We start from the raw sequence: 57,671 nt of genomic DNA on the forward strand, positions 1-57,671 counted from the left end.
CATAATATTCTCCAGGGTTGGGTCTTGAATAACGGCCAGTACACCTGATTCCAGGCACCCTTGTCGGCCGCATTCGCGATTCAGTAAAAAGACGTTTTTTACAACATTACTCGATATGAACACGAGCAACCCGAGATTCTAGCCGGATTTGCTCCCGATTTCAAGTTGATACTCGTATCGCGCGATCACATATAATGGACGGACATCCCATCGCATTATTAAGAAGACTATGTCCATCTCCCTCAAGACCCCGGAAGAGATCGAAGGCATGCGCATCGCCGGCCGCCTCGGCGCCGAAGTGCTCGACTACATCACCCCCTTCGTCAAGCCGGGCGTCACCACCGGCGAACTGGATCGCCTTTGCCATGAATACATGGTGCAAGTGCAAGGCACCGTGCCGGCCCCGCTGAACTACGCGCCGCCGGGCTACCCGCCCTTCCCGAAGGCGGTCTGCACCTCGGTCAACGACGTCATCTGCCACGGCATCCCCGGCGACAAGGTGCTGAAGGCCGGCGACTCGGTCAACATCGACGTCACCGTCATCACCAAGGACGGTTTCCATGGGGACAATTCCCGAATGTTCCTGCTGGGCGAACCGACGATCCAGGCGCGCCGCCTGGCCGAAGTCACCTATGAATGCATGTGGCTGGGCATCAGCAAGGTCAAGCCGGGCGCCCGCCTGGGCGACATCGGCCACGTGATCCAGCAGCACGCCGAAAAGAACGGCTACAGCGTGGTGCGCGAATTCTGCGGCCACGGCATCGGCAAGGTCTTCCACGAAGAACCGCAGGTGCTGCACTACGGCCGTCCCGGCACCGGCGAGGAACTCAAGCCGGGCATGATCTTCACGATCGAGCCGATGATCAACGCCGGCCGCCGCGAAATCCGCGAGATGCCGGACGGCTGGACCATCAAGACCAAGGACCGCAGCCTGTCGGCCCAGTGGGAGCACATGATCCTGGTGACGGAAGCCGGCTACGAAGTGCTGACCACCTCGGCCGGCACCCCGCCGCCGCCGGCGATCGTGCTCGACAAGGATACCGTCGCGGCCTGATTCGATACTTATGTCCGGCACCGCCACCACCGAACAGCCGCAGCTGCAAACCCAGCTGCGGCAGCGCCTGAAGGATGAGCGCAATCTCATCATTGCGGACTTCCGCAAGAACGGCAAACCCGAGAAGCTGCTGCGCGGCCTGCGCCACAGCGTCGACGGGGTGCTGGCCGACGCCTGGAAGCTTGCCGGGCTGCCTACGGCATCGGCGCTGGTCGGGGTCGGCGGCTACGGCCGCGGCGAGCTTTTTCCCCATTCCGACGTCGACCTGCTGATCCTGCTCGGCGCCCCGGCCGACGCCCTGACCCAGGCCAGGCTGGAGAAGTTCGTGCAGCTGCTGTGGGACCTGGGCCTGGAAATCGGCCACAGCATCCGCACCGTCGACGAGTGCATGAGCGAGTCGGCGGCCGACATCACGGTGCAGACCAGCCTGCTCGAAGCGCGGCGCATCGCCGGCAGCGAGACCGTGTTCGCCGAGCTGCAGCGGCGCTACCGGGAGGCGATGGACCCGCAAGCCTTCTACCACGCCAAGACCGCCGAGATGCGGCTGCGCCACGCCAAGTACGAATTCACGCCCTACAGCCTGGAGCCGAACGTCAAGGAAAGCCCGGGCGCCCTGCGCGACCTGCAGGTGATCCGCTGGGTGGCCCAGGCGGCGGGGCTCGGCAATTCCTGGACCCAGCTGGCGATCCGCGGCCTGATCACGCGCGAGGAAGCGCGCCAGCTGATGGAGAAGGAATACGCCTTCAAGGACATCCGCATCCGCCTGCACCTGCAGACCCGGCGCCGCGAAGACCGGCTGGTGTTCGACGTCCAGACCGCGATCGCCGAGACCTTCGGCCTGAGCTCGACCGGCCAGGGCCTGGAGGCGCGCCGCGCCAGTGAATACCTGATGCAGCGCTACTACTGGGCGGCCAAGACGGTCACCCAGATGAACACCATCCTGCTGCAGAACATCGAGGCCCAGCTGTTTCCGCAGCCTTCGATCCCGGTGCCGATCAACCCGCGCTTCAACGAGGTCAACGGTTTCATCGACATCGCCCGCGACGATACCTTCCAAGCCCTGCCTTCCGCCGTGCTGGAGATCTTCGTGCTGATGACGGAGCGCCCGGACATCAAGGGCATGACGGCGCGCACCATGCGCGCGCTGTGGCATGCGCGCACGCTGATCGACGAATCCTTCCGCGCCGACCCGGCCCACCGCGTGCTGTTCCTGCGCATCCTGCAGGCGCCCAGCGGCATCGTGCATGCGCTGCGCCGCATGAACGACATGGGCGTCCTCGGCCGCTACCTGCCGAACTTCCGCCGCATCATCGGCCAGATGCAGCACGATCTGTTTCACGTCTACACCGTCGACCAGCACATCATGATGGTGGTGCGGAACATGCGCCGCTTCACGATGACGGAGCACGCCCACGAATACCCCTTCTGCAGCCAGCTGATCGCCAACTTCCCGCGCCGCTGGCTGCTGTACCTGGCCGCCCTCTTCCACGACATCGCGAAAGGCCGCGGCGGCGACCATTCGGAGCTGGGCAAGCACGACGTGCTGGAATTCTGCCGCGACCACGGCGTCGCCCCGGACGACACCGAACTGGTGGTGTTCCTGGTCGAGCAGCACCTGACCATGTCGCAGGTGGCGCAGAAGCAGGATCTGTCGGACCCGGACGTGATCGCGGGTTTCGCAGGCCTGGTCAACGACGAGCGCCACCTGACCGCGCTCTATTTGCTGACGGTGGCCGACATCCGCGGCACCAGCCCCAAGGTGTGGAACGCCTGGAAGGCCAAGCTGCTGGAAGACCTGTACAAGATGACCCTGCGCGTGCTGGGCGGCGAGCCGCCTTCGGCCGACCGCGAGCTGCGCGCGCGCCAGCAGGAAGCGCTGGCCACCCTGCGCCTGTTCGGCCTCGGCCCGCAGGCCCACGAGGCGCTCTGGAAGCAGCTGGACATGGCCTACTTCCTGCGTCACGACGCCTCCGACATCGCCTGGCAGACCCGCTCCCTGCACGACAAGCTGGGGCGCGACAAGCCGGTGGTGAAGTCGCGCCTGGCGCCGATCGGCGAAGGCCTGCAGGTGACCGTGTACGTGAAGGACCAGCCGGACCTGTTCGCGCGCATCTGCAGCTACTTCGACCGCAAGAATTTCTCCATCCTCGACGCCAAGATCCACACCACGCGCGACGGCTACGCGCTCGACACCTTCCTGATCACGGACGAGCACTTCGCCAACAACTACCGCGACATCATCAGCCTGATCGAGCACGAGCTGTGCGAAGTACTGACCCACCAGGACCCGCTCAGCCCACCCCTGCGCACCCGCCTGTCGCGCATGTCGCGCAACTTCCCGATCACCCCGACCGTCGAACTGCGCCCGGACGAGCGCGGCCAGTTCTGGCTGCTGTCGATCGCCGCCAACGACCGCAACGGCCTGCTGTACGCGATTGCGAGCGTGCTGGCGCGGTATCGGATCAACCTGCATACGGCCAAGATCATGACTCTGGGCGAGCGGGTCGAGGACGTATTCCTGATCGATGGGGCGGCCTTGAATAACCAGCGGGTGCAGGTGCAGCTTGAAACTGAATTGCTGGATGCCCTGAAAATTTAACCAAGGTCATTCCCGCGCAGGCGGGAATGACGGATCAACATTTACCACTTATGACCGAACCCGTACGCCTCTCCAAACGCATGTCCGAACTGGGCCTCTCCTCCCGCCGCGAAGCCGACGACTGGATCGCCAAAGGCTGGGTCCGCGTGGACGGCAAGGTCGTCAACGAACTGGGCAGCAAGGTGCTGCCGCACCAGAAGATCACGGTCGAGCGCCAGGCCGCGGCCGAGCAGTCCAAGCGCGTGACGGTGCTGATCAACAAGCCGGTCGGCTTCGTCAGCGGCCAGGCCGAGGATGGCTACAAGCCGGCCGTGGTGCTGGTCAAGCCGGAAAACCGCTGGGCCGACGATCCCTCGCCCGAGCAATTCCACCCCACCCAGCTGCGTTCGCTGGTGCCGGCCGGGCGCCTGGATATCGATTCGGTCGGCCTGCTGGTGCTGACCCAGGACGGCCGCATCGCGCGCCAGCTGATCGGGGAAGACACGGCCATCGAGAAGGAATACCTGGTGCGCGTGCAGTACACCGGGCCGGGCAAGCTGCCGGATGCCGATTTGAAGAAGCTGAATCACGGCCTCTGGATGGACGGCGAGCCGCTGCTGCCGGCCAAGGTGCGCTGGCAAAACGATGACCAGCTCAGCTTTACCTTGAAGGAAGGCCGCAAGCGCCAGATCCGGCGCATGTGCGACATGGTGGGTTTGAAGGTGATCGGTTTGAAGCGGGTGCGAATTGGTCGGGTCAAGTTAGGTGAGTTGCCGCCGGGTCAGTGGCGCTATCTCGGCGCCGACGAGCGGTTTTGATATACACGCGGGCACAGGGTGCCCGCCCTACGGTGACATGCCGGTACGTGTAGGGTGGGCACCCCGTGCCCACGCGTCAATGCTGCCGCGCCTGGGTCCACGGATCCAGCACCCGCAATTCATCCAGCACCGCCTGCGGCCCATCGATACTGCCGCCGCTCTCCTGGTCCCACTCGAGCTTGAGCTTGGAGCGGCCCTTGCGCAGGTCGACGCGGGCGTAGTCGACCCAGGCGTCGTCGCCGCCGTATTCATAGGTCGTGATCCAGCCGGATGCCATCAGCGCATCCGCGGTCTGGCGCAGGGCGAACGGCGGCAAGCCTTCGATCGTGCCAGGCTCCAGGCGGGGGTCGCCCAGCACCGAGAAATACCTCACCAATTCTGAAATCCACGTCATCGCTGCCTCCCAACAGGGGTTTGACGTGATTTCAGTCTATCAGCGGGTTTTCGCCTTTGATGTTAGCCAACTCACACTGCATAAGAAATGCAAGGCGATTGAAAACGCCTGGAAACTGTTGCGAAAAGTCTCGATTTTGCGCTAAGTCAGGATTCCATGCAGCTCCTCGAGGCTGACCGGCTTGGTCAAATGGTGGGTGAAACCGCGGTTGCGGGTCTGGCGGCGGTCCGCATCCTGGCCCCAGCCGGTCAGGGCGATGATGCGCATGCCGGCAAAGCGCTCGTCCTGGCGCAGGCGGCGCGCGACCTCGTAGCCGTCCATGACCGGCATGCCGATGTCGAGCAGGACGCTGGACGGCATGAAGCTCTCCGCCATCGCCAGCGCGCTGCGGCCGTCGTAGACCACGCGCACCTCGGCGCCGTCGGCTTCCAATAACAGGCCGAGGGTGTCGGCGGCGTCGCGGTTGTCGTCCACCACCAGGATGCGCTGCCCGGCGAAGGGCGCATGGGGCTGGGCCTGCGCCGCGCCCGGACGTTCGGGGCGTTCGTCGTCCTGGGCCGCCAGCGGCAGCCGCACCAGGAATTCGCTGCCCATGCCGCCGCCGGCGCTGTGCGCCTCCACGCTCCCGTGGTGCATCTCGACCAGGCTGCGCACCATGGTCAGGCCGATTCCCAGTCCGCCCTGCCCGCGCCCGACCGCGCGGTGGGCCTGGGCGAACATGTCGAACACCCGGCCCAGCGCTTCCGGCGGAATGCCGATCCCGGTGTCGCGCACCGAGACCACCGCATGGCCGTCCTCGCGCCAGACGTCGACCCAGATGCGTCCGCCCGGATCGGTGTACTTGGCGGCGTTGTTGAGCAGGTTGGCGAAGACCTGGGTCAGGCGCACGCGGTCGGCCAGCAGCACCAGCGGCTCCTCCGGCAAGGCGACGGCCAGCTGGTGCCCCGCGCGCTCGATCGGCAGCTGGCTGGTCTCGACCGCGCTGTGGATGATCTCGGCCACCGGCACCCGCTCCAGGCGCAGGTCGATCTTGCCGCGGGTGATGCGCGACACCTCCATCAGGTCGTCCACCAGGCGCACGATCTGGCGCACCTGGCGCCCCACCATTTCGACCACGCGGTCGGACTGGCGGCGCCCGTCGGGCCGGCGCATCAGCTGCACCGCGTTGCTGATCGGCGCCAGCGGATTCCTCAGCTCGTGGGCCAGGGTGGCGAGGAATTCGTCCTTGCGGCGGTCGGCATCCTTCAGCGCGTCCTCGGCCTGCACGGCGCCGGTGATGTCGAGCGAGATGCCGACGGCGCCGCGGTGCTGGCCGTCGCCGGAATACCAGGGCGCCGCATGCGATTCGAACCAGTGCCAGCTGCCGTCGCGCGCCGGCACCCGGATCCGCTGGTTGTAGGCGCCGCGCTGGCGGATCCCGCTCGATACCTGCTCCAGGTAGCTGTGCATGGCGTCCGGCTGCACGCTGGCGCGCCAGCCCTCGCTTTCCGCCGCCGGGCCGCAGTCGCCCGCGCCGCGCTGGTTCAGGTACATCAGGACCCCGTCCGGATCGAACTGGTAGACCAGCGCCGGCGAAGCGTCGGCCAGCGCGCGGAAGCGCGCCTCGCTTTCGCGCAGGGCGTCCTCGGCGCGCTTGCGCACGGTAATGTCGTGGAACAGGATCGCCACCCGCGGGGTGTCGCCGCCGACCGGGTAGACGAAGAAATCGAACCAGCTGTTCAGCGCCTCGGAAAAGCACTGCGAGCGGGTGCTGGCGCCGGTGCGCGCGACCTGGGCGCAGGCGTCCAGCCAGCAGGGCTCGTGCTCGGGGCGCACTTTCAGCTGGCCCGGGCCGACGTACTGGATGCTGGTCATGCGCACCGCCGCCGGATTCGCCTCCGCGTACGCCAGGCCGGCCGCGCGCCCTTCGCCGTCATACTGCACGGTGGCCAGCAGGAAGCCCTCGTCCATGGCTTCGAACAGCATGCGGTAGCGGCGCTCGCTCTCGGCCAGAGCGGCCTGGGTGCGGCGCCGCTCGTCGATGTCGATGTTCATGCCGAACCACTTGCGCAGGCTGCCGTCCGGGTCGAACAGCGGCGCCGCGCGCACATTGGTCCAGCGCCAGCCGCCGGTCGCCACGTGCACGCGGAATTCCATGTTGATCCCGCGCCGCATCGCCATCGCCGCGCGCCACTCGCGCTGCACGTATTCGCGGTCGTCCGGGTGCACGGCGTCGAGCCAGCCGCGGCCCATGGCCGCCGCTTCGCGCTGCCCGGTGTAGGCGCACCAGCTGGGCGACGGCAGGAGGAAATTGGCGTCGGCATCGGTTTCCCACACCGCCTGGCCGAAACCCTCGACCAGCGCGCGGAAGCGCTCCTCGCTCTCGGCCAGGCGCGCCTCGGCTTCCTTCAATTCGCTGACGTCGAGGATGAAACAGACGCAGCGCGCGCCGGCGCCTTCGCCCGAAATCCGGGCTGGCGCATACAGCCCCCACCACAGGCTGCCGTCCTTGCGCAGCATCTGCTTGGTGTAGGGACGCGTCAGCCCGGTCTCGCGCAGTTCGTGGCCCGCGCGCAGGGTCACGTCCCAGAAGGCCGGCAGCGTGATGGTTTTCCAGTTGTCGAACTGGCGCAGCTCGTCCTCGCTGTAGCCGGTCATGCGCTGGTAGGCCTGGTTGACGTCGCGCACGGTGCCGTCGAGGTCGAAATAGATCACCCCCACGGTGCTGATGCTGAGGGTCGCGTCGATCAGGGCCTTGTGCTCGCGCAGCGCGCGCTCGGCGGCGCGGCTTTCCTCGACTTCGCGCTGCAGCGTTTCGCGGCTTTCGAGCACCGGTCGCATGCGCTGCTCCAGCTCGCGCTCCAGCCGCTCCGGATCGCCGCCGCCGCGCAGGGCGCCGCTGGCCTGGTGCGCGGCGGCCGCGAAGCCGGCCAGGTCGCGCAGCAGCTCGAGGTCGTGGGCATCGAAGTTCTCGCCGTCGCCGTCCAGCATCGCCATCAGCGCGCCGGCCGGATGGCCGCGCACGCGCCACGGCACGCCGAGCGCCTCGCCGACTTTGGCGCCGGCCGCGCGCACCGATTCGAATTCGCGCTCCGGACGCTCGAACAGGACCGCGCAATCCTCCTGGACGCAGGCGCCGCAAGGACAGGACGCGATCGGGAAGCGCCTGCCGGCCTGGCCGTCCATGGCGCCGGCCACCGCGCTCCAGCAGATCTCCTCGCCGTCCCGGCCCGGTTCGCGCACCGCGATCACCACCGCGCTGGCGCCGCACAGCCTGCGCGCGGCGTCCGCCACCCGCTGCATCAGCTGGGACGGATCGTCGGCGAGATCTTGGGCCAGCCCGGCCAGCGTGGCGCGTTCGGCGCCGGCGTCGCGTCCCTGCACGTGCACGCCGCGGCCATGCAGCAGGGCGGCGATGACGGCATCGTCACGGTATCCAACGGCAGAACCTGGGGCGGAGTCGGCCATATGTGGTATGTGGAAATCTGTGAGTTTTAGTACTCCAGACGCCAGATTACTTTACAAGTCGATAATCTCCAAAGCCTATTCAATCGTACATGAGCCCGCTTGCACCACCCGTCGAGAATGGTCCGACGCCCAACGCAAGCATGAATTTTGTCCAGGACAAATGGAAGCGCTGCCAAAGAGAATAAAGCGGTGCCGAAGGCGGCCCCGGCAGATGGCGCGTTCTTTGTTGCAAATTCACAATGAGGGCTGGCCTCAGCGCACCAGGTCCATCTCGCCGACTGCGCGTTCAAGATCTTCCAGGCACACCGGCTTCTTCAGGTGGCGGTCGAAACCGGCCGCCAGCGCGCGCCGCACGTCCTCGGGCTGGCCGTAGCCGGTCACCGCCACCAGCCGGATCCCGCCCTGTCCGGCCAGTGCGCGCGCCACCTCGTGGCCGGAGATGTCGGGCAGGTCGATGTCGACGAAGGCCACCTGCGGCAGCGCATCCGCGGCCAGCGCGATCGCGGACCGGCCGTCGGCGGCGCTGCCGACCGCGCAGCCGCGCGCGGCCAGCAGCGCGCACAGCATCTCGCGCAAGTCCTCGTTGTCCTCGACCACCAGCACCCGCAGGCCGTCCAGCGCCGTGGCTTCGGGCGCAGGCAGCTCGGCCGTGGCCGCCGTTTCCTGCGCCAGCGGCAGGCGCACCGTGAAGCTGCTGCCCTGCCCGGCGCCGGCGCTAAACACGGCCACCGAGCCGTGCTGCTGCTCCACCAGCGACTTGACCACCGCCAGGCCGATGCCGAGGCCGCCCTTGGCGCGGCTGCTCACCTTGCCCTGCACGAACACGTCCCAGACGCGCGGCAGCAGTTCGGCGTCGATGCCCTTGCCGTCGTCGCGCACGACCAGCTCCGCCATGCCGCCCTGGCGCCGGGTGCTGACATGGATATGGCCGCCGGTCTGGGTGTACTTGGCGGCGTTTTCGACCAGGTTGCCGATCACCTGCTGCAGGCGGGTCGGATCGCCGTTCACCCACAAGGGCTCGAGGTCCAGCGTCAACGCGTGTCCGGCGGTCGTGCCCTGGGTCTGCAGGGTCAGGGCCGCTTCGCGCACGGCCGCGGCCAGGTCCAGCGGCGCCAGCGCCAGCACCACTTTGCCGCTCAGGACGCGGTTGGCGTCCAGCAGTTCGTCGACCAGGTGCGCGAGGTGGCGGCTCTGGCGCGCGATGATCTGGTGCGCGCGCCCGGCCGCCTGGCCGCCCGCTCCCATCTGGATCAGGGCGATGGCCGAACTGATCGCGCCCAGCGGGTTGCGCAGCTCGTGGCCCAGCATGGCCAGGAATTCGTCCTTCGCGCGGTTCTGCGCCTCGGCCACGCTGCGCGCCGTCTGCACCTCGGCCAGGTGCTTGCGGCGCCCGGTCTCGGCCTTCTGCAGGCGGCGCGAAACCGCGTGCAGGACCTGCTGCAGGCTGTTCAATTCGGTGATGCGCAGGTCGGCCGGCGGCGGCAGCCAGCCTTCGGCCATGCCTTCGGTGGCGGCGCCCAGGTACTCCGTGGCCGCCAGCAGGCGCCGCGCGAACAGGATCGCCCCCGCCAGCGCCAGCACCACCGCGCACAGCAGGGTCGCCGCTGTCAAGGAAACCGCGCTCGCCGCCGTGGCCTCCAGTTCACTCACCGGCACGCCGACCACGGCGGTCCAGCCGGACAGCGAAGAGCGGGCCAGCGCCGCCGCCATCGGTGGCGCGCCGTCGCGCCCTGGCAGTTCGGTCCGCGCGGCGCCGCTGCGCAGCACCTGCAGCAGTCCGGGGCTTGCGCGCGCGCCGACCGATGCGCTCGAAACCTCGTTACGCGCCAGCGCGGCGCCGTCGCGGTCGAACACCGACACTTGCCAGGAAGCCGGCACGTCGCGCGGCAGCAGCCGGTTCAGGTGCTGGATGTCGAACCACTGGTCGAGCAGCACCCGGCGGCCGTCGTCGAGGGTCAAGGGCAGCTCCGCCGAAATCACGTAACGGCGGCTGGCGCTGCCGACGATCAGGTTCGACACGGTGGGCCGCTGGCGTTCGAACACGCCGCGCACGCGCTGCAGGGCCGCGGCCGGCGGCGGCGGGATCGGCTCGCCGTAGGGCAGCACGGTATTGAACAGCTGCTGGCCATCCTCGCGCAGCACCGCCGTCTGGCGGCCGGTGCCGGCGTTGGCGCTGCGGGCCTGGCGATAGAAGTATTCGAAATCGCCCTGGCGCAGGCGCGCCGAGGTGGCCAGGGCCTGGCCGGAGGCGATCGCCGCCGTCAGTTCCTGGTCCATCGCCAGCACCGAGGCGCGCGCCAGTTCCTGCATCCCGCGCAGCACCGCGTGGCGCTCGGCGTCCAGCAGCAGCTTGATGGCGACGCCGGCGCCGATGATCATCGGCAGGAAGACCGCCGCGGCAAGCAAACTCAGGTGGGTGCGCACTCTCATGGTGTCGTTTCGATCCTCGATTGGCCAGGATAGACTCGGGCAACGTTCCATTTTATATTCGGCAAGTTTTTTCATGCCGCACGGCCGAGCAAAATCGCTTGCGGCCCGCCACGGCAGTCTTTACGCCCCTCTTTTCCGGCATTGCGCGAAGGGCCGCGCTCGCGTAGCATCCGGGGATTGCCTGCTCACAAGGCGGCATCCGAGAATCCGGGAGACCCATGAAAACCGAAACCCTACCACTACCCTACACACAAACCCGTTCCTTCCTCACCGTCGCTCTGATCGAGCTGTGGGAGCGCTTCGGCTACTACGGCATGCAGGCGCTGATCGTCTATTACATGGTCGAGCGCCTCGGCTTCGAAGACAGCCGCGCCAACCTGGTCTGGAGCGCGGCCGCGGCCCTGATCTACGTCGCACCCGCCATCGGCGGCTGGATCGGCGACAAGGTGCTGGGCACCAAGCGCTCGATGTACCTCGGCGCCATGGTCCTGACCGTCGGCTATGCGCTGATGGCGGTGCCGACCGAGAGCACCCGCTTCCTGTTCTGCGCCCTTGGCGTGGTAGTGGTCGGCAACGGCCTGTTCAAGCCCAACACCGCCAACCTGGTGCGCAAGATCTACGAAGGCGACGATTCCAAGATCGACTCCGCCTTCACCCTGTATTACATGGCGGTGAACGTCGGCTCGACCGTGTCGATGCTGGCCACGCCGTGGATCAAGGACTACGTCAACGCCGCCTACGGCAGCAACCTGGGCTGGCATGCCGCCTTCGCGGTCTGCAGCGTCGGCCTGGTGCTGGGCCTGTTCAACGTGCTGTTCATGCGCGCCACCATCGCCCACGTCGGCAGCCTGCCGGACGAGCGTCCGCTGCAGGTCGGCAAGCTGCTGGCCGTGCTGGCCGGCGCCGTGGTCGTCGTGTTCGGCTCGGCCGAGATCCTGGAGAACCAGGCCCTGGCGCGCGCCTTCGTCTACCTGGCCGGCCTGGTGGTGCTGGGCATCTTCGTGCACCTGATCCGGAAGAGCGAGCCGAGCGAGCGCGCCGGCCTGATCGCGGCCCTGGTGCTGACCCTGCAGACCGTGTTCTTCTTCATCTTCTACCAGCAGATGTCGACCTCGCTGTCGCTGTTCGCCCTGCGTAACGTCGACCTCGACTTCAGCGTCTTCGGCGCCCACCTGTGGACCTGGTCGCCGGCCCAGTTCCAGGCCCTGAACGCGATCTGGATCATGGTGCTGAGCCCGGTCCTGGCCTGGGTCTACTCGGCCGCGGGCCGCACCGGCAAGGACCTGTCGATCGCCGGCAAGTTCGCGCTCGGCTTCGCCGCGGTGGCGGCCGGCTTCTTCGCCTACGGCGTGGCCGGCGTGTTTGCCGTCAACGGCATGACCTCTTCGTGGGTGATGATCGCCGGCTACGGCCTGTATTCGCTGGGCGAGCTGCTGGTGTCGGGCCTGGGCCTGGCGATGGTGGCGCGCTACGTGCCGGCGCGCATGAGCGGCTTCATGATGGGCGCCTACTTCGTCGCCACCGGCATCTCGCAATACCTGGGCGGCGTGGTCGCCAACCTGGCCAGCGTGCCGAAGGACCTGACGGATCCGGTGCTGACCCTGCCGATCTACACCAGCCTGTTCAACAAGCTGGGCATGGGCGCGATCGCCTGCACCGTTATCGCCCTGCTGGCGCTGCCGCTGATGCGCAAGCTGACGGCCAGCCACCAGTCGCACCAGTAATACAGTCTCCCCCTCCGGGCGTGCGTCCTGCGCGCCCGTTTCCCCCTCCTTGCCGGGCGCCCGCAGCCCATCCATTCCGCATACTGCTGATCCCGGTCAGGCAGCGATGCCGCGCTGCCGCATAAGCTGAGCGCTGTCTTGTTCCTTCAACCAGCCATCAAGGAGGCCGGCATGCGCCTGTCGTATCTATCGCGCTTATTCTTCGCTGCAACGCTCGCCATCCCCGGCGCGGCCGCGCTGGCGGATCCCCTGTATAACGTCACCGTGATCGGCGGCCTCGGCAGTACCGCCACCGACATCAACCGCTACGGCGATGTGGTCGGCAGCATCACCAGCGGCGGCGTCACCCACGCCTTCGCCTACACCGGCGGACTCTACGCCAACCTCGGCACGCTCGGCGGCCTCAACAGCTTTGCCAACGCCATCAATGACGACGGTCTGGTGGTCGGTGGCGCCAGCACGGCCTCCGGCGACAGCCATGCCTTCGTGTTCTCCGGCGGCAGCCTGCACGACCTCGGCACGCTGGGCGGCAGCGGCAGCGTGGCCTGGGACATCAACAACCATGGCGTGATCGTCGGCAGCGCCAGCGCGGGAACCGAACCCGACCCCTACTACCAGCAGGCCTTCCGCTACGAGGGCGGCAGCATGACCGGGCTCGGCACCCTGCCCGGCGGCGCCGGCAGCGACGCCTATGCGATCAACAACAAGGGCCTGATCGGCGGCGCCTCCTACCAGGGCGAGATCACCTTGCCCGAGTATCCCTACTACGCGGTGCAGTTTCGCGGCGGCATGGTCGATCCGATCGGCGCGCCTGTGGCCGGCAACAGCGCCATCCACGCTCTCAACGACCTCGGCCAGGCGGTCGGCGGCATCCCGGCCTCGTCCTTTCCCCACGGTTCGCACGCCTTCCTGTACGAGGGCGGCGTGATCACGGACCTCGGCGCGCTCGACCCCATGGTCGACGACAGCGGCGCCCGGGACATCAACGAGCTCGGCCAGATCGTCGGATACGCCGCCGTGACCCTCACGCCCGACACCTACGGCTACCACGGCTTCCTGTACGATGCGGGCGCCGGCGGCATGGTCGACCTGAACACCCTGATCGACCCGGCCTCCGGCTGGGAAATCACGGACGCCTCCGGCATCAACGGCGCCCAGCAGATCGCCGCCACCGCCTGCCGCGGCGGCATGTACGGCGACTGCTACGCGGTCCGCCTCGACCTGGTGTCGGCCGTGCCCGAGCCGGGAAGCTGGGCGATGCTGGTGCTCGGACTGGGGGCGCTCAGCCTGCGGCGGGTGCGGCGGCCGGGCGCTCGTTGACGCGTACCGCCGCCGTCCCCGCGCAGGCGGGGCCCGGGTTTGTCCGCGTCACCGAAACGCACGCAGGACTTGGCGGGATCATGCTGGGGGCATTAGTCCCGCCTTCACGGCGACGACGTATTCTGGCGTTGCATTCTCGGGACAAGTTGTGGCGGACAATATGTTGCAAACAGGAAATGTGGTACAGTGCGGAGCAACCTGCGGGCCCAGACGCTGCGCGGCTTCAACCAACGGCCCACGCTCCCGGCCGCAACCGTCCCGAACCATGCATACCTTCGCAAAAGCCGGTCTCGCCCTGTTGGCGTGCGTCCTCACCGCCGGCGCCGCCGGCGCCGAGCCGCACAGCTTCAATTTTTCGCCGGTCAACCAGTACAACCTGAAAGTCTCGGCCAGTTTCTGGAACCCGATCATCCGCTATGTCTCGGAAAAGAGCGGCGTGCGCCTGAACCTGAAGCTGGGCCGCACCTCGGCCGACACCACCAGCTATGTGCTGGCGCGCGAAGTCGATTTCGCCTTCACCAACCACCTGTTCAGCCCGGATCGCGAAAAGATGGGCTGGACCGTGTTCGGCCGCCGCGATGCACCGCCGGTGCGGTCCCAGATCGTGGTGCCGGCCGACTCGCCGGTGAAGAGCCTGGCCGAGCTGGCCGGCGGCACTGTCGTGTTTCCGGGCCCGGAAGCCCTGATCGCCTACAAGGTGTCCTACGCCGAGCTGATGCGCCGCAACGTCAACGTCAATCCCGTGTTTGCCGGGAACATGGACGCCGCCTTCACCCAGCTGTTCGCCGGCCGGGCCCGCGCCAGCGGCGCGAATTCCCAGCTGGTCGAGAACTACCGCGGGCGCGAAAGCAAAGCCTTCCGGGTGCTGTGGAGTTCCGCGCCCTTCAACGACCTGGCGCTGATGGCCTCGCCGCGCGTGCCCGCCGCCGACGTGCGCGCGGTGGCGCAAGCCTTCCTGGGCATGCGCAAGGACCCGGAAGGCCGCCGCATCCTCGATGCCGCCGCCGAACTGGTGCGCTCGCCGCAGCCGCTCGGCTTCGTGGCCGCCACCGACGCCGACTACGCCAGCTACCGGGCGTTCTACGCCAACGCGCCCATCACCCTGCGCTGACTTTCCGGAACCGCCCCATGCCGCTGCCGCGAAATTTGACGCGCCGCTTGCCGACCTCCCTGCTGCCGCGTTCCCTGACCGGGCGGGTGTTCGCCGTCTTCAGCCTCACCATGCTGCTCTTCCTCGGCGCCGGCATGGCCCTGTTCTACCGCTACCACCTGCTGCAACACGTCGAAGAAACCCAGGACGCCGCCCTCACCCTGGTCGAGGTCGCGGCCCAGAACATCGAGGACAGCGTGGTGATCGGCGACTACGACACCGTCAAGCGCACCCTCGGCAAGATGCTGTTCCAGTCGCCGTTCAAGAGTGCGGCCTTCATCGACGTCGGTGGCGGCGCCCTGCGCGTCCAGGCGCCGAAGTTCGAACGCAGGCCGGCCCCGGCCTGGCTGAGCCGGCTGATCGCGTCCAAGCTCTACGAGGTCAACCGCGTGGCCAGCGTGGGCGGCCGCGACTACGGCGTGATCCGGGTCGAATTCGACGCCGACAAGATTGCCGCCCAGCTGTGGGCGCTGGTGCTCGAGACCGCCAGCTTCGCGCTGGTCGCCTTTGCGCTCGGCATGGTCCTGATGCACATCCTGCTGAAGCGCTGGCTGGCCAGGCTCGGCGCCCTGAACTCGTTCGAGAAGGACGTCGCCGCCGGCCGCGTCACCGCCGAGGCCGACCTGCATGCCGACGCCCCGACCGAGATCCAGGAAGCGATCCGCGCCGTCAACCGCAGCGCCGCCAGCCTGCGCGTGCAGTTCGGCCAGCGCATCGATTCGCTCACCAACTCGCTCATGCAGCACAAGCACGCGGTCGACCAGGCCGCCATCGTGAGCGAGGTCGACACGCTCGGGCGCATCCTCGGCGTCAACGAACTGTTCGAGCGCGCCAGCGGCTACAGCCGCGCGGAAGCGCTCGGCCGCGAGCTGCTTGAGTTCGGCCGCCCGGCCGGCAACAGCGCCCCCTGGAGCCCGTCGCCGGAGGTCTGGAACGGCGAGGTCGTGATCAAGGCCAGGACCGGCAGCCTGCAGTGGTACCGCACCATCGTCCCCATCTTCGACGCCGGCGGCAGCATCGAGCGCTACCTGTGCATCGACATCGACATTACCGAGCGCAAGGAATTCGAGCGCGCGATCGTCGAAAACGCCAAGCGGCAGACCCTGATTGCCGACCTGGGCCGCAAGGCGCTGGCCGCCAACGACCTGGACGAGCTGTTCGAGGAAGCGGTGCAGGCCGCCGCGCACGGCCTCGGCACGCCCTGCGCGGCGCTGTTCGAGACTGCGCAGTCCGATACCGGCTTCGGCCGCCAGCTGACGGTGCGCGCCGGCGCCGGCCGCCTGAGCCAGGCCGCCGGCCTGCAGCTGGGCTGTCCCGGCGATCCGCTGGGCGGCGCGCCGGCGGCCGGCCTGCGTCCCTGGTTCGGCCCGCTGGCCGCGATGCACGGCCTGCGCGGCGGGCTGGACGCCGGCGTCGGCCGCTACGGCGTGCTGGGCGCCTACACCGACACCGGGCGCCGCTTCGACGGCGACGATGCCGTGTTCCTGCACGGGATCGCCAACATCCTCGGCACCGCGATCGAACGCCAGGAAGCGCGCCAGCGCCTGACCTGGCTGGCCGACTACGACTCGCTGACCAAGCTGCCGAACCGCCGCCAGCTGGGCAGCTGCCTGGAAGAAGCGATCGCCGCGGCGGGCCGCCATGGGCACCGCGCGGCCGTCATGTTCATCGACCTGGACCGCTTCAAGAACGTCAACGACATGCTGGGCCATGGCGTCGGCGACCAGCTGCTGGTACAGGCCGCGGCCCGCCTGGAAGCCTGCGCCCGCGGCGACAACGTGGTGGCGCGCCTCGGCGGCGACGAATTCGCGGTGGTGCTGCCCTGGCTGGCCGGCGCCGCCAGGGAGGCGCCGGACGCCGCCCTGCTGGCCGACCGCATCATCGAAGCGCTGGCCCAGCCCTTCCACCTGCAGGGCCAGCAGCTGTTCGTCTCGGCCAGCATCGGCATCGCCAGCTATCCGGACGACGGCGCCAGCGCCGAGCAGCTGCTCAAGAGCGCCGACACCGCCATGTACGGCGCCAAGAACAATGGCCGCAACACGTTCCAGTTCTATTCGGCGGCGCTGCACGAGAACGCGGCCCAGCGCATCCAGCTCGAATCGCAACTGCGCCTGGCGCTGGAACGCGGCGAGTTCCTGCTGCACTACCAGCCCAAGCTGGACCTGGCGGGCGGCAGCATCAGCGGCTTCGAGGCCCTGCTGCGCTGGCAGCATCCGCAGCGCGGCCTGGTGCCGCCGCTCGAATTCATCTCCATCCTGGAGGACACGGGCCTGATCCTGCCGGTCGGCGAATGGGTGATCGGCGAGGTTTGCCGCCAGCTGCGCGCCTGGGCAGCGGCCGGCCTGCCACTGCCGCCGGTGGCGATCAACCTGTCGGCGCGCCAGCTGCAGCAGGCCGACCTGGCCGCCGTCATCGAGCGCATCGTGCTTGGCGCCGGCGTCGCGCCGGACCTGCTCGAATTCGAGCTGACGGAATCGATGCTGATGGCGAACCCGGAAGCCGCGGTGGCCATCCTGTGCCGCATCAAGGCGCTCGGCATGCGCCTGTCGGTGGACGATTTCGGCACCGGCTATTCGAGCCTGGCCTACCTGAAACGCTTCCCGCTGGACGCGCTGAAGATCGACCGCACCTTCGTGCGCGACCTGCCGGACGACGCGGACGACGCCGCCATCACCAAGGCCGTGATCCGCCTGGCGCACAGCCTGAGCCTGAAGGTCGTGGCCGAGGGGGTGGAGAACATCGCCCAGCTGCGCGAGCTGGAACAGTACGATTGCGACGAGATCCAGGGTTATTACATCAGCAAGCCGCTGCCGGCCGCGGACTGCGTGGCGTTCCTCACCCGCGAGCAGCCGGTAGCCGCCTGAGATAGAATCAGGGGATGCCAGAACATCAGAATCTCCACCAGGTGGCGTCCCGCGTCGCCGCCATCGAACCCTTCCGCGTCATGGAAATGGTCAAGCAGGCCGCCGCCATGCGCAGCGCCGGCATCGACGTGATCAGCATGAGCGTCGGCGAGCCGGACTTCACCGCGCCCGAGATGGTCGCCCAGGCCGCCATCGACGCGATCCGCGGCGGCGCCACCCAGTACACCGAATCGCTCGGCCTGCCGGCCCTGCGCGAGGCGATCTCGGGGCATTATTCGCGCTTCTACGGCCTGGACATCGATCCGCGCCGCATCGTGGTCACCGCCGGCGCCTCGGCCGGCCTGCTGCTGGCCTGCGCCGCCCTGGTTGCCGAGGGCGACGAAGTGCTGATGCCGGACCCCTGCTACCCCTGCAACCGCCATTTCGTCAGCGCCTTCGGCGGCAAGCCGGTGCTGCTCTATTCGAGCGCCGCGGAACGCTACCAGCTCACGGCCGCCCACCTGGCCGAGCACTGGAACGAGAGGAGCCGCGGGGTGCTGGTGGCCTCGCCCTCGAACCCGACCGGCACCTCGATGACGGTACCGCAGGCGCGCGAACTGCTGGGCGCCGTGCGCGCCCGCGGCGGCTTCGCCATCGTCGACGAAATCTACCAGGGCCTGTCCTACGACGGCAAACCGGTCAGCGCGCTGGCGCTGGACGACAATGTCATCACCGTCAACAGCTTCTCGAAATACTTCAGCATGACCGGCTGGCGCCTGGGCTGGCTGGTGGTGCCGGAGAAGCTGGTGCCGGTGTTCGAAAAGCTGGCGCAGAACCTGTTCATCTGCGCGCCGACCATCGCCCAGCATGCGGCCCTGGCCTGCTTCCGCGACGACGCGCTGGATATCTTCGAGTCGCGCCGCCTGGAATTCCGGCGCCGCCGCGATTTCCTGGTGCCGGCCCTGCGCGAGCTGGGCTTTGCCGTGCCGGTGATGCCGGACGGCGCCTTCTACGTGTACGCGGACATCGCCGGCCTGCCGCACCGCCATGCGGGCGACAGCACGGCCTTCGGCAAGGCGGTGCTGGAAGAAGCGCATGTGGCGATCGTCCCGGGCGATGACTTCGGCTTCGCGGCGCCGCGGCGCCACGTGCGCTTTTCCTACGCCACCAAATACGAACGCATCGAGGAAGCCGTGCAGCGCCTGGCGCGCTTGCTGGGCAAATAACAGTAGGGTGGGCACCCCGTGCCCACGGTTGCATGCAAGCCAACTGCACATCGTGGGCACGGGGTGCCCACCCTACAGGTTCTTAGCTTCGGCGCCGATGAGTGACAGCAGCGCTTCCAGCCCGACCGGCTTGACCAGGTAGTGGTCGAAGCCGGCTTCCATGCCGCGCGCCTGGTCTTCCGGCTGGCCGTAGCCGGTCAGCGCAATGGCCAGCGGCCGCCGGCCCCCTACCGCGGCGCGCACCGCCCGCATCAGTCCCAGTCCATCGAGGCCCGGCAGGCCGATGTCGCACACGATCACGTCGTAGGGCCGTTCCAGCGCCGCCGCCAGGCCGCTGCGGCCATCCAGCGCGGTGACCACCTCGTGCCCCTCGTCGCGCAGGCAGGCCGCCAGCGTGGCGCAGGTATCGGGGTTGTCCTCCACCACCAGGATCCGCTTGCGCCCGCCGGTGACGGCCACTTCGGCCGGGCCGCGGCCGACGCTTTGCTGCCCGGAGCGCGGCAGGCGCACCGTGAAGCAGCTGCCCTGGCCGGCGCCGGCGCTCTCCGCCGTTACCGAGCCCGCATGCATGCCGACCAGGTTGCGCACCACGTTCAGGCCCACGCCCAGGCCGCCCTCGGAGCGCGCCAGCGAGCGCGGCCCCTGGGTAAAGAGGTCGAAGATATAGGGGATGATTTCGGGCGCGATGCCGTTGCCGTTGTCCCTGATCGCGATCGAGACCTGGTCGCCGTCGGCGCGGGCCGCCAGGTGCAGCATGCCGCCGTCGCCGGTGTACTTGGAGGCGTTGGCCAGCAGGTTGGTGAAGACCTGGGTCAGGCGCACCTGGTCGCCCTCGACCACCACCGACTCCGGCGGCAACTCGAGCTGCAGGGTCTGGCGGCGCTCCTGGATGCAGGACTGGGTGGTCTCGACCGCTTGCTGCAGCACGTCGGCCAGCACCAGCGGCTGGGTCGACAGGGTGATCTTGCCGCTGCTGATGCGGGCGGCGTCGAGCAGGTCGTCGAGCAGCTTGGCCATGTGTTCGACCTGGCGCCCGATCACGCGCGACAGCTTGTGCAGCTGGGGCGTGGCGTCGGGCATGCGGTCCAGCAGCGAGGCCGCCATGCTGATCGGCGACAGCGGATTGCGCAGCTCGTGCGCCAGCATCGCGAGGAACTCGTTCTGGCGCCGGTTGGCGGCCTCGGCGTCCTCCTGCAGGTGCTGGGCCTGGACCGCCGCCAGCACCAGGTTCTGGTTGGCTTCGCGCAGCATCTCGACTTCGTCTTCGAGGGCGCGGACGCGGCGCAGCAGGAACTCCTCGGGCAGGGCAACGCGCGGCAATTCATGCGTGCTCGCGCGCTGTTGCGAGGCCGTCCTGTCGTCGTCTAGCGGTTCCATTACGTCCTCGTCCAGGTCCATGCTGCCTCAGCGATTCAGCGTCGGCCGGCCGACCAGCACGCCATTCAATTGCGATGCCTTGGGATAGACCTCGATGCCCTCCGCCGTGATCGCATACTCGCGCAGGTCGCAGCTGTGATCGCAGCCGCGCACCTTCACCACCGTCATGAACTTGCGGATCGCGCCGTCGAATTCGGCGTAGCGCAGCGACAGCACGGCGTCGGTCAGGAAGCATAGCTCGTCCGGACTGAAGCTGGCGCGGGTGTAGTCGTCTTCGATGCCCACCGTGACCAGCGCGGAAACGCCGCGCTTGGCCAGTTCGGCCAGGGTCCGGAATACCGCGACGCGCAGGTCCGCACGCACTTCCGGCGCCAGGTAGAGCCCGATCTCGGACAGCGAATCGATCACCACCCGGGTGGCCCCGCTGCGGTCGATCGCGCTGCACATCTCGTCCATCAGCTCCTCGACGCTGAGCGAGAGCGAGCGGCTTTCCAGCACCGCCACGTGGCCTTGCTGGACGATTTGCGCCAGCTCCGCGTTGCGCAGGCGCGCCGTGCCCTTCTCGAAGAACAGCGCCACGCCTTTCTCGCCGAGCGCCGCGCCGGCCTGCAGGAAGCGGGTGGCCATGATGGTCTTGCCGGCGCCGGTCGGTCCCGAAACCAGCATCGTATGGCCCTGCGGCAGGCCGCCGTGCATCAATTCGTCCACGCCCGGCACCCCGGTCGGGATGCGGCAGGGGTTGCGGCTCACCGGCATGCCCGGCAGCTGGTCGGTTGCCACCGGCGGCAGCAGGCGCGGGTACACGCGGATGCCGTCGTCGCCGATGCGCATGGTGTGGGCGCCCGTCATGTGGCCCTGGCCGCGCATCTTGTTCACGCGCAGCTTGCGCAGCGCCGAGTTGTCGTCCGCGGCCTGGTACAGCGTCATCATGCCGTCGGCCACCGTGATGATCGGATTCGCCTCGACGTCGGCCTGGGAATACTCGCCGATCAGGAAGGTGGTCGCCTGCCAGGTCGCCATGCGCGAACCGAGTTCCTGGATGAACTGCTGGAGGTCGGACAGGCCTTCGTTGCCGCTGCGCGCGCTCTGCATCACGGAACGGAAGGAATCGACGAACACCAGGCCGGGGCCGAAGTCCTCGACCTCGCGCATGATGCGCTCGAGCACGCCCTGGAAATGGCCCGCCCGCAGGTCGTCCGCCAGGTTGACGTAGCGAATGAACGGGCCGACCTTGGCCATGTCGAAGAAGGAAAACTGCTGCTGGTAGCGCAGCATCTTCAGCGGCGGTTCGCCGAGCACCGTGAAGAACAGGGCGCGCCGCTCGGGGCCGGCCAGCGCGAACATCATCTGGTGCGCCAGCGTGGTCTTGCCGCTGCCGGGGGCGCCGGCAATCAGGGTGAAGGAATATTCGGTCAGGCCGCCGCCGAGAAGGACATCGAGGCCCGGAACCCCGGTCGCCAGCAATCCCAGGCGTACTTTGTCGGTCATTTACTTGTGCTCCTGTACATCTTCCGGTCCCTGCTGCTCCGAGGCCCTGGCCTGCTCGAGGAGCCTGGCCGTGAGCGCCTCGCCGATCAGCGACGACAGCTGTCTGGTGAATGTCGCCAGCAATTCCGCGTTCGCGATGTCGGCCACGGCCGGCTCGGTACCGGCCAGGTCGCGCTCGAGCGAACCCAGCAGTCCGACGATCGACTTTTGCGTGGGATCCACGCGCAGCCATTCGTAACGGACCGCAAGCGTACGGAGGGCGCGGCCGAACAAGGCACAAAACCCGTTCTCGCCGATCAGTGTCACCAACTGGCCACTGATGCGGCGCCACGGGCGCAGCCGGTCCACGGGGACGCCCGCCTCAGGCTGCGTCTTTCCGTCATCGCTGGATTGTTGCCGCTCTTTGTCGTCTCTTTCCATGCAGGTCAACTGGGATTTATCTTGGTGCGGCACCGCCGAGGCGGCCAAGGCATGTGGGGCACATTATAGCCGCATCGCCGGCAGGCCACTTGTCATTTCGTGACGATAAATTCCCTTAGTGTGCGGCACTGGCGGCTGCTAACATCCTTGTTCCAGATAACCAGGACAAGCCGCTTCCCATGCCCGACCGCCGATTCCACCTGCCCGGCTTGTTGCGCGGCGCAGTGCTCGCCGCCCTGCCCGCCTTCGCCACCGCCCAGGCCGCCGCCCCTGCCGCCGGGCCGGCCGTCCAGGAAGCGCCGCTGCGCGCCCACCTGGCCTTCCTCGCCGACGATCTGCTGGAAGGCCGGGGCACCGGCCAGCGCGGCGGCGAACTCACCGTGCGCTACCTGGAGACCCAGGCCGCCGCCATCGGCCTGAAGCCGGCCGCCGGCAAGGGCTACCGCCAGAAGGTCGAACTGATCGGCCAGAAGACCCAGGCCGGCAGCATTCTCCGCTTCGAGGCCGGCGGCAAGACCATCGACGCGGCGTTCGGCCAGGGCGCGGTGTACGGCAACGCCAGCGGCAAGGCGGAGACGCGGCTGGACGCGCCCGTGGTCTTCGTCGGCTACGGCATCGATGCCCCGGATGAAGCCTGGAACGATTTCGCCGGCGCCGACCTGAAAGGCAAGCTGCTGGTGGCGATGGTCAACGACCCGCAGCCGACCGCCGCCGAGCCGGCCCGCTTCGGCGGCAAATCGCTGAGCTGGTACGGCCGCTGGACCTACAAGTTCGAAGAAGCCCAGCGCCAGGGCGCGGCCGGCATCCTGCTGATCCACACGACGCCCTCGGCCTCCTACCCCTGGAGCGTACCGGTCACCAGCTTCACCCACGAGCAGTTCCACCTCGCCGGCCCCGGCAACGCGCTGCAGGGCTGGATCAGCGAAGACATGGCGCGCACCCTGTTCAGCGCCGCCGGCCAGGACCTCGACGCCTTGCGCGCCCGCGCCGAAGTCAAGGGCTTCCGCCCGGTCGAACTGAAGGCGACCGTCCACGCGCAGGTGAACAGCGCGGTGCGCCAGGTGGCCGAGTACAACGTGGCCGGCATCGTGCCCGGCACCGAGCCGAAGCTGCGCGAGGAGGCGGTGATCTATTCGGCGCACTGGGACCACCTCGGCGTCGATATCGAGAATGGCAAACCGGACCACATCTGGAACGGCGCCATCGACAACGGCTCGGGCACCGCCGCGCTGCTGGCGATGGCCCGGGCCGCGGTGGCGCATCCGGCGCGCCGCACCCAGGTCTTCCTCTGGCCCTGCGCCGAGGAACAGGGCCTGCTGGGCGCCCTCGCCTACACCCGCGCGCCCCTGTGGCCGCTGGCGAAGACGGCGGCCGACCTGAACCTCGACAGCATGAACTTCGTCGGCCCCACGCGCGACATCGGCGTGCCCGGCGCCGAGCGCAGCACGCTGCTCGATACCGCACGCGCGGTGGCGCAGCGGATGGGTTTGTCGATCGCCCCAGCGGTGCCGGATCTCGGCGGCGCCTACTTCCGCGCCGACCACTTCATGTTCGCGAAGGCCGGCGTCCCGGCCTTCAACGTCGGCTCGGCGGTGTTCTCCGGCGACGGCAGCTTCGCCTTCGCGCACGACGCGGCGGCCTCCAGCGAACGGATGCGCGCGTTCACCAGGGACTACCACCAGGTCAGCGACCAGTTCGACCCGGCCTGGGATTTGACGGGCATGGTACAGCAGGCGCAGTTCACGCTGAACCTGGGGTATGCGGTGGCGAACGGGGCGGCGATGCCGGTCTGGAAGGCTGGCGAGGCGTGGGGGAAGGTGACGCGCTGAGCCGGCGCGGGCGTCATCGCCCTGCCGGGCGTACGCGAATGCTGGAGGATATGCGGTCCCACAGGGCCATTGCAGCCGGCTCCGACAGCGACGAACGGACTGGCTCGCTCTCGCCCCTGCCGGTGACCATGGTCAGCGTCAAGGTGGGCACGTAGACATTGTCTTGGATCCCGTTCACTTCCCAGTTGAAGCCGTAGACGATGGACAGCTTGTTTTCGATGATGCGTTCGACGAGTTCGTCGCCGGTCAGGCCGCCGTCGGGCAACGGGATCATTGGCGCTAAAGGCCTGGTCGGATCAGCCATATCGAAGTCGGCACACAACGGAAACCCTCGATCATGGCACGCCAGCCAGACTCCGCCCTTGAGCGAACACAGCATCTTCCTGCCTCGGCAGCAACACGGTACTATTCTTACCAAATGCAAGTCCACGACACAGAAACAGCCCGCTCGGGAAAACCATGCATCTGAAACCGCTGATTGCCGCCCTCTTCCTCGCGTCCCTGTCTTCCCTCGCCAACGCCGCCACCCCGGCCGACGCGCGCTTCCAGTCCCTCTACCAGCAGGAATGGCAATGGCGCATCGCCCAGCGCCTGGCCGACGACGAAGACCTGCCCAAGGGCCGGCGCCCGGAACTGCCGCGCGTCGACGCCGCCACCCAGGAGGCGCGCCGGCGCTACTGGGAGGACGTGCTGAAGCGCCTGTCCGCCATCGATCCGGCCGCGCTGTCGAAGGAAGAGCGCATCAACTACGCCGTCTACCGCGCCCAGATCCAGGCTTTGCACGAAGCCCAGCGCTTCCGCGAGTACGAGCAGCCGGTGAATGCGGACAGCGCCTTCTGGACCGACATCACCTATGCCGCGCGGCGTTCCTTCAAGTCGGCGCAGGAATACCGCGATTACATCCTGCTGCTGCGCGACATGCCGCGCTACTATCGCGAGCAGCTGGCCAACATGCGCGCCGGCCTGGCGCGCGGCTTCACGCCGCCGCGCGTGACGCTGGCCGGGCGCGACGTCCCGCTGGCGACGGTGGCGGAAGCAAAGTCGCCGCAGGACACCATCTTCTATTCACCCTTCAGGAGCATGCCGGCGAATATCCCGGCCGCCGAGCAGGCCAGCCTGCGCGAGGAAGCCGCCGCCGTCATCCGCGACAGCGTGCAGCCGGCCCACGCCGAGGTGCTGGCCTATGTGCGCAGCGAGTACTTTCCGAAAGCGCGCGTGGCGCTGGCGGCCGAAAGCCTCCCGGACGGCCGCGCCTATTACCAGTCGAAGATCGTCGAGTACACGACCACCTCGATGACGGCCGACGAGATCCACCGCATCGGCCTGTCCGAGATGGCGAAGATCCGCGCCGAGATGCAGCAGGCCATGAGCCAGGCGGGCTTCAAGGGCGACCTTCCCGCCTTCCTGGCTTTCCTGCGCGGCGACCCGCAGTTCTACGCCAGGACCCCGGATGAGCTCCTGAAGGCCGCGGCCTGGATCGCCAAGAAGTTCGACGCCAAGGCCGACCAGTATTTCGGCTACCTGCCGCGGCGCCGCTTCGCCATCGTCCCGGTGCCGCCCGACCAGGCGCCCTATTACACGTCGGCGCGCGGCGGTCCCGGCATCTATCTCGTCAACACCTACAACCTGCCGGCGCGCGCGCTGTACAGCCTCCCGGCCCTGACCCTGCACGAATCGGCGCCCGGCCACGCCTTCCAGATGCCGGTGGCGCTCGAACAGAAAGGCGTGCCGCCGTTCCGCAGAGCGTATATCTCAGCCTACGGCGAGGGCTGGGCGCTGTATTCGGAACGCCTGGGCACCGAGATGGGCATCTACGAGACGCCCTATGAAGTGTTCGGCATGCTGAGCTACCAGGCTTGGCGCGCGGCGCGGCTAGTGGTCGACACCGGCATCCACGCCCAGGGCTGGACCCGCGAACAGGCGCAAGCCTACATGCACGACAACACCGCGCTGTCCGACCACGAGATCGAGACCGAAGTCGACCGCTACATCTCCTGGCCGGGCCAGGCGCTGTCTTACTACCTGGGCGAGATGGCGATCATGGGGGCGCGCAGGAAGGCCGAAGCGGCGCTGGGGCCGAAGTTCGACATCCGCGCCTTCCACGACACCGTGCTGCAGCTTGGATCGGTGCCGCTGCCGGTGCTGGAGGCGCGGATCGACACCTTCATTGCCGAGGGCGGGAAGTCGCCCTACCGCTAGCCGTCATCCGTTTCAGCACCTGCAGGTAGCCGTGCTCGAGTGGCGCGCCATGTTGGTAGGCGCCCTGCTCGCGCAGCCAGCGGTGAAAGCGCGGCAGCTGCCAGGCCGGCACCGCCGGCAACAGATGGTGCTCGAAGTGGTAGTTGACGTAGTTTGGCGCCACCGTCAGCCGTTCCCACCACGAAGCCAGCACGGTGCGCGTGTTGCGCCAGATGTCGGGCTCGCGCGTGCCCGGCAGCGCGCCGTGCTCGGCGACGTTGCGGATGCGGCTGTACAGCATGTAGGTGGTGAGCCAGGCGGTGGGCCACAGCAGGTAGACGAAGGCATGGCCGGCAGCGGCGCAGATGGCCAGCATCGCGGCGTTGGCGAGCACGCAGCGCCAGCAGTTGCGCAGCAGCGTGCCTGCGCTCAGCCTGCGCGCTTCGTCGGCCTGGTCGGCTGAGCGGTAACTGTAGCCGCTGCGCTGGTCCGCGCTCGCGTACAGGATCATCAATGCGCCAAAGGCGCGCAGTCCCGAACGTCCGGTGATATCGCGCAGCAGCTTGCGGCGCAGCGAGGCGCGGCTGACCGGGTAGTGTTCGTAGTTCGGCAGGTCGGGATCCGCGTCGGTGCCGGCCTGCCGGTGATGGGTGAAGTGGTATTGCCTGTAGATGCGCAGCTCGACGAACATCGGCGCCGCGCACAGCCACTGGCCGGCCCATTCGTTGAGCCGCGCGGTCTTGAACAGCGAGCGGTGCGCGGCCTCGTGCATCAGGATGCCCAGGCCCAGCTGGCGCCCGCCCAGCACGATCAGCGCGGCGCCGACCGTCAGGGGATTCGCGCGCCACATCACCAGCCCGAAGCAGGCCGCGACCAGGCCCCAGTTAAACGCCAGCATGCGCCAGCCTGCCAGATCGGATTTCACCAGGAAGGGACGGATCTGCTCGCGGGGAAGAGGCTGGGTCCAGTCGTGGCGCATGGCGGCTCCCGGGCGGAGGGTCTATTCGAACAGCTTGATCTTCAACTGCACCGAAATCCCGCCATACAGCCGGTCCTTGTAGCTCGGGATGATGCCGACGTTGACGCCCACGCGCTGGTATTCGTAGGTCAGCGTGGGGATGGCGGCCGGGAACCAGCCGCCGTCGCGCATGTGCGGGTAGCCGTTGAAGGCGGCGATGGCCGCGCCCACGCGCACCGGGCCGATCGCATACGGCTGCCAGATCACGCCGGCGTAGTTCGAGTAGTCGCGGTCGCTGTTGTAGAAGCGGCCGGCGGTGGCCGCCATCGTGCCCGAGAAGCGGTACTCGGCGCCGAGGCCCCAGTTGGCGCCGTTCAGGTCCTTGTCGCGGTCGAAGTGCCAAGTTGCGAAGCCGCTGTCGATCCAGAACTCGCGCCTGGGCGCGGCGTCGATCTTCGTGAACAGGTCGCCGGCCTGCGCCGCCTGTGCGAAGGCCAGCGCCAGGCCGCAGGCCAGGGCCGGTTTGATGAATTGCTTGTTCAATCGTCTGCCTTCGGATCGAGACCGGGGAACATGACTTCGGTGTAGCCGAAGCGGGAAAAATCCTTGATGCGCATCGGGTAGAGGATGCCCAGCAGGTGGTCGACCTCATGCTGCACCACCCGCGCATGGAAGCCGTCGACGTCGCGGCTGATGCGCTTGCCGTACTGGTCGACGCCTTCGTAATGCAGCCGGGTGTAGCGCGGGACGCTGCCGCGCAGGCCAGGGACCGACAGGCAGCCTTCGAAGCCCTCTTCCATTTCATCCGACAGCGGCTTCAGGACCGGGTTGATCAGCACCGTCTCCGGCACGCTCGGGGCGTCCGGGTAGCGCTGGTTCTGTCCGAAGCCGAAAATCACCAGCTGCAGGTTGACGCCGATCTGCGGCGCGGCCAGGCCGGCACCGTCCACCGCGTGCATGGTCTCGAACATGTCGGCGACCAGGGCGTGCAGCTCGGGCGTGTCGAATGCCTTCACCGGCTCGGCCACGCGCAGCAGGCGCGGGTCGCCCATCTTCAGGATTTCGCGGATCGTCATCTTGCCTCCTCAGCTTTCCTGCGCACGCAGCTCGGCCAGGAACTCGGCAAAGCCCTCGGCGGTTTCCGGATGCTTCAGGCCCATCGCCGTGGTCGCCTTCAGGTAACCGAGCTTGGAACCGCAATCATAACGCTGGCCGGCGTAGCGGTAGGCCAGCACGCGCTCCTGCGACATCAGCGAGGCGATACCGTCGGTCAGCTGGATCTCGCCGCCGGCGCCGGCGCCGATTTTTGCCAGATGGTCAAAAATCGAGCCGGACAGCACGTAGCGGCCGACCACGGCCAGGGTCGAAGGCGCATCATCCGGCTGCGGCTTCTCGACGATGCCGGAGACCAGCTCGAGATCCGGGCGGTAGGCGCTGGCGCTGACGATGCCGTACTGGCGCGTATTTGCGCGCGGCACGTCCTGCACCGCCAGCACGCTGCACTTCTCGTAGCCGTACAGATCGGTCATCTGGGCCAGCACCGGCTTGTGGCCGGGCGCGCTGTCCATGAAGTCGTCGGCGAGCAGCACCGCGAAGGGTTCGTTGCCCACCACCGGGCGCGCGCACAGCACCGCATGGCCCAGGCCCAGCGGCTCGGACTGGCGGATGTAGATGCAGTTGACGTTCTTCGGGATCACGCCGCGCACCAGCTCCAGCAGCTGCTGCTTGCCGTGCGCTTCGAGTTCGGATTCGAGCTCGTAGGCCTTGTCGAAGTGGTCTTCGATCGCGCGCTTGTTGCGGCCGGTGATGAAGATCAGCTCCGTGACGCCGGCGGCGACCGCCTCCTCCACCGCGTACTGGATCAGCGGCTTGTCGACGATCGGCAGCATCTCCTTCGGCTGGGCCTTGGTGGCCGGCAGGAAGCGGCTGCCCAGGCCGGCGACGGGGAATACTGCCTTCTTGATTGCACTCATTCTGGTTCTCTCAATCGATTCTTTATTTCGGGAGCAGCGCCAGCAGGCCGGCTTCGTCGAGCACGGTCACACCCAGGCTCTCGGCCTTTTCGAGCTTGCTGCCGGCGTCAAGCCCGGCCACCACGTAGGAGGTCTTCTTCGACACCGAACCCGAGACCTTGCCGCCGGCCGCCTCGATCAGCGCGCCGGCCTGGTCGCGCGACATGGTCGGCAGGGTGCCGGTCAGCACGAAGCTCTTGCCGGTCAGCGGGCCTTCTTCACCAGCCGGCGCCTCGTCCGGCAGCTGGGCCAGCAGTTCGCGGCGCAGGTCGGCGATCTTCTGCACCCTTGCGCGGCTGCCGTCGGCAGCCATCCATTCCTCCAGCGACTCCGCCACCGTGGACGGCAGGCCGAACACGCTGAAGATCTTCAGGTGTGCCAGCTCGTCCAGCGTGCGGCCGTCCGCCAGCAGCTGCCTGGCGCGCGGCTCGGTCAGCTTCGGGATGCCGAGCGCCGCCAGCAGCTTGACCTCGTCCAGACGCTCGCGCAGCTGCGGCTTGGGCGCATGTTCGCCCTGGGGCGCGACGCCGGCCGCAAGCAGCGCATCCAGCGCCACCTGGTTCTTCGGCTCGGCAAAGAACTCGGCGATCGCTTCGGCCACGGTGCCGCCGATATCGGGCAGCACGCGCAGCAGCGCGGCAGGGGCGCGGCGCACCAGCGCCAGGCTGCCCAGCCAGTCGGCCAGGGTCTTGCCGGTCGACTCGCCCACATGGCGGATGCCGAGCGCGAACAGCAGGCGCTCGAGCGGCGGATTGCGGCTGGCGGCGATCGCGGCGAGCAAGTTGTCGGCCCATTTGGTCGCGACCTTGCCTGCCTTGACTGTCTCCGGCGTGGTGCCGTCGCGCTCGTCGGCCAGGCGCTTCATCTGCAGCAGGTCGTCCAGCGTCAGGCGATACAGGTCGGCCACGCCATGGATCAGGTTCGCCTCGACCAGGCTGTCGATGTAGCGGTCGCCCAGGCCTTCGATGTCCATCATGCGGCGCCCGGCGAAGTGGCGGATCGCTTCCTTGCGCTGGGCCGCGCAGGTCAGGCCGCCGGAGCAGCGCGCCACCGCCTCGCCTTCTTCGCGCACCACGTGCGAGCCGCACACCGGGCAGGTCTTCGGCAATTCATACGCTGCCGGTTCGGGCTGCGGGCGGCGCTCCAGCACCACAGCCAGCACTTCGGGGATGACGTCGCCGGCGCGGCGCACGACCACCGTGTCGCCCACGCGCACGTCCTTGCGGCGCACCTCGTCCTCGTTGTGCAGGGTGGCGTTGGTGACGGTCACGCCGCCCACCGACACCGGATTCAGGCGCGCCACCGGCGTGATGGCGCCGGTGCGGCCCACCTGCACGTCGATCGCCTGTACGATCGTCAGCGCTTCCTCGGCCGGGAACTTGTGGGCCAGCGCGAACCGCGGCGCGCGCGAGACGAAGCCGAGGGCACGCTGGTCTTCCAGGCGGTCGACCTTGTAGACCACGCCGTCGATCTCGTAAGGCAGCGACTTGCGCTTCTCGCCGATGGAGCGGAAATAATCGAGGATGCCTTCGCAGCCCTTGACTACCGCGCGCTCCTTCGACACCGGCAGGCCGAGGCGCTCGAACCAGTCCAGCACCTTCGAGTGCGAGTCCGGCATGGCCGCCCCTTCCAGCACGCCGATGCCGTAGGCAAAGAAGCGCAGCTTGCGCTGGGCGGTGATACGCGCGTCCAGCTGGCGCAGGCTGCCGGCGGCGGCGTTGCGCGGATTCGCGAATTCCTTCTGGCCGGCGTCGCGCTGGCGCTGGTTCAGGCGCTCGAAGTCCTGCTTGAACATCAGGACTTCGCCCCGCACTTCCAGCACTTCAGGGATGTCCTCGCCGTGCAGGCGCAGCGGAATCACTTTCACGGTGCGGATGTTGGCCGTGACGTCCTCGCCGGTGTAGCCGTCGCCGCGGGTGGCGGCCTGCACGAACACGCCGTTCTCGTAGCGCAGGCTCATGGCCAGGCCGTCGAACTTCAGCTCGGCCGCGTAGGCGACCCGGGCGCCGTTCGGCAGGTCCAGGCCTTCGCGCACGCGGCGGTCGAAGTTGTCGATGTCCTCGTCGGAAAAACCGTTGTTCAGCGAGAGCATCGGCATCGCGTGCGTCACCTGCTTGAACTCGGGGATGGGCGCGCCGCCGACGCGCGAGGTCGGCGTGTCGTTCGACACCGCTTCCGGGTGCGCCGCTTCCAGTTCCTGCAGTTCGCGGAACAGCTTGTCGTACTCGGCGTCCGGAATCGTCGGCGCGTCGAGCACGTGGTAGTTATAGATGTGGTGGTTCAGTTCCTTGACCAGCCACGCCATCCTTTCCAGGTAATCCTGCTGCTCGGCCATGTGGTCCTCAGCTGAACAGGCGCAGCGCGCGGGTCGAGCCGGCCGGGATGTCGGCCGCTTCCATCTCCTGGTAGAACTCGCCGACCTGGCCGGCGATCTCGCTCAGGGCTTCGTCGGACAGCGGCTGGTCGAAGTCGTCGACGATGGCGGCTTCCAGGCGCAGTTCCAGCGACTTGGCGCAGGTGACCATCTTGCCGAAGCCGTCGCGCGCCGGGGTCACGCAGGGCACATCCAGCAGCAGGGTCAGGCGCGAGGTGGTGTCGGCGCCCAGGTTGACGTTGGTCGACAGGGTGAACAGCACGCCGCCCTCGCCGTCCGGCATCGCGAAGCGGCCATCAGGGCGCACGTCGAAGCCCTGGTTTTCGAGCGCGCCGATCAGGGTCGACATCGCCCACGGCGCGCCTTTCGAAGCCAGGTTCACGCCCAGCTGGGCGTCATGACCGGCGACGAAGCGGTGCAGGTTCTTCGCCTCGCTCATCACCTCGATCATGTCCGGTACTTCCGGTTCGGCGCCGATTTCGTCGGCCACCGCGCGCAGGCGCGTGACCATTTCGGAATATTCGAGTTCGTTCAGGGCCGTGTTGCGGGTGGCCAGCTGCACGCCGGCCTGCAGCCTGGTGTAGACGCCGCCGTGCACGATCGGCTCCCAGTCGCCGTTCACGGCCAGGCCGACGAAGTGCACCGGCTTGTTGCCGACGCGGCGCAGCTTCAGCAGCGCGGGCAGGATCTTGTCGCCGCGGGCGGCGCCTTCGACGTTCAGCGGGATCAGGCAATCGATCAACGGATCGACGAGGTTCTCGGCCAGCTGGGCCGGCGGCGTGTCCGCCTTCGCGCCCGGCAGCGAAGCCAGCGGATCGAGGCTGGCGGCCATCGCGGCGCTCGCCGCGGCGCCGCCGATGCCGCCGCCGGAGGCGGCCGCGCCCTCGGCCACGCCGGCCGGCGCCGGCTCGCGCATCACCGGCTCGGCCAGCGCGTCGCTGCCGGCCAGTTCCGCAAATGGCGCGTCGATGTTCGCGTCCAGCACCGGCTCATGGCGGCCGGGCGAATCGGCATCCACCGGCGCGCCCGCGGCGTCCGGCCTGGCGGCGCCGCTCTTCATCAGGACGTCGTCATGGTCCGAAGCAAAGGCCCGTTCGACGCTCTTGCGGGCCTTGTACTCCTGCCACTTGTTATAACTAATGATGCCGACGACGAAGACGCCGCCGGCCGCGATCAGGCTCATTTGTAAGTCGTTCATGCTGCTTGTGCCTCAGTAGCGAAGTTCGCGGCGGACTCCATGTCCACCGCCACGATGCGCGATACGCCCTGCTCCTGCATCGTCACACCGATCAGTTGATTGGCCATCTCCATCGCGATCTTGTTGTGCGAGATGAAGAGGAATTGGGTATGGTCCGACATGCGCTTGACCATGCGGCAGAAGCGCTCGGTATTGGCGTCGTCCAGGGGCGCGTCCACCTCGTCGAGGAGGCAGAACGGCGCGGGATTCAAACGGAACATCGAGAACACCAGGGCCGTCGCGGTCAGCGCCTTTTCGCCCCCAGACAGCAGGTGGATCGTGGCGTTCTTCTTGCCCGGCGGCTGAGCCATGACCTGCACGCCGGCGTCGAGGATCTCTTCCCCGGTCATCACCAGCCTGGCCGTGCCGCCGCCGAACAGGATCGGGAACAGCTCCGAGAAATTGGCGTTGACGCGGTCGAAGGTGTCCTGCAGCAGGTCGCGCGATTCGCGGTCGATGCGCGAGATCGCGCCTTCCAGCGTGGCGATGGCTTCCTGCAGGTCGGCGTTCTGCGAATCGAGGAAGCGCTTGCGCTCGGTGGCCTGGGCCAGTTCCTCGACCGCCGCCAGGTTCACCGCGCCGAGCGCCGTGATCGCATTCGTCAGGCGCGTGACCTCGCCCTGCAGGTATTGCGGCTTCATGTCCGGCTGGAGTTTCTGCGACAGCTCGGACTCGTCGGCGCCGGTCGCGCTCAGGGCTTCGGCAAACTGTTCCTGGTTCAGGCGCGCGGCCTGCTCCTTCAGCTGCATCTCGGTGATGCGCTCGCGCTGCGGCTGCAGGCTGCGCTCCGCGCCCATGCGCGCTTCCTCGGCCGCGCGCAGCTGCTGCGTCAGCTGGTCGAGTTCATGGCGGGCGTCGGACAGCGCCTGTTCCTGCGCGCTGCGGCGCGCCAGCAGCTCCTGCAGACCCTCGGCCGCGGTGCCGGACTCGATCGCTTCCAGCTCCACCTTGCCCGCGCCTATGCTCTCCAGGACCTGCTCCGCCTGCTGGTTCGCGGTGGCGATCGTGCGGCGCAGTTCCTCGATGCGGCTGCGCTGGGTCTTCTCGGCGAACACCGCTTCCTGGGCCGAGCGTTCCAGCTCGCGCAGCTTGTCGCGCGCTTCGTTGAGCACGCGCTCCTGGTCCAGGAATTCGGTCTGGCGGTCTTCGTGGGCGCCCTGCAGCTCGGCCAGTTCCATGTCCAGCTCTTCGAACTGGGCCTCGGCTTCCGCCTTGACCTGGCGCTGCTCGGATTCCTGGGCCGCGATCTCGTCGAGGTCGGCGGAGATCTGGCCGCTGCGCTGGTTGAAGCGCGCTTCGACCTCGGCCTGCTTCACGACCTCGATCTGCAGGGCGTGGGTTTCGCGCTGCAGGGTCGCCACCTTCTGGCGGCCTTCCTGCAGGCGGCGCTGCAGTTCGCTCACCGCGGCGTCGGCGCGGGTGGCGCGGGTGCGCGCCTCGTCCAGCAGCAGGACCTGGGCGCGCAGCTGCTTGACGATGTTGTCGATCTCGTGCTGGCGCGCCAGCACGCCGTCCTGCTCGGCGTCGGCGGCATAGAAACGCACGCTGTTGCGGCTGACGATATGGCCGTGCGGCGTGACGAAGCAGCCGCCTTCCGGCAGGCGCTCGCGCTGGGCCAGCGCCGCGCCCGGGTCGTCGGCCGCGTAGACTTCGTGCAGCCAGTCGTCGAGCAGGCCGCGCAGGCCGGGGTCGTTCAGTTTGAGCAGGCTGGCGAAGGGCTTCAGGCCATGCGCGGCCGGCTGCGCGGGCGCCTTGGCCGACGGCGTGTAGACGGCCATGCGGGCCGGCGGGGCATCGCCGAAGAAGCCGCGCGCCCAGTCCAGGTTCGAGATCTCGAGGGCGCCGGTACGCTCGCGCAGCACCGACTCCAGCGCGGTCTCCCAGCCGGTTTCGATATCGAGCTTCTGCCACAGGCGCGGCAGCTTGTCGAGTTCGTGCTTCTGCAGCCAGGGCTGGACCTTGCCCTGGGTCTGGACCCGGTCCTGCAGCTGGCGCAGGGCCGACAGGCGCGCTTCCAGCTTGGCGTTGGCCGCGGTCTCCTGCTGGACCTGGGCGTGGGCTTCGCGCCTTTCCTGCTCGCTGGATTCCTGGCGGCTGGCCGCTTCCTCCAGCATCAGCGTCTGCTCTTCCAGCTGCAGCTGCTTTTCTTCCTGCTGCATGCGCAGCTTGTCTAGGTGGCCGGCATCCGGCAGGTTCAGGTTGCCGCGCTCCTGCTGCAGGCGCTCGCGCCGCGTGGCCAGGGTCGCCAGGATGTTCGAGGCATTGCGCTGGTGCGCCGACGACAGCTCGATGCGCTGCTGGATCTGCATGATGCGGGCGCGCGATTCGGTCGACTTTTCCTGGGACGCGCGCCAGGCCGCATCGAGTTCCGGCAGGCGCTCGTTCTGCGCCTCCACCGCGATCTGCGCGCCTTCGACGCGCGCGGCCAGTTCTTCGAGGCGGTATTCGGCTTCCTCGATCTGCTCCTGGGTGTCGCGGGCCTGGTTCAGCCACTGCTCGCGCTGGGCGGTGAGCGTGCCGATCTGATTCTGCAGGCGCGTGCGCGACTCGACCACGAACTTGATCCGCGCTTCCAGGCTGCCGATCTCGGCATTGGTCTGGTAGAGCTCACCCTGGGCCGCGTGCAGGCGGTCGCCGGTGGCGTAATGCGCCTGGCGCATGCGCTCCAGTTCGAGCTCGAGGTGGCGCATCTTCGCGTTCTGTTCTTCGAGGCCGGTCTGGGCCTGCTCCATCTCGAGGAACCAGCGCGCCTGCTCGGACTTGGCTTCGTTCTTGCGCAGCAGCCAGAGCAGCTTCTGCTTCTCTTCCTGGTCGGCCTGCAGCTGGTGGAAGCGGTTCGCCACCGCGGCTTGCGCTTCCAGCTTTTCCAGGTTGGCGTTCAGCTCGCGCAGGATGTCCTCGACCCGGATCAGGTTCTCGCGCGTGTCGGACAGGCGGTTCTCGGTTTCGCGGCGCCGCTCCTTGTACTTGGAGACGCCGGCCGCCTCTTCCAGGAACACGCGCAGCTCCTCGGGGCGCGACTCGATGATGCGCGAGATCATGCCCTGGCCGATGATGGCGTAGGCGCGCGGGCCGAGGCCGGTGCCGAGGAAGATGTCCTGAATATCGCGCCGGCGCACCGGCTGGCCGTTGATGTAATAGGTCGAGGTGCCGTCGCGCGTCAGCGTGCGCTTGACGGCGATTTCGGCGTACTGCCCCCACTGCCCGGCCGCCTTGCCTGCGCTGTTGTCGAACACCAGTTCGACCGAGGCGCGCCCGGCAGGCTTGCGGTAAGTGGAGCCGTTGAAAATCACGTCCTGCATCGACTCGCCGCGCAGCTCGGAGGCTTTCGATTCGCCCAGCACCCAGCGTACGGCGTCGATGATGTTCGACTTGCCGCATCCGTTCGGGCCGACCACGCCGACCAGCTGTCCCGGCACCTGGAAATTGGTGGGATCGACGAAAGACTTAAATCCCGACAATTTGATGGAGGATAGACGCACGTTCTCGAAGAAGGATGGGTGTCGTGAAAAACCGCATCATACCATCTGTTCCTTGCTTTAAGGCCAAGATTCAGTGTCGCTTTTCTCCCTGTAGCGCCGTGAATCGGCCCCCGATCGCCACCGCAGTCCGCCCTCGCTGAAACAGCAATAATAATTGCTATCTCATCGCAATTTTAAATGCTATTCTATTTTTGCAACGGACGAGCCCATTGGCGCCCCACCTACAAGCAAAGGAAACCATGAAAAAGAAATGGCTTGCCATCCCAGCCGTGTTGCTGGTGCTGGTCGCAGCACTTCCCTTCGCGCCGGAACTGGCGCGCTTCTGGATGGCGCACCGGCCGCAGCCCAAGCTTGCGGTCGATGCCGCCATGCGCACGCAGGCGCTCGACACCCTGGTGACGAGGCTGAACCAGCACTATGTGTTTCCCGAACAGGCGAAAGAGATCGAAATGGTGCTGCGACAACGCCAAAAGCTCGGCGCCTACGACGCGATGACCGATGGCGAGAAATTCGCCGCCCAGCTCGAGGCCGACATCATGGGCGTCGCGCACGACCCGCACCTGGGAGTGTGGTTCAGCCCGGGCGCGGTACCGCCCGATCCCGATGAGGCGCCGGACCTGACGGGCCGCAAGCCGCCGCCCTTTGCCGCCAACCCCGTCATGCGCCTGCTCGCGTCCATCGCCCTCAGCAGGGAGAGCTTTGGCGTCGACAAGGTCGAACACCTGAGCCCCGGGGTGGGCTATTTGCAGCTGATGGCCTTTGCGCCACCTGTCATGTCGGCCGGCAGGGTCGCCAGCGCGATGAACGAATTGAACGACACGGACGCCCTCATCATCGACCTACGCGGCAGCAGGGGCGGCCACCCGGCCGGCGTGATCCTGATGATCAGCTATTTTGTCGACCAGCGCACCCACGTGAGCGATGTATGGTCGCGCGATACCGGGTCGACGACCGCACTCTGGACGGACGACGCGCTGGAAGGCAAACGCTATGGCGGCAAGAAGCCGGTCACCATCCTGGTGGACCGCGATACCAAGTCGGCCTCTGAGGACTTTGCGTATACGATGCAAGCGATGAAGCGTGCCACTATCGTCGGCAGCCGGACCTGGGGCGGCGGTCACGCAGCCCGCCCCTACCGTCTCGGCGACCATTTCCTGGTCTCGGTACCGGACGCGCGCTTCACCAGCCCGATCACCCACACCGATTTCGAGGGCGTGGGCGTGATTCCCGACGTCGAGGCCGCGTCAAGCGATGCGCTGAAGGTGGCGCAGGCGCTGCTGCAGCGCCAGACACGCGTGGCCGCACTCCGCCGAGGCGGCGGCCAATGAAGAAGCGATGGCTGGTCCTGCCTTGCATGGTCTTGCTGGCATCGGTCGCCGTGTTCCGGCCCCGCCCGGATGTCGCGATCGACAAGCTGGTGGCCGGGCTGGACGAGTACCAGCGCCAGAAGGACGGCGCCTACGACGGCGCCGGCAGCGGCATGCAACTCGCCCATCACACAGGACGCAGCGCTGGAAGCGCCGCGCGAGGACCGCAATGCCGCCTTGCGCTGGCTGGCCCGGATCGGGCGCAGCATGGAACCGTCCGGCGTCGACAGGGCCGCGCATCTAAGGCCGAAGATCGGCTACCTGAAGATCTCCGCTTTCCGGAGCCCTCGCTGACGGCCGAACACTACGCGGAAGCGATGAACCGGCTCGCCGATACCGACGCCCTCATCGTCGACCTGCGCACCCGCCTGAACGACATCTGGTACCGCGCGTCCGGCGAATCGGCGCAGTTCTGGACCCTGGATAAACTCGAAGGCCAGGCTTATGGCGGCAGGAAGCCGGTCCTGATCCTGGCCGGTCCGCGCACGGCGTCCGCCGGCGAAGATTTTACCTACACGATGCAGGCGCTGAAACGCCCCACCGTGATCGGCGAACGGACCTGGGGCGGCGACCATTTATATGCCGCGATACCGGCCTACCGCAGCATCAGCCCGATCACCCACGCCAACTGGGAAGGCAAGGGCATGACCCCGGATGTCGCGGCGGCGCCCGCTACAGCGCTCGGGGTGGCGAAAGCGCTGCTCCGCCGGCGGCCCGGCGCCGCCGGGTGATCAGGTACAGAGCACCCCGAAACGGCGTCTCGAAGGCGCGCACGGCGGCACATAGGGCCCGCGGGCCGGCTGCCAGCCGTTGCGCAGCCAGACCCGGTCGCTGCCGGACAGCTTGAGGGCGGCCGCGGTCAGCCATTGATGGGAATTGGCGGGATCGGCGCGCGGCAGCAGCATGGTCGCCGCCAGCAGGCCCAATAAAAGCGGCTGCGGCGAGCGGTCGCGCGCGGCGCGGGTGCGGGCGATGAACAGGCCCGCGCAGGCCAGGCCCAGCAGACAGCCGGCCGCCGCCTCGCTGGCCGAATGGGCGCCGACCTTGACCCGCGCGATGGCCACCGCCACCGCCAGCACCGCGCCGGCCAGCACAGTCAGGAGAAAACCCGCGCGCAGCCAGCTGCCGCCGCGCCGGTCCTGGCCGCCCGGCCGCGTTTCACTGCGCCTGTCCTCGCGCCGCAGGCCGCGCCTTTCCAGCAGCAGGAACAGCGCGACCGGGAACACGGCGGCGGCGCGCGTGGCGTGGCCGGAGAAGCCGGTGAATTCGAGGGAGCGCAGGCCGATGCCCCAGCCGAGGAAGGCCATCTGGCTGGCCGCCGCGATGAAGAGCGCGGCGCCGAACAGCAGGCACCAGGCCAGCGCCAGCCGCCAGCAACGCGCCCCGACCAGCCAGGCGGCGATGGCGACGGCAAGCAGCGCGGTGACGTTCAGGCCGCCGAGTGCGGATAGGTGATACCACCAGGTCATGTCGGTTTTTTTGGAAGGGAGATTGCGGCTCGACTATACCGCAGTTCCTCCCGTCGTCCCCGCGCTGGCGCGGGACCGACGGCTAGGCGGCCGCCACTTTCATCGAAGCGTCATTCATCGCCCCAGCCTGCATCGCCTCCGACAGCACCTGCCCCACCACCCCATCGATGGCCAGCACGCGCGCCGCCCCCGCATGCAGCATCTCGGCGAATTTTTCCGCGGACAGCGAGAAGGCTTCGCGCCGGCCCGCGCCCGAGAAGATGAAGAGCGTGCGCAGTGGGCTGACCCAGGCCAGCTTGACCTTGCGCGCACCCTCGGTGGTCTTGAACTCGAACCACATGCCGCGTTCGAGGCCATCGACAGGCGAAATCATCTGCCGGTGCGCCGCTTCCTGTTCGGAAGCAAGCTGTTCCAGCTCGACCCGGCGCAGCGCGTCCTGCTGGGCGGCTTCGACGGCCAGTTCCAGCTGGCGTTCCGGCGACAGTTCGATCGGCGCGCGCACGATCGAGGCGTGGCATTCGGCCAGGCCGGCGAAGAATTGCAGGCGCTCGGCGTCCTGCCAGCGGATCGCGTCCAGCCATTTGTTCAGCGTGGCCAGCAGGCGCGGCAGCTTGCCGATCAGGGCCTTGCGCTGCTCCTGGGTCTGTTTCGGCTTGACGCTCCAGATCAGGTCGTCCATCGCGCGGGTGGCGTTGGTCACCGCGCCCGGCTTGTCCGCGTCGATGCTGTAGGCGAAGGTCATGACCGTGGTCCAGCGCTGTTCGAGGAAGCCGCTGACCACCTGCCCGACGTCGCCGGCCTGCACGCGCAACTGCACGGCGTCGCGCGCGGCGCGGGTCGCGACCTGCAGTTTTTCCTGTTTCAGGGCGCTGGCCACCGGGGCGGCGATCGCTTCCTGCTGGGCGTTTTCCTCGGCGGCGATGCCCGCTTCCAGCTCGGCCACCGCTTCCGCAAACGCGTCGGGGCGGTCGTCGCCGGCACGTTCGACGCTGCGCTGCATGACCTGGAACAGCGGATCGTCCTGGTCCTTGCGCTGTTCCCAGCCCATGCGCGACAGCAGGTCGACCAGGCGCCGCGCCGGATGCGCTTCCTCGAAGAAGAAATTCTTGTCGAGCAGGGCCGCCTTCAGTACCGGCACCTGCAGAACGCGCAGCAGCTCGCGGGTCTGCGGCGGGATGCTGTCGTCGAGCAGCACGGTCTCGAACACGCGCGACAGCAGGCCGAGGGTGCTTTCGTCGCCGCGCGACAGGCTGCCCTTGGGCAGGCTCTGGGCAAAGCGCGGCAGGTAGAAGACCTCATGTGGCGGCGCGCCCGCCGTCGCCGGGATGGCGCCTGCAGAAGGCCCGGTCGCCGGCTGCGCCGCCTGCCGGCCAGGCTCGATGCGGGCCAGCAGTTCCAGCAGCGGCGCGACCTGGCCCGGGACCAGCACCGGCGCATCGTGCGCCAGGCCGGGGATGGCCGGCAGGCCACCGGCGAAGCCGCCGGCGTGAACGGCGCCCGAGACCTGCGGTGCGCCGGCCGCCGCGAGGCCGGTGACGGGCATGGCGGCCGGCGCCGGCATGAACGACGCATCTGTAGCGATGGCGCCGGCCGACGATGCGCCGCCTGGCGCAGCACTCGGCGCGGCGCCGAACGTGGCGCCGCCGGCCGCGGCAGGGAATCCGCCTGCCGGCTGCGCGGCCCTTGCCGCCTCGGAAAGTTCCACCGCCGCCCGCTGTCCCTCGCCCTGCGCCACCGGCGCCGCAGCAAAGCCCGCCGCCGCACTGGGCCGCCAGCCACCCGCCCCAGCCGGCAACGCCGGCAGCTCGGGGATCAGCGGCAGGTCCGGCACGACGGCGCCGTCTTCGTCGCCGAACAGCTTGCGCAGCTGCTCGGCCAGCGCCGCCTTGCCGCTGGCGCGCGCGGCGCGCGCCGCGGCCGCGTCGTCGGTCTTCTGGATGCGGTAGGCCTCGACCGCGCCCTGGCCGTCCTTGCCGGTCAAGCCGTCGACCAGGGCTTCGTACAGCGCGCCGAAATCGAACACCAGCTCGGGGCGCAGCAGTTCCAGGATCAGCGGGTGCGATTCCTCTTCGGGCTCGAACTCGCGCCAGGCTTCTTCCAGGGCTTTCAGGAAGACTTCGGGGCGGAAGGGATTGGCGTCGGCGCGCAGCACGCCCTTGCCCAGTAAAAGGCCGAGCCGCACCGACAGGGTCGCCAGCTGCTCTGAATGGGCGATGTCGAAGGGACGCGTGACAGCGCCGAAGGCGACCTTGTTGTCCATGACCTCGAGCGGCACCAGGCTGAGCGAGGACGGCGCGGCCTGGTGCGCGGCGCCCTGCGGCTGCAGGCGCTCGATCTCCTGGCGCACGGCCAGGTCGAGGCCGGTGCTGGCCAGGTGGAAGAAGGCGTAGCTGTTATCCCGCAGCAGCTTGCTGGAACGGACGCGCCGGTAGACTGCGCGCGTGTCGAGTCCGGGCTGGCTGACATCCGCCAGGGCCGCGCCGAAACGGGCGATCATCGGCGTCAGCTGCTCCTTGAGCTGGCCGGCCGCGATATCGGCGAGCGCATCCAGTGTCGCCTGCTTTTGCAAGGCGGCCTGACGCGCTGCCGGACTCTGGACTCGGCTCGATGACATGGTGGATGGTAAATGCGGTGGCTTGCTTATGCTTATTGTGGCACATAATTTCCACATGGCAACCAATATCTGCAAATTGCTTCCAGACGATATGGTTCGGCGCCAGGCCGGGGGCGCCTGAGAGGAAATGAATATCCTACGGAAGAGTTATCTCATCAGTAAAACCGTCGGATTATCACAATTCCAAGGGTGGCAGGAAGAACGAATATCGCATCACAGCAATCTTTGCGGAAAATTTATTCCCTAAGCGTAGGCCTCACTCCTACAAGGCCCCGCGCCGTGTTCCGATACCGCATCTACTGCCGGGCTTGCATTATTGCACTACCGGAAACGCTTCGGTAAGCAGGACTTTCCCATCTTAGAAAGGAATGATCATGGCTAAAAACAGCAAGTCGGGCAAGCAGGGCGGCTCGCGCGAACAGCACGCAGAAGCAGGTCGTCAAAGCCACAAGAACGACGCCGGCAAGCAGTCGGGCTCGCAACAGGCGGGCTCACAACAGTCGGGTTCGCAGTCCGGCTCCCAGCAATCGGGCTCGGGTTCCGGCTCGCGCTCGGGCGGTTCGGGCGGCAGCCGCGGCGGCAACCGCTGACTTTCCTGAGGCCGAAGGCGGCGGCGCAGCCCAGGCCGCGGCGCCGCCTACGGCCTTCAAGGACAGCAACAGGGCGTGGGCCGGTAACGGCGCCACGCCCTTTGTTTTGGCCGCGCGCCGGCGGCCGGGATCAGATGTTGCGCAGGGGCGCGCCCTTGGGCGGCGCGAAGTCCCTGACGTCGTTGACCAGGCCGGCAGTCTTGGCGTCGCGCCCGTTCAGGTGCAGGTCGCCGTACTGGTGGATGCCCCACTGCTCCGGCGTGAGTTCGATATGCTTGCGCAGGATCGATTCGGTGCGGGCATCGTCGGCGCGCAGGCCTTCGACGATGATGTTGAGGGCGTCCGGACGCGAGCCCGGCGAGGCCGTCGCGTGCGACTTGTGGATCATGAAGCGGGCCGTCTCGCTGGCATAGCGGCGGGTGCCCGACAGGAACAGGATCACCGCGATCGAGGCCACCGCGCCGCCGTTGTACATCACGAACTCGACCGGTGAATTGGCCAGGAAGTTATACAGGCACAGGCCGTCGCTCACATAGCCGCCGTTCGACTGCACCAGGATGTGGGCGGTCTCCAGGCCGTCCTCGGTCATCATCGAGACGGCCTCGAACACGCGATGCACCATGTCGCTGTTCACGTCACCGGACAGCGTGAAGTACGCCTCTTTTTGCTGTTTTGCTTGATCTTCGCTCATAGTGGGGCTCTCTTCTGTCGCAAGGTCATGGGGCAAGTGTAACAAAACACGGTTTTTTCTCTATGTGGACGCACTGCAATAGTGCGCGGCCTCTCCGAGGGTGGTTCCGAATTGACTTCCCTGCACACCTCGCATATCCTTCGCAGTCTTGACCGGGAGAGCGCAGCGCAAGGCTGCCGCCGAAGGGGCATCACCCGAAAACTCTCAGGCAACCGGACCGGTCGGGGGTCGCACGCCATGCACGATGCAGGCGCGGCGGCCAACTCTGGAGAGCGGCTCTTGACGAGCCCACCGAAGGGGCAGGCGGCATTGCGCCGCTATCTCTCAGGTATCGAGGACAGAGGGGTGCGAACGGCATGCGGACGAAAACCGTGTGCCGTAACCCTATTCAACTGCCCTAGGATCTCACGCCATGACGCTCAAAGCGACCCCGCTCAATTCCGTACACCGCGCATCCGGCGCCAAGATGGTCGACTTCGGCGGCTGGGACATGCCCGTCAACTACGGTTCGCAGATCGAAGAACACAATGCCGTGCGCACCGACGCAGGCATGTTCGACGTCTCCCACATGTGCGTGGTCGACCTGCACGGCGCCAATGCCCGTCCCTTCCTGCGCGGCCTGCTGGCCAACAACGTCGACAAGCTGCTGGCGGCCGGCAAGGCCCTCTACTCCTGCATGCTGAACCCTGACGGCGGCGTGATCGACGACCTGATCGTCTACTTCTTCCGCGAAGACTGGTTCCGCCTGGTCGTCAACGCCGGCACCGCCGAGAAGGACATCGCCTGGATCCGCCAGCAGAACGACGCCACCAATAGCGGCCTGAGCATCACCCCGCGCCGCGCCGACCTCAGCGACGACGGCATCGCCCTGATCGCCGTGCAGGGCCCGAACGCCCGCGCCAAGGTCTGGGAAGTGCTGCCGACGACCAAGGCATCCTCGGAAGCCATGAAGCCCTTCAACGTCACCATCGTCGACGGCACCCCGTTTGGCGAAGTGATGGTGGCGCGCACCGGCTACACCGGCGAAGACGGCTTCGAGATCGGCGTTCCCGCCGGCCAGGCCGAAGCGCTGTGGACCGCGCTGGCCAATGCCGGCGTCAAACCGGCCGGCCTCGGCGCGCGCGACACCCTGCGCCTGGAAGCCGGCATGAACCTGTACGGCCAGGACATGGACGATACCGTCTCGCCGCTCGACGCCGGCCTGGCCTGGACCGTCGACCTGGTCGCCGACCGCGACTTCATCGGCAAATCGGCCCTGCAAAGCAAAGGCCAGCAGCAGAACTTCGTCGGCCTGATCCTGCGCGAAAAAGGCGGCATCCTGCGCGCCCACCAGAAGGTCGTCGCGGCCTCCGGCAATGCCGGCGAAATCACCAGCGGCACCTTCAGCCCGAGCATGCAGCAGGCGATCGCGCTGGCGCGCGTCCCTAGCGAGGTGCAGGTCGGCGACACCGTGCACGTCGAAATCCGCGACAAGAAACTGGCCGCGTCCGTGGTCAAGCTGCCTTTCGTGCGCAACGGCAAAGTGCTGGCGTCCTGATTCGCAGCTCGTCACAAGAACAACGTATACTTACCGCCTCACCTTCTCATTAGGAGTCCTGCATGAACATCCCAGCCGACCTGAAATACACCGAATCCCACGAGTGGGTCCGTCAAGAGACCGACGGCACCCTGACCGTCGGCATCACCGAATACGCACAGGACGCGCTGGGCGACATCGTGTTCGTGGAACTGCCGCAGGTCGGCAAGTCCTTCACCGCCGGCGACGACGCCGCCGTGGTGGAGTCGGTCAAGGCCGCCAGCGACATCTATGCCCCGGTCTCGGGCACCGTCACCGCCGTCAACCAGGCCACCGCCGACGCCCCGGACTCGATCAACGCCGACGCCTACGGCGCCTGGCTGTTCAAGCTGCAACCGAGCGATGCGGCCGCGATCAACGGCCTGCTGGACGCCGCGGCTTACGGCAAGACCACTGAAGGTTAATCAGTCCCTCCCGCAAGCAGCACCCGTCGTCCCCGCGCAGGCGGGGATCCAAGTTCTGCGTGAGCCGCGTTATATGCAGCCAAACTTGGGTTCCCGCCTTCGCGGGAACGACGGAATCGAGCCGATTCCTCTTTTTCCGCCTCCTATCATGACCCGCACCAGCCTGACCCAACTCGAAGCACGCGATGGCTTCATCCCGCGCCACATCGGTCCGTCCGACGCCGAACAGGCAGCCATGCTGTCCGTCCTCGGCTACCAGAGCCGCGCCGCCCTGATCGATGCCGTCGTTCCCGCCAACATCCGCCGCAAGGACAAGCTGGACCTGGGCCAGTTCTTCGATCCGCTGCCCGAGCAGGCCGCGCTGGCCAAGCTGAAGGGCATCGCCTCGCAGAACAAGGTCATGAAGTCGATGATCGGCCAGGGCTACTACGGCACCTTCACCCCGCCCGTCATCCTGCGCAACATCTTCGAAAACCCGGCCTGGTACACCGCCTACACGCCTTACCAGCCGGAGATCTCGCAGGGCCGCCTGGAAGCGATCCTGAACTTCCAGCAGGTGATCACCGACCTGACCGGCATGGGCATCGCGAATGCCTCGATGCTGGACGAAGGCACCGCCGCCGCCGAAGCGATGACGCTGATCCAGCGCGTCGGCAAGTCGGCCTCGAAGGTCTTCTACGTGGCCGACGACGTACTGCCGCAGACCCGTGAAGTGATCGAGACGCGCGCCAAGCCGATCGGCGTCGAAGTGCGCAGCATCGCCGCCGCCGACATCGAGAACCTCGGCGAGACCTGCTTCGGCGTGCTGCTGCAGTACCCGGGCGTGAACGGCGACGTGCGCGACTACCGCAACGCCTGCGAGAAGCTGCATGCGATGGGCGCGATGGTCGTGGTGGCCGCCGACCTGCTGGCCCTGACCGTGCTGGCCCCGCCGGGAGAATGGGGCGCCGACGTCGTGGTCGGCAACAGCCAGCGCTTCGGCGTGCCGCTCGGTTTCGGCGGCCCGCACGCCGGCTACCTGGCCACCCGCGACGACTACAAGCGCAGCATGGCTGGCCGCCTGGCCGGCGTCACCGTCGACGCCCAGGGCAACAAGGCGTTCCGCCTGGCGCTGCAGACCCGCGAACAGCACATCCGCCGCGAAAAGGCGACCTCGAACATCTGCACCGCGCAGGTGCTGCTGGCCGTGATGGCCTCGATGTACGCCATCTACCACGGCCCGAAGGGTCTGGAGCAGATCGCCCGCCGCGTGCACCGCTACGCCGGCATCCTGGCGGCTTCGCTGAAGGAGCAAGGCTACCAGCTGGCCAACGAGACCTGGTTCGACACCCTGACCGTCATCGCGGACAACGCCGACGAACTGCACCGCATCGCCAACGATCACGGCGTCAACCTGCGCCGCATCGATGCGCGCCACGTCGGCCTGTCGCTGGACGAGACCACCGGCCGCGACGAGATCGCCCTGCTGGCCAAGATCTTCGGCGAAGCTGCCGGCAAGACCGCCGCCGTGGACTTCGACAGCCTGGACGGCGAGGTGCAGGACGCCTTCCCGGCCGCCCTGTCGCGCACCAGCGCCTACCTGACCCACCCGACCTTCCACCGCTACCACGCCGAGCACGAGATGCTGCGCTACCTGCGCGCCCTGGCCGACAAGGACCTGGCGCTGGACCGCACCATGATTCCGCTGGGCTCGTGCACCATGAAGCTGAACGCGACCTCGGAGATGATCCCGGTCACCTGGCCCGAGTTCTCGAACATCCACCCGTTCGCACCGGACGACCAGACCGTCGGCTACCGCGAGATGATCGCCCAGCTGGAAGCCATGCTGTGCGCCGTGACCGGCTATGCCGGCGTGTCGCTGCAGCCGAACGCCGGCTCGCAGGGCGAGTACGCGGGCCTGCTGATCATCCAGAAGTACCACCAGTCGCGCGGCGAAGGCCACCGCAACATCTGCCTGATCCCGTCCTCGGCGCACGGCACCAACCCGGCATCGGCCAGCATGGTCGGCATGCAGGTGGTCGTCACCGCCTGCGACGAGAACGGCAACGTCGACCTGGAAGACCTGAAGAAGAAGGCCGAGCAGCACAGCGCCAACCTGGCCTGCGTGATGGTCACCTACCCGTCGACCCATGGCGTGTTCGAGGAAGGCATCAAGGAACTGTGCGAGATCGTGCACGCGCACGGCGGCCAGGTCTACGTCGACGGCGCCAACATGAACGCCCTGGTGGGCGTGGCCGGCCCCGGCATCTTCGGCGGCGACGTCAGCCACCTGAACCTGCACAAGACCTTCTGCATCCCGCACGGCGGCGGCGGCCCGGGCGTCGGTCCGGTGGCGGTGGGCGCGCACCTGGTGCCCTTCCTGCCGAACCAGGCCTCGACCGGCTACCAGCGCGACGAACAAGGCATCGGCGCCGTCAGTGCCGCGCCTTACGGCTCGGCCTCGATCCTGCCGATCTCCTGGATGTACATCGCGATGATGGGCGCCGAGGGCCTGACCGCGGCAACCGAGATGGCGATCCTGAACGCCAACTACATCGCGCGCCGCCTGGCCCCGCACTACCCGGTGCTGTACACCGGCCACGACGGCCTGGTCGCGCACGAGTGCATCATCGACCTGCGCCCGCTGCAGGAATCGACCGGCATCAGCAACGAAGACGTGGCCAAGCGCCTGATGGACTTCGGCTTCCACGCCCCGACCATGAGCTTCCCGGTGCCGGGCACGCTGATGATCGAGCCGACCGAGTCGGAGTCGAAGGTGGAGCTGGACCGCTTCATCGAGGCGATGATCACCATCCACGCCGAGATCGTGAAGGTCGAGCGCGGCGAGTACGACCGCATGGACAACCCGCTGAAGGGCGCGCCGCACACCGCCGAAGTGGTCACCGCCGACGACTGGCAGCACACCTACACCCGCGAGGTGGCCGCCTTCCCGGTGCCGTCGCTGCGCAAGCGCAAATACTGGCCGCCGGTCGGCCGCGCCGACAACGTGTATGGCGACCGTAACCTGTTCTGCGGCTGCGCGCCTATTGAAGATTACGAGTGAGGGAACCTCGATAAACCTACTGCGCGGGCACATTTTGGGTCTGCGATGCTCGCCGTACAGTAAGTATGGCTGCGCTTCTCGACCCAAACTGAGCCCTGCTCGCTACGGTTTCTCGAGGTCCCGAAACTTTTAGTCCTTCCCTCGACGACTACTTGCTAGTCGAAGATAAGGATGCCCGGGGCTGCCGGGGCGTTTATTTAACGCTCCTGCAGCCCCGTTTTCTTGCTCGGCTTCCGGAGACGTCTGCACCGCCTCGTCCAGCCGGAACGACGCCACCGCCTGGGACAGGCTGAGCGCCTGCTCCTGCAGGCTGCGCGCGGCCATCGCCGCGTCTTCCACCATGCGCGTGCCCTGCTGGGTCAGTTCGTCCATGCGCACGATGGCCTGGTTCACGCCGGCCAGGTTCTCGGCCCGTTCGGCGCTGGTCGAGCCGATGCGGTTGACGATGTCGCCGACCGCCTGCACCGAGCTGGTAAGAATCGCCATGCTGGAGCCGGCGTCCAGCGCGATGCCGGTGCCGCCCTCGATGGCCGCCATCGTCTCGCGCGCCAGGGTTCGGGCTTCGCGCGCGCCCGCCACCGCGCGTCCCGCCAGCGCCCGCACCTCGCAGGCCGCCTGGGCGAAGCTCACGGCCTGCGGGCCGCCCTGGGCCGCGTCGACGGCCGCGCTCAGGGCCACGCCGCCGGCGCGCGAGCAGGCAGTCTCGATGTCTTCCCCAAGCTGGTCCAGGCGCGTGGCCGAGCGGCGCACGCTTTCCAGGGTCGCCACCAGCCGGTGCACCACGCTGCCGCCCTGCTGGGCCGCGGTGGACGCCGCTTCCGTCAGGCGGTTGGCCTGGCGCGCCGAATAGGCGGTCTCCATCATCGTCGCCGCCAGGTCCTGCATCGAGGTCGTGGTCTGCTCCAGCGAGGCGCGCACGCCGGCGCGCGCGGGCAGGCCGGCGCGGCCGAGGGCGATCTCGCGCGAGGCCGAGCCGATCGAACGCGCCGATTCGAGGATGGTGCGCAGCGACAGGTTCAGGTTGCGGATGCTGTCGTCCAGCGCGCGCGAGGTGGTGGCGATCTCGTCGTCGCCGTCGAGGCGGGTGCGCACCGTCAGGTCGCCGCTGGCCAGGCTGCTGGCGGCGGCCTCGATGGCGCCGATCTCGCCCAGCAGCGAGCGCCGCACCGCCATCGTGATGGCCAGCGAGGCCGCGATCGACAGCAGGATCACGATCGGCATCAGGATCGCGATGGCCCTGAAGTCCTCGGAAGCCTTGTCGGACGCCTCTTCCGACAGCGCCTGCTCGCGCCGCGACAGCTCGGTCAGGCGCTCGGCCACCACGCTGAAGGCGCGCTCCGCCTTGGCCATGGCATTGGCGCTGATCGACTGGTCTTCGCGGGCGATCTCGATCACGTCGCGCACCGCCGCCACGTACAGGCGCCAGGCAGAGGCCGCCTGTTCGATGTAGCGCAGCTCGGCTTCGCGGTGCCGCGGCGGGGTTTCCCGTGCCAGTTTCGTGAGGCTGGCGAAGCCGCGCTCGATGGCGGCCTGCTGCGACTGGACGTCGCGCACCAGCGGCTCGACCCGGGTGCGCGGGAAGCTGCCGCTGATCCAGGTCAGTATCTGGTAGGCTTGGGCATTCGCGCGCTGGGCGGACGCCACTAGCTCGGCGGCGGCGCGCATATGGGTGGCGCGCTGCTGCACGATGGCGTCGAGCGAATCGTTCTGGCGCAGCATCGCCAGGTAGGCGCCGCTGGACAGCAGGACCAGCAGCACCAGCACGACGCCGGGCGCCAGCAAGAGCTTGGGCCCGATACGCAGGCGGGTCAGCATATTGAACTGCAGCGTCATTGTCCTCTCCCCTGTCAACGATGTCGCTTGCACGCCGAAAAGACATGCATTGGGGAAATCTACGCTGTCCGGCACAATAGCTCTTGTGCCCGCTCAATATTCTGAAAGGATGCGCATGAACCGTTCCAAAGGGGCCGCCGCCCTGTTGTCCGCCCTGGTCTTTCCTGGCGTCGGCCAGTGGTACCTGGGCCGGCGCCGCCTCGCCCTGCTGTTTGCGCTGCCGGCGCTGGTGGCGGGCTATGTCTACCTGAACTTCGCGCTGGACGAGGCGAATGCGCTGACCGGGCAGCTGCTGTCCGGCGCCCTGCCGCTCGATCCGGCGGCGCTGGCGGCCAGGCTGGAGGCGCGGCCGACGCCGCTGACGGTGATGCTGTCGGGCTGGGTGTTTGCGCTGTGCTGGGTGGGCAGCGTGCTGGAGGCGTGGGTGCGGAAACCGGCGCCGTAAACGGATACGTGGGCACGGGGTGCCCACCCTACAATCGCCGTAGGGTGGGCACCCCGTGCCCACGTCGATTTACCGCTGATTAATCCAGCTTCGCCGCGTGCTCGCGGGTCGCATGGAACTGCAGCTTCGGCCAGCGTTCCTGGGTCAGGCGCAGGTTGACGCCGGACGTGGCCAGGAAGGCCAGGTTGCCGGCGGCGTCATAGGCCACCTGCGGCGCCAGCTGGGATTCGAAGTCGGACAGGGCTTTCTTGTCGTCGCTCGAGACCCAGCGCGCGCTGCTGATGCTGGAGCCTTCGAACATGGCGTCGACGCCGTATTCGTTCAGCAGGCGGCTCGCCACCACCTCGAACTGCAGCACGCCGACCGCGCCCAGGATCAGGTCGGAGCCGAGCACCGGCTTGAAGACCTGCACCGCGCCCTCTTCGCCCAGCTGCTGCAAGCCCTTGTGCAGCTGCTTGGTCTTCAGCGGATTGCGGATCCGCACCGTGCGGAACAGGTCCGGCGCGAAGTACGGGATGCCGGTGAAGGTCAGCAGCTCGCCTTCCGAGAAGCTGTCGCCGATCTGCATGTTGCCGTGGTTCGGCAAGCCGATGATGTCGCCGGCGTAGGCTTCCTCGACCTGCTCGCGGCTGGACGCCATGAAGGTCACGACGGACGACAGTTTTACTTCACGGCCCAGGCGCAGGTGACGAACCTTCATGCCCTTGTCGAAGCGCCCCGAGCACACGCGCAGGAAGGCGATGCGGTCGCGGTGGGCCGGGTCCATGTTGGCCTGGATCTTGAAGACGAAGCCGGAGAACGGCTGCTCGTCGGGCTTCACGGCGCGCACGGTGGCGTCGCGCTCGCGCGGAGCCGGAGCCCAGTCGATCAGCGCCGACAGGATCTCGCGTACGCCGAAGTTGTTGATCGCCGAACCGAAGAAGACCGGGGTCTGGACGCCGGACAGGAAGCGCTCGAGGTCGAACACGTGCGAAGCGCCGTGCACCAGTTCCACTTCCATCTTGAGCTGCTCGATCTCCATCGGGAACATCTCGGCCAGGCGCGGGTTGTCGATGCCCTTGATGATCTCGTAGTCGCCGTCGGCCTTTTCCTCGCCGGCCTTGAACAGCATGATCTCATCCTTGATCAGGTGATACACGCCGCGGAAATTCTTGCCCATGCCGATCGGCCAGGTCACCGGCGCGCACTCGATCTTCAGCACCGATTCCACTTCGTCGAGCAGCTCCAGCGGATCGCGGGTTTCGCGGTCCATCTTGTTCATGAAGGTGACGATGGGCGTGGCGCGCATGCGGCAGACGTCCAGCAGCTTGATCGTCTGCTCCTCCACGCCCTTGGCGGCGTCGATCACCATCAGGGCCGAGTCGACCGCCGTCAGCACGCGGTAGGTGTCTTCCGAGAAGTCCTGGTGGCCCGGGGTGTCCAGCAGGTTGATCACGTGGTCGCGGAACTCGAACTGCATCACCGAGGACGCGACCGAGATGCCGCGCTGCTTCTCGATGTCCATCCAGTCGGAGGTGGCGTGGCGCCCGCTCTTGCGGCCCTTGACGGTGCCGGCCAGCTGGATCGCGCCCGAGAACAGCAGCAGCTTTTCGGTGAGCGTGGTCTTGCCGGCGTCGGGGTGGGAAATGATGCCGAAGGTGCGGCGGCGGGCGACTTCGCGTGCGATCTGCGCGGCGGGTTTGGCCTGCGGGGCGGCGATCGGGTCGTCGCTGTTGTCTGGGGTTGCTGCGGTTTCGTTGGACATGGTCTCGCCCTTGCGGCGCGTGTGCATAAACGCGCGATTTTACCGAGTCTCGACCGGTTTGTCTTGCAATCCGCTGTAGGACAAGTCGGGCTTCCCCGGCGGTGGCGTGTGAAGTTTTCGTTAACCACGGAAAACGCCAGAGCGGCGCGCTATGTTCCTGACGAACTTAACAACACCGTTTTCGTTGTCAACACGTCATATAAAGCTGAGCGCGAAATCGATTAAATGCCGTCTTGCGTATTCTGGGATACAGACAATGGCCTTTTCTGAATGTTTCTCTCTAGTAGGACTGGACTGACAAAACATCATGCATAGAACCTACATGGGGGCGACGACTAGTCTTATGTTCGGCAAGAGACTATGGCAATAAAGTACACACATCGCGATGAGGAAACCCATCCAAGCATTCGCCCCCCACGAAATACGTGATGTCAGATAGAGATAACGAGGACAATATGAACAACGCTCAACTTGGTTTTGCCGCTCAGAAGCCCCAGTCGGTCAGCCAGATTCCCGCATCGGCCGAGGAATTCAAAGTGGCGTCCCGTCCGGTCGTCAGCTATAGCGGCACCCAACAGAACGAGTTGCTGGCAGCCCTGCCGCGCCCAGATCTGGAAAACCTGTTTGAGCACCTGGAACTGGTTCCACTGCCTTTCGGCAAGGAACTGTTCGAATTCGGCAGCAAACTCGAATACGTGTACTTCCCGACCACCGCCATCGTCTCCCTGCTGTACGTGATGGAAGACGGCGCCACCACCGAAATCGCCGTGGTCGGCCATGAAGGCGCGGTCGGCGTGTCCCTGTTCATGGGCGAACGCGCCACCTGCAGCGCCGTGGTCCAGAGCGCCGGCTACGGCTACCGCCTGAAGACCCAGTTCCTGCGCGACGCCTTCAACAAGGGCGGCGCCCTGCCCCAGCTGCTGATGCGCTACACCAATGCCCTGTTCGCCCAGATGGCCCAGAACGCCGTCGGCGGCCGCCACAGCTCGATCGAGCAGAAACTGTGCCGCTGGCTGCTGGACCGCCTGGACCGTTCGGCCAGCAACGAGCTGAAAGTGACCCAGGAACTGATCTCGATCATGCTGGGCGTGCGCCGCGAAAGCATCACCGCTGCCGCCGGCAAGCTGCAGGACGAAGGCCTGATCCAGTACCGCCGCGGCAACATCACCGTGCTGAACCGCCAGGGCCTGGAAGACTACGCCGGCGAGTGCTACAAGGTCGCTAAGAGCGAGTACGACCGTCTGCTGCTGGATGTTGCACGCGCATAAGCGGCGACATCGCCAGCACCGGCTGGGCCGGGGCGCCGGAAACGGCGTCCCCCGGCCCGGCAGCCGGCGCCTCCAAAGGCACCCAGGCTTGCACGCAGGTGCCGACGCCATTTACCCCACGCTCCACCTTTAAAGTCCCGCCCAGCAGCAGCGCGCGTTCGCGCATCCCCAGCAGGCCGTGCGACTTCGGGCGCCGCATCGCATCGGGCGGAATGCCGACGCCATCGTCGCTGACTTCCAGCGCCAGCCCCGCCCCTTCCCGCGCCAGATGCACGACCACGTGACGCGCCTGCGCGTACTTGGCGACATTGTTCAGCGATTCCTGGGCGATGCGGAACAGCGCGATCGCCTGCATCGTGCCGGCGCTGTCCGCCTCAAGCTCGACCAGGGCCTCGCAGTCCAGGCGCGTGGCGCGTGCAAAATCCTCGCAATAGCTTTGCAGCGCCGCCGCCAGGCCCATGTTGTCCAGCAGGCTGGGCCGTAAATCCTCGACGATGCGGCGCTTCAACTGCACGGTCTCGAGCAGGGTCGCGCGCGCGCAGCCGAGCGCGGCCGCCTGCTCGGGCTGGCTGTCCTTCAATTGCTCGCCCACGGAAGACAAATACATGCCGATCGCCGTCAGGTTGGCGCCCATCTCGTCGTGCAGCTCGCGCGCCAGGCGCGCCTTTTCCTCTTCCGAGACGCGGATCAGGTGGCGCGACAGCACCGACAATTGCTCGGTACGCTCCGCCACCACGGTTTCCAGTTGGTCGTTGCTCTGCTGAAGGGCGCGCTCGGCGGACAGGCGCAGGCTGAAGCCGCGCCAGATCAGGTTATAGAACAGCAGCAGCACGACGATGGCGGCGGCGTCGATGCCGATGCCGATCAGCGCGGTGCGGCGGTACTGGTCGTAGAAGGCGGCGCCGCCCGTCGCCAGCGCTTCGTTCTGCTCGCCCGTCATCACCACCACCTGCAGGCGGATCTCGTCCATGCGAACCTGGTCTTCCTGGCTGCGGGCGATGGCGACGATGTCCTGCAGGCCGCCATGACGATACACTTCCAGCGCCTCGCCCATCAGGCCGATGCGCCGCCTTACCAGGGTTTGCAGCTGCGCCAGGTTCTTCAGCTGCGATGGATCGTCGGCCAACAGCGTCTTGAGGGTCTCGAACTGGCCGTCCAGTTCGCGCTGGGCGGTGCGCAGCGGGCCGAGATAGGTTTCGGAGCCGGACAGGAAATAGCCGCGCAAGCCGCTGTCCGCATCGGTGACCAGCAGATTCACGTACTGCAGCCGGCTCGACTCGCGGTCCGCCTGGGCCTGCCTCGCATTGGCGGCCTTCAGTCCGTCGAGGTTGCCCACCAGGCTGACGCCGTTCAGCACCAGGATGAGCACGCACACCGCGCACAGCAGAGTTTGATACCACGGCAGGCTGCGCACCGGCCGGAAGGCGGGGTCGGCACTGAAATACATGCTGGAAGTCCTCTCACGCAGCGACGATGTGCGCGATTATAGACTGAGAGCAATTGCCTTGCTTCAGATCGGGGCTGGCGTGCGGGGGATGCGGTGGCAGGACGACGCGATGTTCACGTCGTCCTGGCCGTGAAATCTGCTCGATTGAGCAGATTATCCTGCTCAATCGAGCAGGTTGTTCTTCATTGCGTAGTAGGTCAGGTCGCTGTTCGACTGCAGGCCCATCTTTTCCATGATGCGCGTGCGGTAGGTCGAGACCGTCTTGATCGACAGCGACAAGGCATTGCCGATATCGGACACGGTCGCGCCCTTGGCCAGGCGCAGGAAGACCTGGAATTCGCGGTCCGACAGCTCCGTATGCAGGGCCGTGTTGGGGTCGCGGTCGAAGCTCTGTGCCAGCAGTTCGCCGACCTGGGAGCTGACGTAGCGGCGGCCCTGGTAGACGGTGCGCACGGCGGTCTTGAGTTCGTCGGCGTCGCATTCCTTGTTCAGGTAGCCGTTGGCGCCCATCTTGAACAGGTTGAGCGCGTACTGCTGGGCCGGGTAACCCGACAGGATCAGCACCGGCAGGTTCGGCTGGCCCTGGCGGATGGTGCGCAGGATGTCGATGCCGCTTTGATCCGGCATGGCGATATCCAATAGCAGCACGTCGCAAATCTCGCGACGTGCGATGTCGAGGGCTTCACGCCCGGTAGCGCCTTCGGCGACGACTTCGAAATCGCCCGACGACGAAAAAATCTGTTTGAAACCTGCTCGAACTATCTGGTGATCGTCACAAATGGCAACGCGTATCATTGTCTTCCCTTAGATTTTTCCTGAGGCAGGAAAGAGCCGAGGCTGACACCTCACGCCCGGAACTCGCATGCGTTTAAGTCAGCAACATTCGCAAGTGACATTCTAGCACCTCCTAGGTGCAGAACAACAGGAGCACGAATACTTGAGCCCGATACGCGAATGATGACTGGGATGCGCCGGATCAGGCGGCCGGCGGTCCGTGCTTCAGGATGGCGAGAATGGCCTGCAGTTCCTCGCGCAGCAACGCCGGCGCGATGGTCGGCTCGGGCGGCGCTATTGGCGCCGGAGGCACTGCTTCGACCTCCTCCGCCGCACCGCTCCTGCCGTCGAGGCGGTTGCGGGCGCCACTGATCGTGAAGCCCTGCTCGTACAGGAGCTCGCGGATCCGCCGGATCAAGAGCACTTCGTGGTGCTGGTAATACCGGCGGTTTCCACGACGTTTGACCGGCTTTAGCTGGGTAAATTCCTGCTCCCAGTAGCGCAGCACATGCGGCTTGACCCCGCACAATTCACTGACTTCCCCGATCGTGAAATAACGCTTCGCCGGAATCGGGGGCAATACGGTCAGTTCCATCTTGTTGGGTCGGTCATTCATGGCTCGGTTGACTCACTGCTCAGGCTGCGCGCGCCAGCGAACCATTGTCGGCGCTGGCCGGATTGGCCTCCTCGACCATGCCCTTGAGTTTCTGGCTGGCGTGGAAGGTCACGACGCGGCGCGCCGTAATCGGAATCTCTTCCCCGGTTTTCGGATTGCGGCCGGGCCGCTGCGGCTTGTCGCGCAACTGGAAGTTGCCGAAGCCGGACAGCTTGACCGCCTCGCCGCGTTCGAGCGCGTTGCGGATCTCGTCGAAGAAGGTCTCGACCATGTCCTTGGCTTCGCGCTTGTTCAGGCCCACCTGCTCGAACAGCAGCTCGGCGAGCTCCGCCTTGGTCAGGGTCGGCAACTCCTGTTCCGCTTCTTTCCGTACCCGGTGAGCGGCCAGCGCTTTTTCGAGAACGGCAGAATCTAGGTCGTTGTTGTTAATTTGAAGCCCCTACTTCATCTGTTTTGGAAGTTGGAACACCGAGAAAGCCGCCAGTTTGCGGCGGCCCTTCAGGTCCCTTCAGGCGCGCATTCTGGCGCCGTGTTGTTGTTGCGCTGCCTGTGCGAGCGCGGCCATGATGGCCTCGACCGCATCGTCCTGCAGCGTCGATTGAGTATCTTGCAAGCCAAAGCGGAAAGCAAGACTTTTTTCATCTTGCTCCAAACCCTTGCCGCGATATTCATCAAATAAAACAACGGCTTGCACGAGCTTTCCGTTCGGGTTCACAGCCAGTTCGGCCTTGAAGGCGTCGAGCAGCGCCTGCGCCGGAAGGTCCTGTTTCACCACCAGTGCGAGGTCGCGGGTGGCGCCCGGGAACTTCGAGATTTCCACATACGAAGGCAGCACGCGTTCGCACAGCGCGGCCGCATCGACCTCGAACAGCACCGGCGCCTGCAGCAGGTCGTACTTCTGCAGCCAGCGCGGATGCAGTTCGCCGATGAAGCCGATCACCTTGCCGTCGAGCTCGACAGCGGCCGAGCGGCCCGGGTGCAGCGCCGGATGCTCGAGCTTGCTGAAACGGAGCGTGCGCGGCGCGAACAGCGCTTCCAGGTCGCCCTTGACGTCGAAGTAGTCGACGGCGCGGGTCGCCTGGCCCCACTGCTCGTCCGCGGCCGGGCCGTAGGCCATGGCGGCGACGCGCTTCGGCTGGTCGAAACCGGCGATGGACAGCGGGCCGTCCTGGGCAGCCGGATTGCGGTGGAACACCGCGCCCACTTCGAACACGCGCACGCGGCCGGCCTTGCGGTTGACGTTGTAGCGCACGTTGGCGACCAGGCTGCCGATCAGGTTCGAGCGCATCACGCTCATCTGGCTGGCGATCGGATTCTGCAGCTTGATCGGGTCGGTATTGCCGGCAAAATCAGCTTCCCACTGGCTTTCCACGAAGCTCATGTTGACCACTTCCTGGTAGCCCAGATCCGCCAACTGGTGCCGGACCGCGAACAGCGAGCGTGTGTTTTCC

At 67.2% G+C, this 57,671-nt stretch carries 43 protein-coding genes and 2 riboswitches (2 of these 45 running past the window's edge); of the genes, 18 read left to right on the forward strand and 25 right to left on the reverse strand.

Annotated features, from left to right (window positions below):
• On the reverse strand, positions 1-3 hold the beginning of the coding sequence (rpsB, locus tag ACFPO9_RS10195; protein WP_379770189.1) for a 30S ribosomal protein S2. The gene continues 744 nt to the left of window position 1, outside the view; only the first 3 of its 747 coding nucleotides appear in the window; its start codon is at positions 1-3; the stop codon falls past the left edge of the window.
• Between the two features lie 226 nt (positions 4-229).
• Here rpsB and map point away from each other — a divergent pair, with 226 nt between their 5' ends.
• The 3 genes from map to ACFPO9_RS10210 are packed head-to-tail and all read left to right on the forward strand — an operon-like array spanning position 230 to position 4,450.
• Entirely contained in the window at positions 230-1,054 is an 825-nt protein-coding gene (gene map, locus ACFPO9_RS10200; protein WP_379770191.1) for a type I methionyl aminopeptidase, read from the forward strand.
• Between the two features lie 10 nt (positions 1,055-1,064).
• Positions 1,065-3,653, forward strand: a complete 2,589-nt coding sequence (locus ACFPO9_RS10205; protein WP_379770194.1) for a [protein-PII] uridylyltransferase — start codon at positions 1,065-1,067, stop codon at positions 3,651-3,653.
• A gap of 50 nt (positions 3,654-3,703) precedes the next feature.
• Positions 3,704-4,450 carry a pseudouridine synthase gene (locus tag ACFPO9_RS10210; RefSeq protein WP_379770196.1) on the forward strand — a complete coding sequence of 249 codons (747 nt, stop codon included), beginning with the start codon at positions 3,704-3,706 and terminating at the stop codon, positions 4,448-4,450.
• 76 nt (positions 4,451-4,526) lie between these two features.
• Here the strand turns inward: ACFPO9_RS10210 and ACFPO9_RS10215 are convergent, their stop codons facing one another.
• From ACFPO9_RS10215 to ACFPO9_RS10225, 3 genes are all read right to left on the reverse strand, one after another.
• Entirely contained in the window at positions 4,527-4,844 is a 318-nt protein-coding gene (locus ACFPO9_RS10215) for a hypothetical protein (protein WP_379770198.1), read from the reverse strand.
• A 141-nt stretch (positions 4,845-4,985) separates the two neighbouring features.
• Positions 4,986-8,291, reverse strand: a complete 3,306-nt coding sequence (locus ACFPO9_RS10220; protein ID WP_379770200.1) for a PAS domain S-box protein — start codon at positions 8,289-8,291, stop codon at positions 4,986-4,988.
• A 252-nt stretch (positions 8,292-8,543) separates the two neighbouring features.
• Complete coding sequence (locus tag ACFPO9_RS10225) at positions 8,544-10,721, reverse strand: hybrid sensor histidine kinase/response regulator (RefSeq protein ID WP_379770202.1); 2,178 nt, start codon at positions 10,719-10,721, stop codon at positions 8,544-8,546.
• A 218-nt stretch (positions 10,722-10,939) separates the two neighbouring features.
• Here ACFPO9_RS10225 and ACFPO9_RS10230 point away from each other — a divergent pair, with 218 nt between their 5' ends.
• The 5 genes from ACFPO9_RS10230 to ACFPO9_RS10250 all read left to right on the forward strand — a co-directional run bounded on the left by ACFPO9_RS10230 (position 10,940) and on the right by ACFPO9_RS10250 (position 18,984).
• Complete coding sequence (locus ACFPO9_RS10230) at positions 10,940-12,445, forward strand: peptide MFS transporter (protein ID WP_379770204.1); 1,506 nt, start codon at positions 10,940-10,942, stop codon at positions 12,443-12,445.
• Positions 12,446-12,583: 138 nt separating this feature from the next.
• Positions 12,584-13,765, forward strand: coding sequence for a PEP-CTERM sorting domain-containing protein (locus ACFPO9_RS10235; RefSeq protein ID WP_379770206.1), 1,182 nt, complete (start codon positions 12,584-12,586; stop codon positions 13,763-13,765).
• 265 nt (positions 13,766-14,030) lie between these two features.
• Positions 14,031-14,876: a phosphate/phosphite/phosphonate ABC transporter substrate-binding protein gene (locus ACFPO9_RS10240; protein ID WP_379770209.1), complete on the forward strand. Its 846-nt coding sequence runs from the start codon at positions 14,031-14,033 to the stop codon at positions 14,874-14,876.
• Between the two features lie 17 nt (positions 14,877-14,893).
• Positions 14,894-17,779: a sensor domain-containing protein gene (locus ACFPO9_RS10245; RefSeq protein WP_379770211.1), complete on the forward strand. Its 2,886-nt coding sequence runs from the start codon at positions 14,894-14,896 to the stop codon at positions 17,777-17,779.
• A gap of 14 nt (positions 17,780-17,793) precedes the next feature.
• Positions 17,794-18,984 (forward strand): pyridoxal phosphate-dependent aminotransferase, encoded by a 1,191-nt coding sequence (locus ACFPO9_RS10250; RefSeq protein WP_379770214.1) that lies wholly within the window; start codon positions 17,794-17,796, stop codon positions 18,982-18,984.
• 72 nt (positions 18,985-19,056) lie between these two features.
• Here ACFPO9_RS10250 and ACFPO9_RS10255 read toward each other — a convergent pair whose 3' ends face one another.
• Genes ACFPO9_RS10255 through ACFPO9_RS10265 form a run of 3 tightly spaced genes read right to left on the reverse strand, consistent with a single transcriptional unit; the run spans position 19,057 to position 22,269 of the window.
• Complete coding sequence (locus ACFPO9_RS10255) at positions 19,057-20,361, reverse strand: hybrid sensor histidine kinase/response regulator (protein WP_379770217.1); 1,305 nt, start codon at positions 20,359-20,361, stop codon at positions 19,057-19,059.
• Between the two features lie 27 nt (positions 20,362-20,388).
• A complete protein-coding gene (locus ACFPO9_RS10260) occupies positions 20,389-21,849 on the reverse strand; it encodes an RAD55 family ATPase (RefSeq protein ID WP_379770219.1) in 1,461 nt (486 codons plus the stop codon).
• The gene (locus ACFPO9_RS10265; protein ID WP_379770222.1) at positions 21,850-22,269 is read right to left on the reverse strand and encodes a hypothetical protein; all 420 of its coding nucleotides are present in this window, start codon (positions 22,267-22,269) and stop codon (positions 21,850-21,852) included.
• Positions 22,270-22,448: 179 nt separating this feature from the next.
• Between ACFPO9_RS10265 and ACFPO9_RS10270 the strand changes: the two genes are divergently transcribed.
• The gene (locus ACFPO9_RS10270) at positions 22,449-24,098 is read left to right on the forward strand and encodes a M28 family peptidase (RefSeq protein ID WP_379770224.1); all 1,650 of its coding nucleotides are present in this window, start codon (positions 22,449-22,451) and stop codon (positions 24,096-24,098) included.
• Between the two features lie 13 nt (positions 24,099-24,111).
• On the opposite strand, the gene ACFPO9_RS10275 is transcribed toward ACFPO9_RS10270, so the two are convergent.
• Positions 24,112-24,477, reverse strand: a complete 366-nt coding sequence (locus tag ACFPO9_RS10275; protein ID WP_379770226.1) for a T6SS immunity protein Tli4 family protein — start codon at positions 24,475-24,477, stop codon at positions 24,112-24,114.
• Positions 24,478-24,557: 80 nt separating this feature from the next.
• Between ACFPO9_RS10275 and ACFPO9_RS10280 the strand changes: the two genes are divergently transcribed.
• Positions 24,558-26,297 (forward strand): DUF885 domain-containing protein, encoded by a 1,740-nt coding sequence (locus tag ACFPO9_RS10280; protein ID WP_379770229.1) that lies wholly within the window; start codon positions 24,558-24,560, stop codon positions 26,295-26,297.
• On the opposite strand, the gene ACFPO9_RS10285 is transcribed toward ACFPO9_RS10280, so the two are convergent.
• Genes ACFPO9_RS10285 through smc form a run of 7 tightly spaced genes read right to left on the reverse strand, consistent with a single transcriptional unit; the run spans position 26,263 to position 36,339 of the window.
• Positions 26,263-27,255: a fatty acid desaturase family protein gene (locus ACFPO9_RS10285; protein WP_379770232.1), complete on the reverse strand. Its 993-nt coding sequence runs from the start codon at positions 27,253-27,255 to the stop codon at positions 26,263-26,265. The genes ACFPO9_RS10280 and ACFPO9_RS10285 overlap by 35 nt on opposite strands.
• 21 nt (positions 27,256-27,276) lie before the next feature.
• Positions 27,277-27,777, reverse strand: coding sequence for a hypothetical protein (locus ACFPO9_RS10290; RefSeq protein WP_379770234.1), 501 nt, complete (start codon positions 27,775-27,777; stop codon positions 27,277-27,279).
• Complete coding sequence (gene def / locus ACFPO9_RS10295; protein ID WP_379770237.1) at positions 27,774-28,310, reverse strand: peptide deformylase; 537 nt, start codon at positions 28,308-28,310, stop codon at positions 27,774-27,776. The genes ACFPO9_RS10290 and def overlap by 4 nt, the downstream gene beginning before the upstream one ends.
• 9 nt (positions 28,311-28,319) lie before the next feature.
• Positions 28,320-29,207 (reverse strand): UTP--glucose-1-phosphate uridylyltransferase GalU, encoded by an 888-nt coding sequence (gene galU / locus ACFPO9_RS10300; RefSeq protein ID WP_379770240.1) that lies wholly within the window; start codon positions 29,205-29,207, stop codon positions 28,320-28,322.
• 22 nt (positions 29,208-29,229) lie between these two features.
• Positions 29,230-31,581: an NAD-dependent DNA ligase LigA gene (gene ligA / locus ACFPO9_RS10305; RefSeq protein WP_379770242.1), complete on the reverse strand. Its 2,352-nt coding sequence runs from the start codon at positions 31,579-31,581 to the stop codon at positions 29,230-29,232.
• Positions 31,582-31,588: 7 nt separating this feature from the next.
• Positions 31,589-32,818, reverse strand: coding sequence for a cell division protein ZipA C-terminal FtsZ-binding domain-containing protein (locus tag ACFPO9_RS10310; protein ID WP_379770244.1), 1,230 nt, complete (start codon positions 32,816-32,818; stop codon positions 31,589-31,591).
• Positions 32,815-36,339, reverse strand: coding sequence for a chromosome segregation protein SMC (gene smc / locus ACFPO9_RS10315; RefSeq protein ID WP_379770246.1), 3,525 nt, complete (start codon positions 36,337-36,339; stop codon positions 32,815-32,817). Before smc ends, ACFPO9_RS10310 begins: the two co-directional genes overlap by 4 nt.
• Before the next feature lie 239 nt (positions 36,340-36,578).
• On the opposite strand from smc, the gene ACFPO9_RS10320 reads away from it, so the two are divergent.
• Both ACFPO9_RS10320 and ACFPO9_RS10325 read left to right on the forward strand, forming a co-directional pair.
• Entirely contained in the window at positions 36,579-37,667 is a 1,089-nt protein-coding gene (locus tag ACFPO9_RS10320) for a S41 family peptidase (protein WP_379770248.1), read from the forward strand.
• Positions 37,664-38,437: a S41 family peptidase gene (locus ACFPO9_RS10325; RefSeq protein WP_379770250.1), complete on the forward strand. Its 774-nt coding sequence runs from the start codon at positions 37,664-37,666 to the stop codon at positions 38,435-38,437. The genes ACFPO9_RS10320 and ACFPO9_RS10325 overlap by 4 nt, the downstream gene beginning before the upstream one ends.
• Here ACFPO9_RS10325 and ACFPO9_RS10330 read toward each other — a convergent pair whose 3' ends face one another.
• Complete coding sequence (locus tag ACFPO9_RS10330; RefSeq protein ID WP_379770252.1) at positions 38,438-39,175, reverse strand: phosphatase PAP2 family protein; 738 nt, start codon at positions 39,173-39,175, stop codon at positions 38,438-38,440.
• An 82-nt stretch (positions 39,176-39,257) separates the two neighbouring features.
• A complete protein-coding gene (locus tag ACFPO9_RS10335; protein WP_379770254.1) occupies positions 39,258-41,789 on the reverse strand; it encodes a DUF1631 family protein in 2,532 nt (843 codons plus the stop codon).
• 374 nt (positions 41,790-42,163) lie between these two features.
• Between ACFPO9_RS10335 and ACFPO9_RS10340 the strand changes: the two genes are divergently transcribed.
• On the forward strand, positions 42,164-42,379 hold the full coding sequence (locus tag ACFPO9_RS10340) for a hypothetical protein (protein ID WP_379770256.1): 216 nt from the start codon (positions 42,164-42,166) through the stop codon (positions 42,377-42,379).
• Positions 42,380-42,509: 130 nt separating this feature from the next.
• On the opposite strand, the gene ACFPO9_RS10345 is transcribed toward ACFPO9_RS10340, so the two are convergent.
• Positions 42,510-43,070: an ATP-dependent Clp protease proteolytic subunit gene (locus ACFPO9_RS10345; protein ID WP_230020828.1), complete on the reverse strand. Its 561-nt coding sequence runs from the start codon at positions 43,068-43,070 to the stop codon at positions 42,510-42,512.
• Between the two features lie 143 nt (positions 43,071-43,213).
• Positions 43,214-43,300, forward strand: a riboswitch (glycine riboswitch).
• 25 nt (positions 43,301-43,325) lie between these two features.
• Positions 43,326-43,421: riboswitch (glycine riboswitch) on the forward strand.
• Positions 43,422-43,482: 61 nt separating this feature from the next.
• On the opposite strand from ACFPO9_RS10345, the gene gcvT reads away from it, so the two are divergent.
• The 3 genes from gcvT (at position 43,483) to gcvP (ending at position 48,093) form a co-directional block, all read left to right on the forward strand.
• Positions 43,483-44,607 (forward strand): glycine cleavage system aminomethyltransferase GcvT, encoded by a 1,125-nt coding sequence (gcvT, locus tag ACFPO9_RS10350; protein WP_379770259.1) that lies wholly within the window; start codon positions 43,483-43,485, stop codon positions 44,605-44,607.
• Positions 44,608-44,669: 62 nt separating this feature from the next.
• A complete protein-coding gene (gene gcvH / locus ACFPO9_RS10355) occupies positions 44,670-45,050 on the forward strand; it encodes a glycine cleavage system protein GcvH (RefSeq protein ID WP_379770261.1) in 381 nt (126 codons plus the stop codon).
• 148 nt (positions 45,051-45,198) lie between these two features.
• A complete protein-coding gene (gene gcvP / locus ACFPO9_RS10360) occupies positions 45,199-48,093 on the forward strand; it encodes an aminomethyl-transferring glycine dehydrogenase (RefSeq protein ID WP_379770264.1) in 2,895 nt (964 codons plus the stop codon).
• A gap of 129 nt (positions 48,094-48,222) precedes the next feature.
• Here gcvP and ACFPO9_RS10365 read toward each other — a convergent pair whose 3' ends face one another.
• Positions 48,223-49,926, reverse strand: a complete 1,704-nt coding sequence (locus ACFPO9_RS10365; protein WP_379770267.1) for a methyl-accepting chemotaxis protein — start codon at positions 49,924-49,926, stop codon at positions 48,223-48,225.
• A gap of 115 nt (positions 49,927-50,041) precedes the next feature.
• On the opposite strand from ACFPO9_RS10365, the gene ACFPO9_RS10370 reads away from it, so the two are divergent.
• Positions 50,042-50,371 (forward strand): hypothetical protein, encoded by a 330-nt coding sequence (locus tag ACFPO9_RS10370; RefSeq protein ID WP_379770270.1) that lies wholly within the window; start codon positions 50,042-50,044, stop codon positions 50,369-50,371.
• Between the two features lie 79 nt (positions 50,372-50,450).
• Here ACFPO9_RS10370 and ACFPO9_RS10375 read toward each other — a convergent pair whose 3' ends face one another.
• Complete coding sequence (locus ACFPO9_RS10375) at positions 50,451-52,115, reverse strand: peptide chain release factor 3 (RefSeq protein ID WP_379770272.1); 1,665 nt, start codon at positions 52,113-52,115, stop codon at positions 50,451-50,453.
• Positions 52,116-52,570: 455 nt separating this feature from the next.
• On the opposite strand from ACFPO9_RS10375, the gene ACFPO9_RS10380 reads away from it, so the two are divergent.
• Positions 52,571-53,383 (forward strand): Crp/Fnr family transcriptional regulator, encoded by an 813-nt coding sequence (locus ACFPO9_RS10380; RefSeq protein WP_379770275.1) that lies wholly within the window; start codon positions 52,571-52,573, stop codon positions 53,381-53,383.
• Here ACFPO9_RS10380 and ACFPO9_RS10385 read toward each other — a convergent pair.
• From ACFPO9_RS10385 to pheT, 5 genes are all read right to left on the reverse strand, one after another.
• Positions 53,337-54,830, reverse strand: coding sequence for a CHASE3 domain-containing protein (locus ACFPO9_RS10385; protein ID WP_379770277.1), 1,494 nt, complete (start codon positions 54,828-54,830; stop codon positions 53,337-53,339). The two genes, ACFPO9_RS10380 and ACFPO9_RS10385, sit on opposite strands and share 47 nt — an antisense overlap.
• A 162-nt stretch (positions 54,831-54,992) precedes the next feature.
• The gene (locus ACFPO9_RS10390; RefSeq protein WP_141837548.1) at positions 54,993-55,625 is read right to left on the reverse strand and encodes a response regulator; all 633 of its coding nucleotides are present in this window, start codon (positions 55,623-55,625) and stop codon (positions 54,993-54,995) included.
• A 181-nt stretch (positions 55,626-55,806) separates the two neighbouring features.
• Complete coding sequence (locus ACFPO9_RS10395) at positions 55,807-56,220, reverse strand: MerR family transcriptional regulator (RefSeq protein WP_379770279.1); 414 nt, start codon at positions 56,218-56,220, stop codon at positions 55,807-55,809.
• Between the two features lie 19 nt (positions 56,221-56,239).
• Entirely contained in the window at positions 56,240-56,608 is a 369-nt protein-coding gene (locus tag ACFPO9_RS10400) for an integration host factor subunit alpha (RefSeq protein ID WP_379771005.1), read from the reverse strand.
• A gap of 120 nt (positions 56,609-56,728) precedes the next feature.
• A protein-coding gene (pheT, locus tag ACFPO9_RS10405) for a phenylalanine--tRNA ligase subunit beta (RefSeq protein WP_379770282.1) crosses the window boundary here: on the reverse strand, positions 56,729-57,671 show its 3' end. It continues 1,484 nt past the right edge of the window; the window shows 943 of its 2,427 coding nt (coding positions 1,485-2,427); its start codon lies off the right edge, out of view; it ends in the stop codon at positions 56,729-56,731.

It is taken from the genome of Massilia aerilata, from assembly GCF_042656905.1.
GTDB lineage: Bacteria > Pseudomonadota > Gammaproteobacteria > Burkholderiales > Burkholderiaceae_D > Telluria > Telluria aerilata.

What these genes read in the sequence shown, in the direction of transcription:
- map (WP_379770191.1), top strand. Translation starts at nt 230, where the DNA reads ATGTCCATCTCCCTCAAGACCCCGGAAGAGATCGAAGGCATGCGCATC.
- ACFPO9_RS10205 (WP_379770194.1), top strand. Translation starts at nt 1,065, where the DNA reads ATGTCCGGCACCGCCACCACCGAACAGCCGCAGCTGCAAACCCAGCTG.
- ACFPO9_RS10210 (WP_379770196.1), top strand. Translation starts at nt 3,704, where the DNA reads ATGACCGAACCCGTACGCCTCTCCAAACGCATGTCCGAACTGGGCCTC.
- ACFPO9_RS10215 (WP_379770198.1), bottom strand. Translation starts at nt 4,844, where the DNA reads ATGACGTGGATTTCAGAATTGGTGAGGTATTTCTCGGTGCTGGGCGAC.
- ACFPO9_RS10220 (WP_379770200.1), bottom strand. Translation starts at nt 8,291, where the DNA reads ATGGCCGACTCCGCCCCAGGTTCTGCCGTTGGATACCGTGACGATGCC.
- ACFPO9_RS10225 (WP_379770202.1), bottom strand. Translation starts at nt 10,721, where the DNA reads ATGAGAGTGCGCACCCACCTGAGTTTGCTTGCCGCGGCGGTCTTCCTG.
- ACFPO9_RS10230 (WP_379770204.1), top strand. Translation starts at nt 10,940, where the DNA reads ATGAAAACCGAAACCCTACCACTACCCTACACACAAACCCGTTCCTTC.
- ACFPO9_RS10240 (WP_379770209.1), top strand. Translation starts at nt 14,031, where the DNA reads ATGCATACCTTCGCAAAAGCCGGTCTCGCCCTGTTGGCGTGCGTCCTC.
- ACFPO9_RS10245 (WP_379770211.1), top strand. Translation starts at nt 14,894, where the DNA reads ATGCCGCTGCCGCGAAATTTGACGCGCCGCTTGCCGACCTCCCTGCTG.
- ACFPO9_RS10250 (WP_379770214.1), top strand. Translation starts at nt 17,794, where the DNA reads ATGCCAGAACATCAGAATCTCCACCAGGTGGCGTCCCGCGTCGCCGCC.
- ACFPO9_RS10255 (WP_379770217.1), bottom strand. Translation starts at nt 20,361, where the DNA reads ATGGAACCGCTAGACGACGACAGGACGGCCTCGCAACAGCGCGCGAGC.
- ACFPO9_RS10260 (WP_379770219.1), bottom strand. Translation starts at nt 21,849, where the DNA reads ATGACCGACAAAGTACGCCTGGGATTGCTGGCGACCGGGGTTCCGGGC.
- ACFPO9_RS10265 (WP_379770222.1), bottom strand. Translation starts at nt 22,269, where the DNA reads ATGGAAAGAGACGACAAAGAGCGGCAACAATCCAGCGATGACGGAAAG.
- ACFPO9_RS10270 (WP_379770224.1), top strand. Translation starts at nt 22,449, where the DNA reads ATGCCCGACCGCCGATTCCACCTGCCCGGCTTGTTGCGCGGCGCAGTG.
- ACFPO9_RS10275 (WP_379770226.1), bottom strand. Translation starts at nt 24,477, where the DNA reads ATGCTGTGTTCGCTCAAGGGCGGAGTCTGGCTGGCGTGCCATGATCGA.
- ACFPO9_RS10280 (WP_379770229.1), top strand. Translation starts at nt 24,558, where the DNA reads ATGCATCTGAAACCGCTGATTGCCGCCCTCTTCCTCGCGTCCCTGTCT.
- ACFPO9_RS10285 (WP_379770232.1), bottom strand. Translation starts at nt 27,255, where the DNA reads ATGCGCCACGACTGGACCCAGCCTCTTCCCCGCGAGCAGATCCGTCCC.
- def (WP_379770237.1), bottom strand. Translation starts at nt 28,310, where the DNA reads ATGACGATCCGCGAAATCCTGAAGATGGGCGACCCGCGCCTGCTGCGC.
- galU (WP_379770240.1), bottom strand. Translation starts at nt 29,207, where the DNA reads ATGAGTGCAATCAAGAAGGCAGTATTCCCCGTCGCCGGCCTGGGCAGC.
- ligA (WP_379770242.1), bottom strand. Translation starts at nt 31,581, where the DNA reads ATGGCCGAGCAGCAGGATTACCTGGAAAGGATGGCGTGGCTGGTCAAG.
- ACFPO9_RS10310 (WP_379770244.1), bottom strand. Translation starts at nt 32,818, where the DNA reads ATGAACGACTTACAAATGAGCCTGATCGCGGCCGGCGGCGTCTTCGTC.
- ACFPO9_RS10320 (WP_379770248.1), top strand. Translation starts at nt 36,579, where the DNA reads ATGAAAAAGAAATGGCTTGCCATCCCAGCCGTGTTGCTGGTGCTGGTC.
- ACFPO9_RS10325 (WP_379770250.1), top strand. Translation starts at nt 37,664, where the DNA reads ATGAAGAAGCGATGGCTGGTCCTGCCTTGCATGGTCTTGCTGGCATCG.
- ACFPO9_RS10330 (WP_379770252.1), bottom strand. Translation starts at nt 39,175, where the DNA reads ATGACCTGGTGGTATCACCTATCCGCACTCGGCGGCCTGAACGTCACC.
- ACFPO9_RS10335 (WP_379770254.1), bottom strand. Translation starts at nt 41,789, where the DNA reads ATGTCATCGAGCCGAGTCCAGAGTCCGGCAGCGCGTCAGGCCGCCTTG.
- ACFPO9_RS10340 (WP_379770256.1), top strand. Translation starts at nt 42,164, where the DNA reads ATGGCTAAAAACAGCAAGTCGGGCAAGCAGGGCGGCTCGCGCGAACAG.
- ACFPO9_RS10345 (WP_230020828.1), bottom strand. Translation starts at nt 43,070, where the DNA reads ATGAGCGAAGATCAAGCAAAACAGCAAAAAGAGGCGTACTTCACGCTG.
- gcvT (WP_379770259.1), top strand. Translation starts at nt 43,483, where the DNA reads ATGACGCTCAAAGCGACCCCGCTCAATTCCGTACACCGCGCATCCGGC.
- gcvH (WP_379770261.1), top strand. Translation starts at nt 44,670, where the DNA reads ATGAACATCCCAGCCGACCTGAAATACACCGAATCCCACGAGTGGGTC.
- gcvP (WP_379770264.1), top strand. Translation starts at nt 45,199, where the DNA reads ATGACCCGCACCAGCCTGACCCAACTCGAAGCACGCGATGGCTTCATC.
- ACFPO9_RS10365 (WP_379770267.1), bottom strand. Translation starts at nt 49,926, where the DNA reads ATGACGCTGCAGTTCAATATGCTGACCCGCCTGCGTATCGGGCCCAAG.
- ACFPO9_RS10370 (WP_379770270.1), top strand. Translation starts at nt 50,042, where the DNA reads ATGAACCGTTCCAAAGGGGCCGCCGCCCTGTTGTCCGCCCTGGTCTTT.
- ACFPO9_RS10375 (WP_379770272.1), bottom strand. Translation starts at nt 52,115, where the DNA reads ATGTCCAACGAAACCGCAGCAACCCCAGACAACAGCGACGACCCGATC.
- ACFPO9_RS10380 (WP_379770275.1), top strand. Translation starts at nt 52,571, where the DNA reads ATGAACAACGCTCAACTTGGTTTTGCCGCTCAGAAGCCCCAGTCGGTC.
- ACFPO9_RS10385 (WP_379770277.1), bottom strand. Translation starts at nt 54,830, where the DNA reads ATGTATTTCAGTGCCGACCCCGCCTTCCGGCCGGTGCGCAGCCTGCCG.
- ACFPO9_RS10390 (WP_141837548.1), bottom strand. Translation starts at nt 55,625, where the DNA reads ATGATACGCGTTGCCATTTGTGACGATCACCAGATAGTTCGAGCAGGT.
- ACFPO9_RS10395 (WP_379770279.1), bottom strand. Translation starts at nt 56,220, where the DNA reads ATGAATGACCGACCCAACAAGATGGAACTGACCGTATTGCCCCCGATT.